We start from the raw sequence: 57,671 nt of genomic DNA, 5'->3' as shown, positions 1-57,671 counted from the left end.
GTTTCGCCGCCGGTTCAGGCTCCCGCGCGGGCGCCGCGGCGGACATCCGCCAGCGCGACGAGCATGTCGATGGCGGCGTCGAGATCCTCACGCGACCGGGCGACGTTGGGATCGGACACATGCTGGAGTACGAGCCCGTCGATGGTGGCGACGACGAGCCGGCCGAGGCGGCCGAAGGGAACCGCACACGTTTCGCCGGCATTGTGGGCGGCCTGCTGACACCATTCGGCGACGACGCTCGCGTAGCGCTCGTACTGCCGGCGGGCCAAGCTCTCCTGCCCCGGCGCCCGGAGGGCGTATGTGGTCAATTCGTACTGCATGACCTGCAGGTCCTTCTGTTCGACGACCAGCCGGGACCAGAAGCTGGTGATGCCGCGCCGGATCGCGTGCTCGAGCCCGTACTCGAGCTCGGCCGCATCCTCGAGCACCGCCGCGATCTCGTCGACCACGTCCTCGATCACCGCGCGCAGCAACTGCTCCTTGGACGGGAACACATACTGCATCGTGCCCAGCGGGACCCCGGCCTCGGCGGCGACCGCGCGCACCGAGGTCCGCGCCACACCGTCGCGCGACAGCACCCTGCGCGCGGCGGTCACCATCTGCTGGCGACGAACCGACGCCTCGACGTACACCATGACACCTCTCTCGGTCCGCTGACTGAAATTCTGCCACCACAGGGCTTGTCACGATCTCATCGCAGACTCTACAGTGATCCACATTCAAGTCAGTCGCATGACTGATTCCCTCGCTCAGTGACTCGTCACCGTGGACGCGTCCGCGGACTTCAACGGGGCCCTCGCCGTCGCCGCAACACAGCTGGGGCGCGCCGCCTCTGTCGGCACCCTCGCCGGCGCCGCCATCGGTGGCCTCACCCTCGGCGCCTCGGTCGGAATCGCCAGCGCCGCACAGATGTACAACACCCTCCAGAGCGCGGGGGATATCTGAGCACTCGGCACCGGCCACACAACCCGGTCGCCACCACCGATGGAAGCGGCGAAGGATAGGACCCTCGCCACCTCCATCCCACCGGATCCATCCGCGGCCAACGGGCCGCGCGCACGAAATCCACAGGCCTGACGCGACTTTCACGCCTGGAGCGCTGCGCTCACAACTGGGCCGACGACGCAGTGCAGACGCCGCCCTCATGAGCAACGGATGCCTCCGGCCAACCGCGTGCGTGCGACAAAGGTTGTGAATGATCTTGTTTCACACTGTCGGTGTGGTGCTTCGCGGACAGCGCCGATCAACAGGCGCTTTTCGATCGAAGGGGGGAAGCTACGTGAAGAACACTCGAATCCGTCGGGCGGGCATCGGAGTCATCGGATTCGCGGCCATGGCGGCGGTGATCGCCGGAGCACCGGCGGCATCGGCCGACCTGTCGAGCAATAGCATTTCGGTTGCCGGCACTCGCACTATGTCAGCCAGCCGTACACGCTCACCGCCGATGTCAGCGCTGTTCCGGGTTGCTGGATGGACGGTCCAGTGGACCCCGATGACCACAGGAACCCACCACATCACGGCAGTCGCCATGCTTGTTTCCGCCCAGGGACCGATACTGGGCCCGCTGGACATCCAGGTGACCACCGCCCCGGCGACGGGCACCGATAGCGCCGACTCGATTCCGGTCATCGGCGGCGTCCTGAAGACCTCGGCCTCCGACCGCCGCGGTCACGCGCCAAAAGCCAACGGCCCCACACCTTCTGGTGTGGGGCCGTTGAGCTGAAGCGCGCCCGGAGAGACTCGAACTCCCAACCTTCTGATCCGTAGTCAGATGCTCTATCCGTTGAGCTACGGGCGCATGGCTATTCAAATGTGCACCCGGCGTACCGGGCGGTGGCGGAGGCGAGAGGATTTGAACCTCCGGTCCCCGTGAAGGGACAACTCATTAGCAGTGAGTCCCATTCGGCCGCTCTGGCACGCCTCCTGGTGCCCCTCTTCGAGGGCGCCGGTTCCTTTCGAACCGCCGGGACAGAAGATTACACAGCGGGTGACCAATAGGCCAAATCGGCTGGTCAGCGTAGGTGCGAGTCGAACCATTCGTAGATTCTGGTTTGCGCGTCGAGGACCGAGACGTCGTCGAGGGCGGCGGGGTCGAAGCCGGGGTGGTCGGGGCGGTGGTGGAGACCGGGGTAGGTGACCACGAGGGTGGCGACGTCGGCGTGGGCGGCGGCCTCACGCAGGCGGTCGACCTGGTCGGGCGGGGTCAGCGGGTCGTCCTCGCCGAAGAGGCCGAGCCAGGGGGCCTGGAAGGCGGGGGCGGCGGCGAGCAGCGCGACGGCCTGCGGGGTGAGCGGGGTTTCGATGCCGGGGGCCGCGACGCTCACGGCCGCGCCGATGCGGCGATTGGTGGCGACGAGGGCGGCGGCGGTGCCGGCCGAGTCGAACCCGAGCACGCCGATGCAGTCGCGGAAGACGCCGTGGCCGGTGAGCCACTCGAAGCAGGCGTCGAAGGCGGCGAACAGGTCGTCACCGAAGATCGGGTGGGTGCTGCCGTTGGCGGGGCGGTGGAAGAGGTCGGGGGCCAGGACGGTCCACCCGTCGTCGGCGAGCGAACGCATGAGTTCCAGCAATGGCTCGGTGAATTCACGTGATTCGTGCAACACCACGATGCCGCCGCGCGCATGCCCGTCGGGTTCTAGCACAGTGAGCGGAACCGTGGTCGTGTCGTGCACAGGGGCGAGATCTCGATAGATGCCCGACATAGGGCCACTGTAGTTGCGCTAGGTAAAAACGAGATAAATCTTTCCCAGGGTCCGATATCCCGGAGATATTCCGGCCGAGTTCCATTCGGTCCCACGCAAGTCCCGATCGGCAAACCAGTCGGCACCCCGGAGCGGCCGCGGGCGAGCGGGACATAGGGTGGAGGGGTGAGCGCGCACATTCGCCCGGACCTCGATGCCATCCCGGCGTACGTCGCCGGCAAGACCCACCCCGGCGCGGTGAAGCTGGCCAGCAACGAGACCACCTTCCCGCCGTTGCCGTCGGTGACCAAGGCCATTGCCGAGGCGGTCGAGCTGTCGCACCGGTACCCGGACAACCACGCCATCGAATTGCGTGGCGCCCTCGCGGATTTCCTGGGTGTGGAGCTCGAGAACGTGGCGGCCGGCTGCGGCAGCGTGGCGCTGTGCCAGGAGCTGGTGCAGATCACCTGCCGCCGTCCCGAGGACGAGGTGCTGTTCGCGTGGCGCTCGTTCGAGGCGTACCCGATCGTCACCCAGGTGGCGGGCGCCAAGGCGGTGCAGGTGCCGCTGGACGGCGAATTCACCCATGATCTGGACGCTTTGGCGGCGGCCATCACCCCGAACACCCGGGTGGTCTTCGTCTGCAACCCGAACAACCCCACCGGCACCGCCCGCGGCAAGGCGGAGATCGTCGAGTTCCTCGACCGGGTGCCCGCCGACGTGCTGGTGGTGCTGGACGAGGCGTACTTCGAGTACCTGCGGATGCCCGCCGAGGACTTCCCCGACGGCGTCGAGCTGGGCCGCACCCGGCCGAATGTGCTGGTGCTGCGCACGTTTTCGAAGGCGTACGGCCTGGCCGGCCTGCGGGTCGGATACGCGGTCGGCGCGCCCGAGGTGATCACCGCGCTCATGAAGGTGCACATCCCGTTCAGCGTGAGCCGGGTGGCGCAGGCGGCGGCCATCGCGTCGCTGGAAGCGCGGCACGAATTGCTGGAGCGCACCGATGCCGTTGTGGCCGAACGCGATCGCATGCGGGAGGCATTGCTCGCGGCGGGCTACCGGGTGCCGGTGAGCCACTCCAACTTCGTCTGGCTGCCACTGGGCGACCGCAGTGCCGAGTACGGCGCGGCGAGCACCGAGGCGGGGGTCATCATCCGGCCCTACGGCACCGACGGCGTCCGCGTCACCGCGGGCGACCCGCACGAAAACGACGCCTTCCTGCGCTTCGCCACGGATCCGGAGATCGTCGCTCGTTTCGTCGGCTGAACGGCCCGCTAGCCGATGCCCAGTCCCGCGGCCATGGTCGGCCAGGAGCGGGGCAGTTCGTCGGCCCAGTAGGGCCAGGAGTGCGTTCCGGTGGGCCGGCGGTCGACCGTGGCCGGGATCGCCAATTGGGCCAGCCGGTCTGCCAATTGGCGGGTGCACATGTCGGCGCCCGCCTCGATGGGCCCGCCGAACAGCACGGCGTTGCGCAGGTCCGGATTGCCCGGGGTGTCGTGCTCCCCGGGCAGCCCGCTGCCGGACGACAGGTAGATCGCCTTGCCGCGCAAGGCTTCCGCTCGGGCCAGCACGTCGTGGTCGGCCCACTGGGGATCGCCGGACGGGCCGAACATATTGTCCGGATCCCCGCCGAAGGTCCCGACCACGGCGCGGGCCTGCGCCTGCCCGAAGTCGGAACTCATTGCGTAGCAACCGCTGTGCGCCGCCACCGCGCGATACAGGCCCGGATTGCGGGTGGCCAGCATCATGGCCGCCTCCGCGCCCATGGAGACGCCCTCGAGGCCGTTCATGCCGTCCCCGCCGAAGCGGGCATCGATGAGCGGCGGCAGCTCGCGGGTCAGGAAGGTCTCCCAGCGATTGGTGCCGAGCTTGGGATCGCTGCGCTGCCAGTCGGTGTAATAGCTTGCGGGGCCGCCGAGGGTGAAGACCACATTCACGTTCTTGTCGGCGAAGAAGGACAACGCGCCGCCGCGGGCGGTCCAGTTGTTGACATCGGGTGCGGCGCTGCGTCCGTCGAGCATGTAGACGGTCGGACGGGGGCTGTCACGGTGCGCGGGGAGCAGCACCTGCACCTCGACGGTGCGGCCCATGGCCGGGGAGGCGACGAAGACGGCGAGCAGGTTCCCGGCCACGGTCTCGACCCGTTCGATGCGAGCCTGCGGGGGGTGGACCGGATCGAGGCCCGGCGCGGACTCCTCATTGGAGCCGGTCTCCACGGGTGGATCGGTCACGGCGAGTGGGGCTTCGAGGGTCGCCGCGCCGGCCAGCAGGGCAGCGCTCGCGAAGGCACCGAACAAGCGACTCGCGATGCGACGGCTGGCCACCCCGCCACATTTACCAGAAACCATCGGTCAACGTTCAGCAGACGACGTCGATCCACATCTGCCGGTAACCGTCACTCCGCGGCGAGACCGCGTTCCCCACGAGGGAAGCCAGATTCGGCAGTCCGCCACCAGCTTTCGCTTGGTCTTGTCGAGGGCGGCGATGTGATCGGCGCCGAAGGCATGCCGCATGGCGAGGGTGCAGGCGGTGATACCCGGGCCGACACCCTCATCCGTCGACGACGACGATGACCACGCAGGCGGTCTCGGGCTCGAAAGGCCTTATCCACCTGCGGGTTCTCAGCGGAAGCGGAGGGATTTGAACCCCCGGTCGCTTTCACGACGCTCGCTTTCAAGGCGAGTGCATTCGGCCGCTCTGCCACGCTTCCAGGCGATCGATCCTAACTGATGGCGTGTGCGGTCTGCCTCCCACTTCCGATTCGGGTGGACCGGTCAGTCGAGATCGGCTGTCGCGCGGGCGCCGGCGCGGTGGTCGGCGGCCAGGTTCACCAGGTCCAGGGCGGCGGCCACGGCGGCCAGCTGCTGCGGGGTGAGCAGATCCACGAAGCAGCGGCGCACCGCGGCGACATGGCCGGGAGCGGCGGCCCGCAGGCGCCGCAGGCCCTCCTCGGTGAGCTGGGCCAGCACGCCGCGGCCGTCGTCCTCGCAGGCGAGGCGGCGAACCATCTGCTGCGCCTCCATACGGCGGATCTGGTGGGTGAGCCGGCTGCGGGAGGAGAGCACGCCGTCGGCGAGATCACTCATGCGCAGCGCACGGCCGGGCGCCTCGGACAGCTTCACCAGGATGCGGTAGTCGGCGAAGGACAGGTCGCAGTCGCGTTGCAGCTGCCGGTTGAGGTCGGCCATGAGCCGCTGGCTGCCGTCCATGTAGGCCCGCCAGGCGCGCTGCTGCTCCGGGGTGAGCCACCGCGGTTCGGCCGCGGCCCGGCCTCCGGACTCGGCCACCGGCTCGTTGTTGTGACGGCGTTTGATCGCTCCTCCTCAGCTCGCGGCCCGGACGAACGCGTTCTCACAGCAGGATTCCTTCCGCCGGGAAGGCCTAAACGCGATGGGTGGAGATCATGGTCCGGCTCAGGTCGTGCAGGCTGGTGCAGCCCGAAAGTCCCATGGCCGCATCGAAATCCGCGAGCAGGCAGCGCAGCGCGTGGCGCACGCCGTCGGCGCCGGCCAGGCCCAGGCCGTACGCCCAGGGGCGGCCGTAGAGGACGGCCTTGGCGCCCAGCGAGAGCGCGATCATGACATCGGAGCCGGTGCGGATACCGGAGTCGAACAGCACGTCCGCGCGATCGCCGACGGTGGCCACGATGGTCGGCAGCGCGTCGAGCGCACCGACCGCCCCGTCCACCTGGCGGCCGCCGTGATTGCTCACCACCACCGCGTCCGCGCCCGCGTCGACCACCTGGCGGGCGTCGTCGGGGTGCAGCACGCCCTTCACCGCGATGGGCAGTTCGGTCCAGTCCCGCAGCCGGGCGATGTCGGCCGGGCGCAGACCATGGTTGCCGAACAGTCCGATCCAGGTGAGCACGGCGGCCCGCATCGCCTCCTCGCTCTCCTCCGGCGGGGCGCTGAGCTTGGCGCGGAAGACCGGATCGGACAGATAGTTGGCAATGCCCTTGCCCTGCAGGAACGGCAGGTGACCGAGCTGCAGGTCGCGCGGCCGCCAGCCCAGGCTGGGGGTGTCCGCGGTGACGACGATGGCCTTGGCGCCGGACTTCTCGGCGCGCTCGACGAAGGAGCGGGCCAGCTCCATGTCATTGGGCCAGTACAGCTGATACCACCAGTCGCCGGCCCGCGCCCCGACCTCCTCGATGGTGGAGGAGGCGGCGGTGGACAGGCACATGCCGATGCCCAGTTCCCGGGTGACCTCGGCGACCAGGGTCTCGCCGCGCTCGTGCAGCAACCCGAGTACGCCGATCGGCGCGGTGAGAATCGGTGCGGCCAAATGGGTTCCGAGCACGTCCACCGACAGGTCGCGCGCCCCGGGCCCGGTGGCGCCGCGCAAGACGCGCGGCAGCAGCCGGTATCGCTCGAAGGCGGAGAGATTGGCGTGCGCGGTGCGTTCGGTGGACGCACTGCCCGCCACATAAGCGAAGGCCGCCGGATCCAGCACCTCCCGAGCCTTCTCCTCCAGGCCCGCCGCCGTCATGGGTAGCGCCGGGACGATGCCCGCTAGGCCGGAGAGATAGATCTCGTTCTGGAAATCGACGAAACTGCTCATGCCCCCGAACGCTAGTACCTTCCACCCCTGCGCGGAGGGGGTCGAAGTTACTTTCCCCGGGCGTAACCTTGCCGGCCCGGACGTGCCGCGTTATCAGCGCTTCCGCAGCGGCCCGGTTCAGCGCTTGCGGATACGAACCAGGGCACGCGGCGCATCGGTCGCGATGAATCCGGACATCGCCATAGCCGCCAGGATGACCATGCCGCCGAGGACGGCCAGGGTGGTGATCATGGAATCTCCTTTCGAATCCCTCCACTCCACGGTGACGGCCGATGCTGAGAAGATGCTGGGCCCACGCCGAGGACGGCCTGACAGTAATCGGTGAGCTCCGGCCGTACCCTCGTTTTCATGTATGCGGTGACGCTCGACGGTTTCGGTGGGCCCGAGGTCATGAAATGGGCGCAGGTGGACGACCTGCCCGCGCCCGGACCGGGCGAGGTTGCGATCGATGTGGTGGCCGCGGGGGTGAATCGCGCCGACCTGCTGCAGCGGCAGGGTTTCTATCCGCCGCCGCCGGGAGCCAGCGAGATCCTGGGCCTCGAAGTGTCCGGGATGGTCGCGGAAGTCGGTCCGGGCGTGCGGGATTGGCGGGCCGGCGATCCGGTGTGCGCGCTGCTGTCCGGCGGCGGCTACGCCGAGCGGGTGGTGGCGCCCGCGACCCAGCTGCTGCCCGTGCCGGAGGGACTGGATGTGGCCGCGGCGGCGGCGCTGCCGGAGGTGGCGGCCACGGTGTGGTCCAACCTGGTGATGACCGCGGGCCTGCACAGCGGGCAGTTGCTGCTGATTCACGGGGGCGGCAGCGGAATCGGCACCCATGCCATCCAGGTGGCGCGGGCGCTGGGCGCGCGGGTCGCGGTCACGGCGGGTTCGCGGTACAAGCTGGACCGGTGCGCGGAATTGGGCGCGACGGTGCTGATCAATTACCGCGAGCACGATTTCGTGACCACGCTGCACAGTGAATATCCGGGCGCGGACATCATTCTCGACAATATGGGCGCGGCGTATCTGGAGCGGAATGTCCAGGCGCTCGCCGAGGACGGGCACCTGGTGGTGATCGGCCTGCAGGGCGGGGTCACCGCGGAATTGAATCTGGGCACGCTGCTGGGCAAGCGGGGATCGATTCACGCCACCAATCTGCGGCGCCGCCCCGAGACCGGGCGCGGATCGAAGTCGGAGATCATCACCGAGCTGCGCCGCCACCTGTGGCCGCTCATCTCCGACGGGACCGTCGTGCCGGTGGTGTCGGCGGAGGTGCCGGTCACCGACGCCGCCCAGGCCCACCGCCTGCTGGACTCCGCCGAGACGGTCGGCAAGGTGATCCTGCAGATTCGCGAGCTCTAGGTGTCCAGCGCCGCCAGCGCGCGGCCGAGCTGGTCGATCTCGAATTTCGTTGTGTAGGGCGCGAGTCCGATGGTCACGGCGCCGCCTTCGTCATTGACGCCCAGCGCGTCGAGCAGGCGGCTGCCGCCGTGGGAGCCGCTCAGCGTGCCGATACGGGCGTCGGCCAGCTTGGCCGAGACCTTCTCCGCCTGCGTGCCCGAGATGGTGAAGCTCACCGTCGGGATGCGGGTGGAGGCCCGGCCGATGACGGTCAGGTTGGGGATGGTGTCGAGCACGGACATCAGGTGCTCGAAGAGATGGTCGTGATAGTCCTGCAGGGACGTGATCGACATTTCCAGGCGCTCGCGCCGGGTGCCCTCGGCGCGCTCGTCGAGCGAGGCCAGGTAGTCGATGGAGGTGGTGAGGCCGGCCAGCAGGGCGTACTGGTGGCCGCCCACCTCGAGCCGTTCCGCGCCCTTGGCGTAGGGGTTCAGCGACATGGACGGGATGCGGTCCAGGAACGCCGGATCGCGGAAGACCAGCGCGCCGATCTGCGGACCGCCCCAGGCGGGCGCGCTCAGCGCGATCACATCGGCATTGAGTTCGTCGATGTCGAGCAGCGCGTAGGGCGCGGCGCCGAAGCAGTCGGCGACCAGCAGCCCGCCGACCTCGTGCACGCGGTCCGCGGCCACCCGCACCGCGGGCGCGGAGCCGACGATGGGTGAGGCGGCGGTCAGCGCCACCAGCCGGGCGGTGGGTCCGATGAGCTCCTCGAACTGCCAGGCCGGCATCTCGCAGGTCTCGATCTCTACTTCCGCCCAGCGCACGTGCGCGCCATAGCGATTCGCTATCCGCAGCCACGGCGCCACATTCGCCTCGTCATCCAGACGCGACAGCACGATCCCGGTGCCCAGACCCAGCCGGGAGCTCAGCGATTCGGCCAGCCAGGCCAGCAGCACCGCGCGATCGGGTCCGAGCACCACGCCCGCCGGATCGCCGCCGACGAGGTCGGCGACGGCCTCGCGCGCGGCCTCCAGGATCGCGGCGCTGCGCTTGGCGGCGCCGTGCCGATTGCTGTGCGAGAAGGCGGAGGTCCGGAAACCTGTTGAGACGGCCCGGGATACCGAATCCGGGACCAGCATGCCCGCTTGCGGGTCGAGGTGGATCCAGCCGTCGCCCAGGGACGGTATGAGGCCCCGCACCCTTGCGACGTCGTAAGTCATGGTGGCCACTCTAAAGGGAGAGGGCACAACAGGGTAACGGTAGGGAGGGAAGCACCCTACGAGGACCAGGACGACCAGCGCCTACCGTACAAACTGGACGGGACTGTGTTTGATCTGCCCCTCGACCTGTCCCTTCGTGTCGCATCTTCGGCGTGTTACGAACTTGGGGTGGCACTGGGCAGGTTCGGTTCGCATTGGGCAGGATGGGGGCATGACGCAATCGGATGGGGTTCCGGAATCCATCGTCGTGATCGGTCCCGAGGGAAAGCCGCTGTTCATCCCGGCGGCGGCGCAGATCGGCGGGGACCCGGTGGAGATCACCGGACAGGTTGTCGGTGAGGATCTTTCAGGCGAGTCGGGCGACGCGCACGACAAAGAGGAGTCGCTCGCCGACATGGTGGAGCAGCCCGCGAAGGTCATGCGCATCGGCACCATGATCAAGCAGCTGCTCGAGGAGGTCCGGCACGCACCGCTGGACGACGCCTCCCGCACCCGGCTGCGCGAGATCCACCGCACCTCCATCCGCGAGCTGGAAACCGGCCTGGCCCCCGAACTCCGCGAGGAGCTGGAGCGGCTGGCGCTGCCCTTCACCGACGACACCGTCCCCTCCGACGCGGAACTGCGCATTGCCCAGGCCCAGCTGGTGGGCTGGCTGGAGGGCCTGTTCCACGGCATCCAGACCGCGCTGTTCGCTCAGCAGATGGCCGCGCGCGCCCAGCTCGAGCAGATGCGTCAGGCGCTGCCCCCGGGCATGAGCCACGGCGACGCCCGCGGGCAGCAGCATCCGGGCGGCGGCCAGTACCTCTGACGACGTGGCCGTGGGCACCCCTGCCGCCGAGATGTCCGCGTCGGCGGCAGGTTCTGCGCGCAATGCGATAGCAATTAGATAAGGTCGGGTGCTGTGCCTGCTGCTGCTCCCCCCGACTCGGCGATGACCGACGTGCGCCCGGACCATGAACCGGTGCCGCTCGTGTCGGACTCCCAGTCCTTCGGTCGCGCATTCAAGGATTTCCGCGACGGATTCTCCCAGCGTGAACTGTGGCTGGCGCTGGGCTGGCAGGACATCAAGCAGCGGTATCGGCGCTCGGTGCTGGGTCCGTTCTGGATCACCATCGCCACCGGTTTGCAGGCGGCCGCGATGGGTGTCCTCTACGCCACCCTCTTCGGGCAGTCGCTGAGTTCCTATCTGCCCTACGTGACCGTCGGCTTGATCGTCTGGAATGTGATCAATGCCAGCATTCTCGAGGGCTCGGATGTGTTCATCGCCAATGAGGGCCTGATCAAGCAGCTGCCATCGGCACTGAGCGTGCACGTGTACCGCCTGGTGTGGCGGCAGTTCCTGTTCTTCGCGCACAATCTGATCATCTACGTGGTGATGGTGGCAGCATTCAGTATCTGGCGGCACCTGCACTGGTCGGCCCTGCTCGCGATTCCGGGTCTGCTGCTGCTGTTCCTCAATGCCATCTGGGTGACGATCGTGTTCGGCATCTTCAGCACCCGCTACCGCGATCTGGCGCCGATCCTGGGCAGCACCACGCTCATGCTGTTCGTCCTCACCCCGGTCATGTGGAAGACCTCGGCGCTGTCGGGCGCCGCGAGCGATCGCGCCAAGCTGGCCGAGCTCGTCCCCACCTTCCACTATCTGGAGATCGTGCGCGCCCCCCTGCTGGGCGACCCGATCCACCTGCGCAGCTGGGTGGTGGTGCTGTCGATCACCATCGTCGGCTGGATAGTCGCGATACTGGCTATGAAGAAGTTCCGTTCCCGAGTCCCCTACTGGGTGTGAAGGCTCAATGACCGACCATGTGAGTATCGAGACCCAGAACGCGTGGGTGGAATTCCCGATCTTCGACGCCAAATCCCGATCGCTGAAGAAGGCGGTGCTCGGTTCGGCCGGCGGCGCCATCGGGCGCAATCAATCCGATGTGGTGGTCGTCGAGGCGCTGCGGGATATCTCGCTGTCGCTGAAGGAAGGCGATCGTGTGGGCCTGGTCGGCCACAATGGCGCGGGTAAATCCACACTGCTGCGGCTGCTTTCGGGCATCTACGAACCGACCCGCGGCAGCGCCCGCATCCGCGGGCGGGTGGCTCCGGTCTTCGATCTCGGCGTGGGCATGGACCCGGAGATCTCCGGCTACGACAACATCGTCATTCGCGGCCTGTTCCTCGGGCAGACCCGCAAGCAGATGCTCGCCAAGATCGACGAGATCGCCGAGTTCACCGAATTGGGTGACTATCTGGCGATGCCGCTGCGCACCTACTCGACGGGTATGCGAGTGCGCCTGGCCATGGGCGTGGTCACCTCCATCGATCCGGAGATCCTGCTGCTCGACGAGGGCATCGGCGCGGTCGACGCGGAATTCATGAAGAAGGCCCGGATCCGGCTGCAGGAATTGGTCTCGCGCTCGGGCATTCTCGTCTTCGCCAGCCACTCCAATGAATTCCTGGCCCAGCTGTGCGATTCCGCGATGTGGATCGATCACGGGCAGATTCGCATGCAGGGCGGCATCGAGGATGTCGTGCGAGCCTACGAGGGCCCGGAGGCGGGTGATCACGTGGCGCAGGTGCTGCGGGATCTGGAACGTGAACGTGAACCGGAACGGAATCCCGCATGAGTGCACAGTCCACCACCGTGTACGGCGATGAGGCGCGCATCGTCGCCATCGTGGTCACCCATAAACGCCGGGAGCAGCTGGCCGAGTCGCTGAAGGTGCTGGGCAGCCAGACCCGGCAGATCGACCACCTGATCGTGGTGGACAACGGCAATGAGGCCGAGGTCGGCGAGCTGGTGAAGCAGCAGCCCATGGAAACCACCTACGTCGGTTCGGAACACAATCTGGGCGGCGCGGGCGGGTTCGCGCTCGGCATGCTGCACGCGCTGACCATGGGCGCGGACTGGGTGTGGCTGGCCGATGACGACGGCCGCCCCGAGGGACCGGACGTGCTCGCCACGCTGTTCGATTGCGCCAAGCGGCACGAGCTGGTCGAGGTGTCGCCGGTGGTGGCCGATATCGACGACCCGGATCGGCTGGCGTTTCCGCTGCGCCGGGGCGTGGTGTGGCGGCGGCTGCGGTCTGAGCTGGGTGACGAGGACTTCCTACCCGGGATCGCCTCGCTGTTCAACGGGGCGCTGATCTCGGCCGAGGCCGTGGACAAGATCGGCGTCCCGGATCTGCGGCTGTTCGTGCGCGGCGACGAGGTGGAGGTGCACCGGCGGCTGGTGCGCTCGGGGCTGCCGTTCGGCACCTGCCTGCAGACCGCGTACCTGCACCCGAACGGGTCGGCCGAGTTCAAGCCGATCCTGGGCGGGCGCATGCACACCCAGTACCCGGACGATCCGATCAAGCGGCACTTCACCTACCGCAACCGCGGCTACCTGATGGCGCAGCCGGGCATGCGAAAACTGTTGCCGCAGGAGGTCGCCCGTTTCGGATGGTTCTTCCTGGTCCAGCAGAAGGATCCGGCCGGGCTGATGGAGTGGCTGCGCCTGCAGCGGATGGGCCGCCGCGAGCAGTTCGACAAGCCGAAATCCTGACCGGAAAATACGTTGCGCCGACGGGGACAGCCTGACAAGGTTGTCCCCGTTCTTGTTGGGCGCGGTCACCTCGGTGACGGCATGAGGAGAGATGGGAGGTGGGGTTACGTGACGACGGCAGTGCGGATTGCCGTGCCCGGGCGAGTGTTCGCCCCACGCGCATCCACCTCGAATTCCTCTCGCTGAGTCCGCGATTCGGGCTCGGCCCGTCAAAGGACTCCACACATGGCTTCGGTCGATTTCGACCTGCTCGTTCCCTACGGCTGGAACGCCGCCCTCGCCGCCGACTACCGGCCGCTGCTGGGTGACGATCTGATTCCGGCCCGCGTGATCCGGATGGATCGCAGTGAATGCGACATCGCCGCACCGCTTCCCACTGCCGACTACCAGAGCCGCCTGACGGCCGCGGTGGTGCGGGCCCGGCTCCCCCGCTCGGATTCCGAGGTCAGCGGGCTGTGCACTGGCGACTGGGTGGCCATCGACGCCGGGCGCACCGTGCGCGCCCTGCTGCCGCGCCGCACCGCTATCGTCCGGGCCGCCGTGTCCGGGCAGCCCGATGCCCGCGCGAAATCGGCCAATCAGGTGCTGGCCGCGAATGTGGACACCGTGCTGGTGTGCACCGCCGGCGACGGGGATGTCGATCTCGGGCGCATCGAGCGGCTGCTCGCGCTGGCCTGGGAATCCGGCGCCCAGCCGACCGTGGTGCTCACCAAAGCCGATCTGGCGCACGTTATTCCGATCGAGGACGTCCGAGCCGCCGCGCCGGGCGTCACCGTGGTGGCGGTCAGCGCCACGGGTGGTGTCGGCATGGATGTGCTGGCCTCGCTGCTCTCCGGCACGGTGGCATTGATCGGGCCCTCGGGCGCGGGCAAATCCACTCTCGCCAACGCGCTGCTCGGCGCGGAAGTCTTCGCCACCAACGCGGTTCGCGAGGGCGACAAGCGCGGCCGCCACACCACGGTGCATCGCGAACTGCGGCCGCTGCCCGGCGGCGGCACCCTCATCGATACCCCGGGGTTGCGGTCGGTCGGGCTCTGGGACGCCGCCGAGGGGCTCGGGCGGACCTTCAGCGATATCGAATCCCTGTCCGGGCAATGCCGTTTCACCGACTGCTCGCACGCGAGCGAACCGGGGTGCGCGGTGCTGGCGGCGATCGAATCCGGCGCGCTGCCCCGGCGTCGCCTGGACAGCTACCGCAAGCTGAGCCGCGAGAACGAATGGCTGGCCGCCCGCAGCGACGCGCGCATGCGCGCCGAGCGGGCGAAGGTGTGGAAGCAGATCAACAAGGACCAGCGCCGCCGGTACCAGGAGCGCGGCGGCAAGCAGCGCTGACCGGATCAGTAGGTTGGTGGGATGAGTGCCGATCCGTTGCCGGAGCGCGGTCCAGTGGCCGTGCGGCGGTGGGTCGCGGGTCGGTTGCGGGCGCTGCCGGGGAGCATCGGCTATTTGCTGGTCGGCGGCGCTACCGGCGTGGCGGCCGCATTCGCCACGGTCGGTTTGTTCGTGGTGGCGGCCACCAGCCTCGGCGGGGTGGGCATTCCGGCGATTCCCGAATACCTGCGGCTGATCCGGCCGCTGACCGAGTTCGAACGGCGGCGGGCGGGCAAGCGGCTGGGCGCGCCGATCGTGGTGGCGTATCGGCCGATGACCGGCGGGCTGCGGCAACGGCTGGCCGGCGCCTTCCGGGATCCGGCGAACGGCCGGGATATCGCGTGGCTGTGCGTGCACGGGGTGCCCGGCATGGTGGTGGCGTTGTTCTCGATCGGACTGCCGTGGGGTGTGCTGAATCAGCTGGCGATTCCGGTGTATTGGCAGCTCGTGCCGCCGGGCACCATCGACAGCTTCGGCTTCGTGGTCGATTCCTGGCCGCTGGCCGGGCTCAGCGCCCTCATCGCGATTCCCTTGGCGGCCCTGGTGCTCCGGCTGCCCACGGTGGCCCGCTGGCAGGCGCTGCTGGCACGGACGCTGCTCGGTCCGGCGCCGGGCACCGAGCTCGCGGTGCGGGTGGCGGAGTTGACCGCCACCCGGGCCGCCGCGCTCGACGCGCACGGGGCGGAACTGCGGCGCATCGAACGGGATCTGCACGATGGCGCGCAGGCGCGGATCGCGGCGGTCATCATGCAGCTCGGGCTGGCCGACCAACTGCGCGAACGGGATCCGGCCGCATCGTCCGACCTGGTACGCAAGGCGCAGGACACCGCGGAGGCCGCGCTGGCCGAACTCCGGGACGTGGTGCGGACGGTGTATCCGCCGGTGCTCGCGGATCGTGGTCTGGCGAGCGCGATCTCGGCGCTGGCCGCGCGCTCCCCGATTCCCGTCGAACTCGCTCTCGGCGGCACTGTCGCGCTGCGCCCGGGCACGACCCAGGTACCGGATTCGAGCAGATCGGGGCCACGCTGGCCCGCGGCCGTCGAGGCGGCCGCGTATTTCGTCATCTCCGAGACGATCACCAACGCGACCAAACATTCCGGGGCCGAACATCTTCGGGTTTCCCTCGGAGGCGATGCCGGGCTGCTGACCGTCGAGGTCCTGGACGACGGGGCCGGCGGGGCGCGGGAGACCGAGGGCGGCGGGCTGGCCGGAATCCGGCGGCGAGCCGAGGCGCTGGACGGGCGGATGCTGCTCAGCAGTCCGGCGGGTGGGCCTACCGTGGTGCGAGTGGAGCTGCCGTGCGGGTCGTGATCGCCGAGGATGATGCCCTGCTGCGGGAAGGGCTGGCGCTGCTGCTGCGGACGGCGGGGATCGAGGTGGTCGCCGCGGTCGACAATGCGGACGATTTTCTCGCGGTGGTGACCGCCGATCGGCCCGACGCCGTGGTCGTGGATGTGCGGCTGCCGCCCACCTTCACCGATGACGGACTGCGAGCCGCGGTGCGGGCCCGCGAGATTCACCCCGGCCTGCCGGTGCTGGTGCTCTCGGCCTGGGTCGAGGACAGCTATGCCGCCGAACTGCTCGGCGATGGGGCCGGCGGGATCGGATACCTGCTCAAGGAGCGGGTCGGGAAGGTGGATCGGTTCCTGGATTCGCTGCGGCGGGTCGCCGAGGGCGGGACCGCCATGGATCCGGAGGTGATCTCGCAGCTGCTGGTGCGGCGCAAGACCGACGATCCATTGGCCGCGCTCACCCCGCGCGAGCGCGAGGTGCTGGCACTCATGGCCGAGGGGCTCGACAATGCGACCATTGCCGAGCGCCTCGTGGTCACCGAAGGTGCTGTGCTCAAACACATTCGGAGCATCTTCGCCAAGCTCGGGCTGTTCGCCGACGAGGTGGGCCACCGGCGGGTGCTGGCCGTGCTCACCTATCTGAATGCCGGATGATCAGTCGTCGCGACAGGTGAGGTCGGCGGCGGGCAGGGTGCCGTCGGCCAGGTAGGTGTTGACGGAGTCGTACACACAGGAATTCGGGTAGCGGCCGAGGATCGAGTGGATGGCGACGTCCTGCAACGTGACCATGCGAGAGCCGGTGAGCGCCCGGTGCATGGCGAGCGCACCGCCGTAGTTGGTGCGGGTGTCGCCGGTGGCCTGGATGATCAGGTTCGGCACCGAATTGCCCAGCGCGGTGGGGGATTCGGCGGGCGGCGCCCAGAACGCGCACGGCGTGATGTTGTTCGCCATCGCGCCGAAGACCGGCTGGGTGGCGCGGGAGGCCTCGATATTGCGCCGGTACCAGTCGAGGTCGCGAGGCGCGCCGACATCGCCGCAGAGGATGGCCATCTGAGGTGACATGTCGCGCGGCTGCGCGCGCAGCATCATGGCCAGCTTGCCCGCCAGATCCTCGTCCGGCCGCACCGGTTTCCCGGCGGCTGCGTCGGCCAGCTCCCGGATCTGTTGCGCGGCAAGACCGTAGTCGTGCGGTGAATTGAAGGCGATGTACAGCACCAATGGCAGGGAATGCGCGTCCAGGTCGTAGTCGCCGATCCGGATCGGCCGGGCGGCAGCGTGTTCGATCAGCCGCTCGACCAGGCCACGCACGGCCGCACCGGTGGTGCCGAGGTGATATTCGTCGTCGCGCTGTGCGGTCCAGGCCGCCCAGGCATCGAGCGCGGCCTCATTGGGCGAGCCCATGTCCTGCACCATGCCGACCGCACCGTAGCGGTCCGGGTCCACGCTGCCGTCCAGCACCATGCGGTCGGAACGTTCCGGGAACATCTGCATGTACACCGCACCCAGGTAGGTGCCGTAGGAGGTGCCCACATAGCTGATCTTGGTTTCGCCCAGCACCGTACGAATCACGTCCATGTCCCGAGCGGTATTGCGAGTCGTGAAGTGCGGCAGGCGATCTCCTTCCGCGGTGGCGCAGCGGGCCGCCAGATCGGCTTGGTCGGCGACGGATTCGGCGAACCCCTCGGCATCGATACCGGCGAACTGCAGGCCGAAGCCGTGCGGCCAGTGGCAGTTCACCGCCGAGGAGCGGCCGACACCGCGCGGGTCCATCCCGATCAGGTCGTAGCGGGCGCGGACCTCGGGGGTCAGCGCCTTGCTCGTCTCCACGAAGTAATCCAGGCCCGCTCCGCCGGGACCGCCCGGGTTGGACAATATGACACCACGCCGCTGGGCCGGATCCGTGGCGGGAATGCGCGAGATGGCGACGGTGATCGTGCGGCCCTGGGGCTCGGCGTAATTCAGCGGCACGGTGACATCGGCACACCGCGCACCCATGTCGACCAGGCCCGGCGCATCGCAGGGCTTCCAGGTGAGCGTCTGGTGGGAGTAGCCGTCCGAGGACTCGGCCGCGACGGCGCGATCGGTGACGGCGGTCGTCGTGCAGGCGACCGCGCCGACGAGTCCGGTGACCGCGATGGCCACCCCAACATTTCGGGCCCAGGCCACTGGATGTCGAAGCACGAATGGTCTCCTCATCGTGAACAGATGGCGGCATCGAACAGCGTCGACACCGCGTCGTCGCCGGCCTCATCGGCCGCGAGCTGATTGACGGTCACCACGACGGCGGTGCCGTCGGCGGCCACGCCGTTGCGGGTGCCGAAGCCGGGAATGCTGCCGCCGTGGCCCCACACCTGTGTGCCGCAGGAGACCGGGTGGTGGATCAGGCCGAGTCCGTAGCCGGAACCGGGTTCGCCACGGTCCCAGGGGACGGTCTGTTTCATCTCGTCCAATTGCGCGGCGGGCAGCAGTTTCCCGGCGAGCAGGGCGGTGAAGAATCGGTTCAGGTCGGCGGGGGTGGCGACCATCGCGCCCGCGGTATCGGCCCAGGACGGGTCCAGATCGGTGAAATCGATACGCTTGCCGTCGGTTTCCTGATACCCCCGCGAATGCGGGCCCCGGATGCCGGTCTCCCGCGCGTCCGGGAAGTAGGTGTCGCGCAGACCCAGCGGTTCCAGGATGCGGTTGAAGATCTCGATGGCCGCCGGGCGGCCGGTGACCTTTTCGATCAGCAGGCCCAGCACGATGTAGTTGGTGTTGGTGTAGACCGAGCGCGCGCCGGGCTCGAAGCGCGGCGGCATGGACATGGCGATGCGCACCAGGTCCGCGGGTTCGTAATGGCCCCAGCGGATTCCCTCGGTGTCGGCCGCCAACTGCGGGGAGCCGGGCACGGGGACCGGCTCGGGTCGGCCGCCCGCCAGGTAGTCGGGCAGGCCGCTGGTGTGCTGCAGCAGCTGGCGGACCGTGACGCGGTTGCCGTCGTTGCCATTGCCCCGCACCACACCCGGCAGGTAGCGCTCGATCGGAGCGTCCAGATCGACCTTGCCCTCGCCGGCCAGTTGCAGCACCACGGTGGCGACAAAGGTCTTGGTATTGCTGCCGATCCGGACCCGGGCATTGTCGGGGATGGGTGCGCCGGTCCCCAGGTCGCCCGTGCCCGCGGTGAGGACGTGATGGCCGGCGGGGCCGTCGATGACGACCTGCGCGCCCGGGAAGCCGCTACGGATCACGGTGTCGAGGGCCTGCGTGACGGTGCGGTACAGCTCCTTGCGGGCCGGCTCACCGCTTCCGGATTCGGTGCCGCACGCCTGGGCCGCCAGTACCGCCAGCACTCCGAAACCGGCCAGCACGACGCGGCCACGCGGCCGCCGCAATGCGCTCATGGAAGACATTCCTCCTGTTCAGGCCGGGTTCTCCGGCCGGTTCGAGCCTAGGAACGCGGGGGCCGGCGGCCCATGCCCCGCGCACCCCGATCGAGGTCGTGCCCGGTACCGCGACGGAGGTGGTGCCAGCGCTACCTATATGCACCTTGTTGCATATAGATCATTTCTCACCTACTGTTCGAGTTGCGAGAATTTCCGCCCCACTCGGCCTCCGAGACGCGGATGATCGAACCCGGGGCGACACACAGCAGACGGGAGCGGACTATGACCGACGCATCGAAGCAGCTGGCGGGCCGGACCATGATCATGTCGGGCGGGAGTCGCGGCATCGGGCTGGAGATCGCCAAGCGGGCGGCGGCCGACGGCGCGAACATCACCATCATCGCGAAAACCGATGCGCCACATCCGAAATTGCCCGGCACCATCCATACCGCGGCGGCCGAGCTGGAGCAGGCGGGCGGCACCGTGCTGAAGTACCTCGGCGATGTGCGCGACGACGAGGCGGTGGCGGACGCGGTCCAGCAGACCGTCGCGCGCTTCGGCGGCATCGACATGGTGGTGAACAATGCCTCGGCCATCGATCTGTCCCCCACCGAGTCCCTGCCGATGAAGAAGTACGACCTCATGCAGGACATCAACTGCCGCGGCAGTTTCCTGCTGTCCAAGCTCAGCATCCCGGCGCTGCGGGAATCCGCCGAGGCCGGTCGCAATCCGCACATCCTCACCCTGTCGCCGCCGCTGAACCTCGATCCGAAGTGGGCGGGCACGGCGCTGGGCTACACCATCGCCAAGTACGGAATGTCGCTCACCACACTGGGTTTGAGCGAGGAACTGCGCAAGTACGGGATCGGCGTGAACTCGCTGTGGCCGCGCACCACCATCGCCACCGCGGCGGTGCAGAACCTGCTCGGCGGCGAGGAGATGGTGGCCACCTCCCGCACGCCGGACATCTACGCCGACGCCGCCTACCTGGTGCTCACCTCGCCCGCCAAGGACACCACCGGCAACTTCTTCATCGACGACGAAGTCCTTGCGGCACACGGCATCACCGATCTCGACAAGTACCGGGTGGTGCCCGGCGACGGCCCGCTCACCACGGACCTGTTCCTCTGACCTCGATCGCCACCCTCGGCCGAGCTCGCTCAGCCGAGGGTGGCGGTCCGGAGCAACCCGACCGCCGCTGAGACGAAACATGGCCCGGGACACGGGGTCCCGGGCCATGTCAGGCGAATATCCTGGCCGCTAGTCGATTCCGTAGAGGCGTTCCCAGTTCTCGCGGCTGGTGAGTTCCGGCATGGCGGCTCGCCAGCGGCGCTGCAGGTCGGGGAGCTCCCTGCGCAGCTGCCGGAGCACGCGGACGGTGCGGAGCAGCAGGCGGCGGGCGGTTTCCTTGTCGCGCACGCGGACCCGGACGCCGGACTGGGAGGCGTCGGTGACGACCACGTGGTTGAACAGGCCGACGTGCCACCAGTGCGCGTCCTCGCGGGTGACCGCGACCGGGCCGGGGATGACGCGGCCGGTCCACTGGCTGAGGGCGCGCTTGTAGAGCACCAGCAGCGGGTGGCTCGGCTCACCACCGGCGCGGCGAACGTGCAGGTGCGCGTTCGGTACCGGGGAGGTGGCGGCCGGATGCTTGACCGTCTCCGGGTAGTCCGAGCGCGAGCCGCGGGCCTTGGCCAGCGCCTCGATACCGCCGTCGCGCAGGATCTCCGGACCTCGCAGGTAGTCCTCGATGCCCTGCAGGGTGGTGTGCGCCAGGCCGTACTGCATGCCGACCAGGTACTCACCGATCTCCCGGAGCAGCTGGCGGGTAATGGATTTCCCGTCCAGGTCGTGGTGCAGCGAGGACACGATGAGCGAGTTGCGCGAGGAGAAGTAGCGCGCCCAGTCGTCGAAGTCCTTCCAGTAGAAGTCGGCGTGCCATACCGCGGCGTTGGGCAGGGTGACGGTGACGAAACCGTTCTCCCGCGCGCGCAGGCCGTATTCCACGTCGTCCCACTGGAAGAAGATCGGCACCGGCAGCCCGATCTTCTTGACCACCTCCGCCGGGATGAGGCAGGTCCACCAAGCCTGGTAGCCGGCGTCCACGCGGCGTTCCTGGTGCTTCTTGAGCATGCTGGTGTTGCGCAGCGCCTTGGCCACCTTCTGGCCGTGGCGCAGCTTGCCCAGATTCGTCTCCTCCGCACCGACATTCAGGTAGTCGGGGTTGAACAGGAACAGCATCTGCGCGCCCACCAGGGTGGGTTCCACGGTCAGATTGGCGAAGGCGTTGAGCCGCAGCACCGTTTCCGGCTCGCACAGGATGTCGTCGTCCATGAGGATGACGTCGGCGTGCTCGTTGGCGCCCGACACCTCGTAGAGGCCGCGCGTGAAGCCGCCCGCGCCACCGAGATTCGGCTGCCGGATGTAGCGCAGCTTGTCGCCGAACTTCGGCCGGGTCTCGGTGAACAGCGTCTGGTCCTGCACCAGGTCGGTGCCCTGGTCGACCACGTAGACGGCGTCGATGAGCGACAGCACCGTGGGATCGGAGGCCAGGGCCGCAACGGTTGCGGCGCAGTCCGGGGCGCGGTTGAAGGTGCAGATGGCGATGGCCACCGGGCGCACCTGCTCGGGCGCGGCCGCGGTCCACTCCAGATCGGTGATCACGGCCTCGCCGCCGAGGGCCTCGATCTCCAGCCACAGCGCGCCGCCGTCGATGTACATGTCCAGCGGTGCGCGCAGCACCACCCGTCCGGTCTCCTTGACCACCGCCGTATCGACCACCCGGCGGTGCCCGGCGATATCGGAGGCGGCCAGCCGGATCCGTACCTTGCCGGTCGCCTCGAGGGTCATGCCGACCTCGACCTCGGTGACCTTGGTCCAGCGCTGCCAGTAGGCGGCGGCGAAGCGCCCGAAGTAGGTGTTGGTGTTGACCGACGCACCCTTTTCCAGGCGTAGCGTCTGCCGCTCGCGGGTGACCTTGCCCTTGGCCGCCGCGTACAGGTCGTCACTGATCTTCGGCGCGGGTCCGCAGAAGATACCGCGGGCCAGCACCAGCCGCTCCGGCGCGGGCTGTTCCGCGCGCAGGGTGGTGGGAGCTTCCTCAGCGTTCTCCCGGTCCTCGGTTTCGGTCACGGCCTGCCCAGCCGACGCATCCATGAATCCCTCGACATCCTTTGAATACTTAAGACACCGGCTCATCCGACGTGGTCGCACCGCCACTGTCACTGTCTTGCTCGGCGGGGCGAGAATATCAGTGCCTATTGGCCTCCGCTGCGCTCCGGCTGTTCGCGGCCCTGCAAGCTCGATTCTTCCCTCCTCCGCTCCTCCGCTTCGCTCCCCCGCTCCAAGCGCGGGGAGGCGGAGCGCAGTCCAGAATCGAGCCGGGCCGCGAACCTTTTGGCGATCAAGCGTTATTCGCTCCCAAAGCCGGCTTGGTGAAGACGAATTTCCCGTAGGCCCAGAATCGGAAGCCCATGGCCACCGCCTGGCCGATGAGTGTCCCGGAAACGTTGTCCGCCAACGGACTGTCCAGTCCGAGAACGTAGCGTGAAAATCCGAGGCACCCCAGCTGCAGGCCGATGGCCAACACATTCAGCAGCGCGTAGACGAGGATGTGCCGCGCCCCGGTATCGCCCCGGTGGTCGGAGTAGGTCCACCACTTGTTGCCGAAATAGGTGACCACCGTGGCCACCCCGATGGAAATGATCTTGGCGACCAGCGGGGCGTGGAAGAGCGGGCCCTCGCCGCCGACGAAGACCAGCAGGTTGTAGGTGCCCGCATCGACCACGAAGCCGATCGCGCCGACCACCAGAAATGCCCCGCCCCGCTGTAGCAGGGCCCGGACCTTGCCGGTCAGAGAGGCATTCGGGGTGGGTTCATCCACCGCCGTGGACTCGTTCGCAGGCACCGGCCGACGGTACCGCAACCCGCCGCACCCCTATACCTGTGAAGGTCGGGTACCCTCCCGGTGTTCATATTCGCCTCCGATCAGAGGATTGACCGGGTGGACTCCACCGAGCTTCGTATTGCCGCCATTGTGCCGTGCCACAACGAAGAGGCCGCCGTCGCGAAGGTCGTCACCGACCTCAAGGCTGCCGTCCCGGGCATAGTCGTCTACGTCTACGACAACCTGAGCACGGACGCCACCGCCGACAAGGCGCGCGCGGCCGGGGCGATCGTGCGGACCGAGAACCGCAAGGGCAAGGGCAATGTGGTGCGGCGGGCCTTCGCCGACATCGAGGCCGATGTGTACCTGATGGTCGACGGCGACGACACCTACGACGCCGCAGCGGCCCCCGAGATGATCCGCACCCTGCTGGCGGGCCCGTACGACCACGTGCTGGGCGTGCGCCGCGAGGTCGAGGCCGGCTCGGCGTACCGGGCCGGGCACGAGACCGGCAACAAGATCCTCAATGGCGTGGTGGGCAAGGTCTTCGGCGAGAACGTCGAGGACATGCTCAGCGGCTACCGGGTCTTCTCGCGCCGATTCGTGAAGTCGTTCCCGGCGGTATCGCGGGAGTTCGAGATCGAGACCGAGCTGACCGTGCACTCGCAGCACCTGGGGGTCCCGCAGACGGCGGTTCCGGTCGGATTCCGTGATCGGCCCGCGGGCAGCGAGTCCAAGCTGCGCACCTACAGCGACGGCTTCAAGATCCTGCGCCTGATCATCGGCCTGGCCCGGCACGAGCGGCCGGTCGCCTTCTACGGCCTGTTCGGCACGCTGGCCTGGATCGTCTCGGTCATTCTCATCACGCCGATCGTGATCGAGTTCTATGAGATTCACCAGGTCCCGCGGTTCCCGACGCTGTTCCTCGGCTTCACGCTGCTGCTGCTCGGCAGCCTGGCCTGGACCGCCGGCCTGATCCTGGACGGCATCCGCCGCTCCCGGCACGAGGCCGCCCGCCTGATGTACCTGCGTTATTCGGCGGTCGGCGAGACCGGCCCCGATACCCGGCCGGGCAGTTCGCCGCGATGACGGTGCGGCTTGCCGGGCAGAATCCCAACGGCAAAGCAGAATCGGACACCGTGGTTACCGAAGTGAACGACAGCACGACCATCACGGCACCGGCCCCGGCCGCTCCCGCGCCGAAGACGGCCGGGCTGCGGCGTGCGGTGATCGGCATCGAGCGGCGGTTCGGTTCGGCCGCCGTGGTTTTCGTGCTGATCGCCGGCATCTTCGGTGCGGTGTGGTCGGTGCTGACGCCCCCGTTCTGGGGCCACGACGAGATCACCCAGTTCGGCCGGGCCTATCAGGTCGCGCACGGCGGCTTCCTGCCCGAGAAGATCCACGACGATCGCGGGCCGGCGTGGGGCGGCGACGTCCCGCTCAGCATCGACGCGCTGATGAGCTACGCCTTCCACGACTATCAGGACAACCCGGATGAGCCGGAGCCCATGGTCGAGGATCCGCACGTCTACGACCGGTTGGGCGGGGCCGCGGTCTCCGATCGGACCAAGCAGGTGTGGTTCACCAATACCGCGGCCTACTCCCCGGTTCCGTATCTGCCGTCCGCCGCGGGCATCCGCATCGCCGAGACCTTCGACCTCAGTGTCGGCGGCATGGTGCTGGCCACCCGCTGGGCCGGGCTGATCGCCTACCTGGTGATCGTCGGTTTCGCGCTGCGCGTGCTGCGCGGCCACCGGGTGCAGTGGCTGGCCTTCACCGTCGCGGTGCTGCCCATCGCGCTGTTCCAGGCCGGGACCGTCACCGCGGACACCGTCACCAATGCGCTGGCCCTGCTGGTGTCGGCGCTGGTGGTGAAGGGCCTGTTCCTCGGCGAGCGACTGACCCGGCCGGAGACGGTGGCCGCGCTGGCCACCACCGTGCTGCTGCCGGTGTGCAAGCCGACCTACGTCCTGATAGCCATGCTCACCGTGCTGATCCCGGTGCGCCGCTTCGGCTTCGGCGGCACCGAGCGGATCGCCGTGTGGCAGCGGGTGCTGCCGTGGGCGGCCGCGGGCGTCGGCGCGATCTCGTTCGCGGTGTGGATGAAGATCGCCGCCCCGACCGGTGACGGCATGAGCCTGATGCGGCCCGAGAAGCAGTGGGGCAGTGTGCGTCCAGGCGACCAGCTGCACGGCATCCTCACCGACCCGTTGCACTTCCTGCGGATATTCGGCGACAGCATCGCCCGCCGCGACCAGCACTGGTTCACCCAGTTCTTCGGCGAGCTCGGCTTCTCCTACGTCGAGGTGCCCGCGCTCACCATCCTGGCGAGCCTGCTGGCCTTCACCATGAGCATCGGTGCGGCCGAACGCTTCCCGGCGCGCGGCGCGGACCGCACCCGCACCTGGCTGGTGCTGCTGACCATCGCGGCCAGCGTCGCCATGATCTACGTGACGCTGTACATGTCCTTCACGCCGGTCGGTTACTTCATCATCGACGGAGTGCAGGGCCGCTACTTCGTGCCACTCGCGGTGCTGGGCCTGGCGGTGGTGCTGCGCTGGATGCCGCTGCGGCTCACCGACGCCGCGGGCCGGGTCCCGGTGCGCGGCGTGGCGATCACGGTGGTGGCGGCCACCTCGGTGGCGCTCATCGCCGCGGTGATCAAGTATTCGACTATCGTCTGGGGATGACCCGCTGGGGAGTCCGACGGCGTCGATGGTCACGGGCGCGGCGAATTGCCGTGGTGTTGCTGATCATTGTCGCCATCCTGCTGACTCCCGTTGCCGCGGCCGCAGTGTTCCTGCGCCTGCAGGACGCCGGCACCCTGCGCGGCGATGCCCGCACCCGCGGTCACGACGCCGTCTGGCTGGGGCACGCCTGGGTCGACGGCCGTAAATCCGACGCCGATATCGCCCAGCTGGGAATCCTGCTGGCCGGGACCGGAATCAAGGATCTCTACGTGCACACCGGACCGCTCGACAATGACGGCACACTGTCTCGCCAGCTCTATCCACAGGCCCGCTGGTTCCTCGAGGCCGTGCATCGGACGCTGCCCGGAATTCGCGTACAGGCGTGGCTCGGAGATGTGCTCACTCCCGAATTCGACGGTCTGAATACCGATGATCCGGGGACTCGCGATCATGTCGTCACGACATCGTCGCAGGTACTCGATCTCGGATTCGACGGTATTCACTTCGATTTCGAGCCGGTGCGCTCGGGATCGGGCGGCTATATCACCATCCTGGACCGGGTCCGCGCCGTCACTTCGGCCCGGCACACGCTGCTGTCGGCCTCCGCTCCGGTTATCGATCCGCTACCCGGATTGCATTCGCTCGGCGTGGCCTTGTTCGATCACGGGAAATGGTGGTCACAAGCCTATTTCGCGGAGGTGGCCCGGCGTGTGGATCAAATCGCCGTGATGTCCTATGACACCGCCATGCCGACCCGCGCACTGTACGGCGGATATGTCGCGCAGCAGACAAGTCTGGCCCTGCAGGTGACACCGCCCGGCACGGATCTGCTCATGGGACTGCCCGCTTTCCGGGCCGAGAACGCGGCCCATCACGGTGCGGCCGAAACGGTCGCCGCCGCGCTGCGCGGCGTGCGCCTGGGGCTGGGCCGCACCGCGCGCGACCGCCGCACATTCGGGGTCGCGCTCTACGTGGATTTCGCTGCCACTCGACAGGATTGGGCCGACTACCGGCAGGACTGGGCCCGGTCCGCCGCCCGTAGCGGCTAGATGACCTTTTCACCCGCGGCGACATAGGCGGATTCGGTCGCGGCTTTCTGTGGGCGCCACCAGGATTCGTTGTCGCGGTACCAGTCGATGGTGGCCGCCAGGCCCTGGCGGAAGTCGTGGTATCGCGGTTCCCAGCCGAGTTCGGTCCGCAGCAGGGAGGCGTCGATGGCGTAGCGCAGATCGTGGCCGGGACGGTCGGTGACGTGATCGAAATCGTCCGGGGCACGGCCGAATGCCTCCAGGATCAGCTCCACCACGGATTTGTTGTCGCGTTCGCCGTCCGCGCCGATCAGATAGGTCTGGCCGATGCGCCCGCGCTCCAGGATTTCCCAGACCGCGCTGTTGTGGTCGTCCACGTGGATCCAGTCGCGCACCTGGTGACCCGCGCCGTAGAGGCGGGGGCGGACACCGTCGATGAGATTGGTGATCTGCCGCGGGATGAACTTCTCCACATGCTGGTAGGGCCCATAGTTGTTGGAGCAGTTGGAGAGTGTGGCCCGCACCCCGAACGACCGCACCCAGGCGCGGACCAGCATGTCGCTGGAGGCCTTGCTGGCCGAGTACGGACTCGACGGGTTGTAGGGGGTGTTCTCGCCGAATGCCGAGGAGTCGTCGAGTTCCAGATCGCCGTACACCTCGTCGGTGGAGATGTGGTGGTAGCGCACCTGATGGTGGCGCACCGCCTGGAGCAGCGAATAGGTGCCGACGATATTGGTCTGGACAAACGGCCACGGGTCGGCCAGCGAATTGTCGTTGTGCGATTCGGCGGCGAAATGCACCACCGCGTCCACACCGCCCACCAGCCGATCCACCAGCGCGGTGTCGGCGATGTCGCCGTGCACGAACTCGATTCGGTCCGCGACCGGGTCGAGTGAGGCGCGGTTGCCCGCATAGGTGAGTTTGTCCAGCACGGTGACTTGCACACCGGGACGCGCAGTCACGGTCTGGTGAACGAAGTTCGCGCCGATGAACCCGGCGCCGCCGGTTACGAGCAGTCGCACAGGGAAACACTACGTCGGCCGGGGAGAAGGCCCGCGGTGGGTACGGGAAGTTGCCTTCTTTACACCAGCGGGGCGGTCGTTGTGCGCGGAATCGGACATCCGGTTGAAACAAACGCACGTAATTGAAAGGCGGCCGCTCGGTCCAAATGTCGCAATTCCACAGCGCTGCCGCGACATTCGTGCGACCAGCATCACGACTTTCCCCGCGACGTGTGTGACCTTCCTCACACGGACTGCTCCGGGTAACGATCAGGCGGATCGTATATCTGCGTCAAAACCTTTCCCTTGCAGCGCGTTTCCACTACCTTGCAGACCGCGCGATCGTCTTGGTGAACAAAATTTGAACGGACGGACACGATGGGTTCACCGCTCGTTAGCTGTTCTCCATTTCGATTCGACGTGTCCCCCCGAGCTCTTCGATGAGGTTTCTACAAATGCTGATGAGGAAATTCGCCGCCACCGCGGCGCTGGCCGTAGCCGCCGTGGCCGTCACCGCCGGCACCGTGAACGCGGCGCCCGCCGAGCAGGCCGACAACGGCGTGATCAACTACTCGGCCACCAACACCCCCGACAACGGTGCGATCATCCACACCGACGCCGGCTCCATGGTCATCGAGAACAACACCTTCGAGATCAAGGCCGCCAACGGCACCGTCGTGGCCGGCATGCCGCTGAGCTTCCGGGTCGACGACTTCGAGTTCCCGATCGCCGCGCAGATCAGCGACGACCACACCGCCAGCATCACCCCGCAGTACGACGTGAACCACGCCGTCTACAAGCCGGTCGCCCTGCCCTACGAGGACCAGGCTCCGTGGAAGTCGGACTACGACCGCGAGCAGGCCGCCTGGAACCGCCTGAAGGACACCATCTCCACCGGCGCCACCATCGGCACCCTGGTCGGCGGTCTGGGCGGCGCGGCCGTCGGCTGCATCGCCGGCATCGGTGTGGGTCTGGTCGCCACCGGCGCCCTGGCCACCCTGTTCGGCCTCGGCCCGCTCGGCGGCTGCGTCCTGGGTGCGGCCACCGTCGGCTTCCTGGGCACCCTGGCGGGTCAGCTGTTCGTGACCGCGCCGGTCGCCATCGCCGCCGCGATCCAGTACTTCTCCACCATCAACGAGCCGCACATCCAGCCGGCTCCGGCGAAGTAAGACACGCCTGCTGCATCACGAAACCCCCGCCCGGATCATCCGGGCGGGGGTTTCGCCGTATCCGGGAACGGCGGCAGCGGAACAGATGTGGGGCCCGAGATCGGCGCCCCGAGCCCCACATCATCAATCAGGCTGTACCCCAACCGAATCGAGCGGGCGGCACGACACCGGGTCACGCCGTGCGGGCGACCTGCCCGGCCTCGATGCGGTCGCGGACGAAGCGGGCCACGTGGGCCAGGGCGGCCCGGCTCTCCGGCATGGCGGGGAAGATGGCCATGAAGGCGTGCACCTGGCCGCGCCAGATCTCGAGTGTGGCGGGCACGCCGGACTGGGCCAGGCGCTGGGCCATGATCTCGCTGTCGCGGCGCAGCACCTCGTCCTCGGCGACGATGAGCAGCGCGGGCGGCAGACCGGCCAGCACATTGTTGACCGGCGACAGCCGCGGATCCAGGCGGCCGTTCACCTCGGCGCCCAGCTTGATCACGGACTCCAGCGCGGACAGCGGGATCAGCGCGTCGCGGCGGTAGTTGGGGTGGGCGCGCTTCTCGGTGCAGTCCAGGTCCAGTGCGGGGCACAGCCCGACCAGTCCGGCGGGGACGGGCAGTCCGGCGTCGCGGGCGCGCAGGGCGGTGGCGAAGGTCATGTAGCCGCCCGCGGAGTCACCGGCGAACACCACCTTCGAGGCCGGGACGCCGTGCGCCAGCAACCATTTGTAGGCGGTCAGGCAGTCGGTGACGGATCCGGCGATATCGGTCTCGGGCAGCTGCCGGTACTCCACGCTCACCACCGGCAGCCCGGTGCGCCGGGCGATGGCCGCGACCACGGGGCGGTGGGTGTCGAGCCCGCACAGGAAGAAGCCACCGCCGTGCATGTACAGGACCGCGCCGTCGCGCAATGCCTTGCGGGCCCCGGCGGGCCGCACGATCTCCATGCGGAAGCCGTTGAGCCGTACCTGTTCCCGCTCCACTCCCCGCGGAGCCGGGCGCAGCTTGGCCAGGCTGTTGATCACGGTGCTGGCCACCGGCATGGAGGCGACGGTGACGGGCACCAGCTCGCCGGCCGGGCGGATCATGGTGCGAGCCACCACTGTCAGCGCACGGGCGGCGGCACTGGTCCGGTTGGGGTTCTGGACGGGGACGTCCTCGTGGGCCGTTTCGCCGACAGGCCGTTCGTGAGCCATCGCGCACCTACCTCGTTGTTGGCGCGCCGAGCCGTTCGTCCGGAGCGACCGATACGTTGGCTCGGCACCCGGCGCGCGAGAGTCGGCGCTGACATCTCACATAGCGTTATTTCAGAACACCATGAGAACGTGACCTACGCAACAGATATCGCCGTATCCGCGCGTACGTAAACTGCCGTGATCGATTCGAAGTCCAGTCGGAACCTGACCGCCGCGCTCCGCCATCGAGCTGGCAGACTGTCGAGACATGCGCGGAATCATCCTGGCCGGGGGCACCGGATCGCGGTTGCACCCGATCACGCGCGGGGTGAGCAAACAGCTGGTCCCGGTGTACGACAAACCGATGGTGTACTACCCCCTGTCCACCCTCATGCTGGCGGGGATCCGGGACATCCTGGTGATCACCACTCCCGAGGACGCCGACGCCTTCGCCCGGCTGCTCGGCGACGGCAGCCGGTTCGGCGTGTCCATCTCCTATGTGGTGCAGCCGAAACCGGACGGGCTGGCCCGCGCCTTCGTGCTGGGCGCCGACCACATCGGCACCGAGAAAGCCGCGCTGGTGCTGGGCGACAACATCTTCCACGGCCCGGGCCTGGGCACCCAGCTGCAGACCTTCCACGACCTGGACGGCGGCGCGGTCTTCGCCTACCGGGTCTCCGACCCTACCGCCTACGGCGTGGTCGAATTCGCCGAGGGCCGGGCCATTTCCATCGAGGAGAAGCCCAAGGCGCCGCGCTCCAACTACGCGATTCCGGGGCTGTACTTCTACGACAACGACGTGCTCGCCATCGCGCGCGATCTGAAGCCGTCGGAGCGTGGCGAATACGAGATCACCGATATCAATCGCACCTATCTGGAGCAGGGCCGGCTGCACGTGCAGGTGCTGGCCCGCGGCACCGCCTGGCTCGACACCGGTACCTTCGACTCCCTGCTGGACGCCGCCAATTACGTGCGCACCATCGAGGAGCGGCAGGGCCTCAAGATCGGCGTGCCGGAGGAGGTGGCCTGGCGGCTCGGCTTCATCGGCGACGATGAACTCACCCGGCTGGCCGAACCCCTGGTGCGCTCGGGCTATGGAAAGTACCTGCTGGGCCTGCTGGACCACGGGCGAAGCTGGGAGTAGGCATGCGGATTCGGGAACTGTCGGTGCCGGGCGCGTGGGAGTTCACGCCCCGGCTGCACGGAGACGAGCGCGGCGTCTTCTACGAGTCGTTCAAGGCCTCGGAATTCGAGAAGGCGGTCGGACGGCCCTTCGACCTGCTGCAGGTCAATATCTCTACCTCCGCGGCCGGGGTGCTGCGCGGCATCCACTACACCGAGAATCCGCCCGGGCAGGCCAAATACGTGACCTGTGTGCGCGGGGCGTTCCTGGACGTGGTGGTGGACCTGCGCCGCGACTCCCCCACCTTCGGCCGCTGGGACGCGGTCGTCATCGACGATGTGGAGCGCAAGTCGGTGTTCCTGGCCGAGGGCCTGGGGCACGCGCTGCTGTCGCTGGAGGACGACTCCACCGTCAACTACCTGTGCTCGCTGGAGTACTCCCCCGAATTCGACCGGGACCTGGACGCTTTCGACCCGGACCTGGCCATCGAGTGGCCGGCCGTCGGCCGCAACGGCGAACCGCTCACCTTCGTCCGCTCGGACAAGGACGCCGCGGCCCCGCGACTCGCGGATCTGAAACTGCTGTCCCGCCTCCCCGGAACTTCAGCGGACAGCTGAGAGCCGTCGCCCGTCTGTCCCGCCTCCCCGGAACTTCAGCGGACAGCTGAGAGCCGTCGCCCGTCCCAGACCCGTGCCGGCGGTCGGGTGCCGACCCCACTCTGGACGTCCCCGACGAGTTACCCGGATCCTTACGAAATCAGTTGTTACGCCAACCGGGGCGCACCGCGTAATGCGGTGCGCCCCGGTCGTTTTCGAAGGCTACGCCCGTGTGAGCTGCGAGCGGAGTCATCGGGTGTCAACGAACCAGTTCGACCTCCAGGTCACGGGCCTCCTGGCGGCGGGCCCGCAGCCTGGGGAGGAAGACCGTGAGGGCGACCAGGGCGCCGACGATGGAGACACCGGCGGCGAATTCCAGGCCGGGACGGTAGGTGTCGAGCATGGCCGCGGGGGTCGGGTTGCCCGGCACGCTCGAGGTGACGATGGCGGTGGTCACCGCGAGCACGATGGCCGCGCCGACCTGCATGGCGGTCTGCAGCACACCGGCCGCCAGGCCCTGCTCGTCATCGTCGATGCCGCTGGTGGCCTGGATGTTGATGGCCGGGAACCCGACCCAGCCGATGCCGACCAGCAGCACCGCGGGCAGCAGCACGGTCAGGTAGGACGGTGCGGTGTCGATGCGCAGGTACAGCAGGTAGCCGACGGCCATGATCACCATGGTGATCGCGATGATCGGGCCGGTGCCGAAGCGGTCGACCAGCTTGTCGGAGACGAAGGCCGAGGCGACCACGAGCAGGCCGACCGGCAGCAGCGCCATCGAGAGCTTCAGCGGCGACCAGCCCAGGGTGTCCTGCAGGTACAGCGTGGTGATGAACTGCCAGCTGAAGTACGAACCGGCGACCGCGATGATGGCCAGGCTGGCCCGGACCAGGGTGGGCTTGCGCAGGATGCCGAGGCGCACCAGCGGGTAACGCACCTTGCTCTCGGCGTAGACGAACGCCACACCCAGCACGGCCACCGCGACGAACGATCCGATGGTGCGGGCCGAGCCCCAGCCCGCCTGCGGCGCGGAGACCACGGTGTAGACGAGCAGCAGCATGGTGGCGGTGGACAGCAGCGCGCCGATCAGGTCGTGTCCGCCCTCCTCGGCGGGCTTGTCCTTGGGGACGAGGAAATACGCGGAGGCCAGCGCGGCGAGGGCCACCGGAACCGGGAGCAGGAAGGTCCAGCGCCAGCCGAGACCGGTCATCAGGCCGCCGAACAGCAGGCCCATGGAGTAGCCGCCGGCGCCGAAGACGGTGTAGATGGACAGCGCCTTGTTACGGGCCGGTCCCTCTTGGAAATTCGTGGTGATGATGGACAGACCGGTCGGCGCGGTGAACGCGGCGGCCAGGCCCTTCACGAAGCGGGTCAGGATGAGCAGCGCCGGCGAGCTCACCAGCGCGCCCGCGAGCGAGGCCAGCGCGAAGACGGCCAGGGCGATCAGGAAGACCTTGCGGCGGCCCAGCAGGTCGGCGGTGCGGCCGCCCAGCAGCAGCAGGCCGCCGTAGCCCAGCACGTAACCGCTGACCAGCCACTGCAGGGTGGAGGTCTGAATGTCGAGTTCGGTGCCGATCGACGGCAGCGCGACGCCGATCATCGACACGTCGAGGCCGTCCAGGAACAGCACGATGCACAGGGTGATGAGCATGCCCCAGAGCCGGGCGGTCCACTGCGTGGTGTCGGCCGCGGTGCTCACTGCGGGGCGGATCTCGGTGGAAGTCACGAGGAGCGACAGTACATGCGCATGCATCAAATGCACAAGCATTTAATGCATTTGCATGCTTTCGGTGGACAGACTAGGATGACCGCATGCCGAAGCCGACAGCGCACGTCGACCGGCCCGTCATCACGCCGGTGCAGGCGTCAGGGCTGGTGGGCGAGTGGCGCGATCTGCTGGCCCGGCACGCGACGACCTCGTGCGCTCTGGAAAAGGAACTGCAAGGCCGCCACCACATCGGGCTCAGCGAATTCGAAACCCTGGACCGCCTCGTCGAATCCGGCAGCGACAGCTGCAAGATGAGCGATCTGGCCAATGACATCTATCTCAGTCAGAGCGCGCTCTCCCGCACGGTGGCGAGACTCGAGCGCGACGGACTGGTCGACCGCACGCTGTGTACCGAGGATCGCCGCGCGATCTTCGTCTGCGTCACGGAAAAAGGGCGCGAACTGCATCGGCAGGCCGCGCCCACGCACCGTGAGGTGCTGGCCCAGAATCTGGGCTAGACCGCCGCGCGCAGCGTCTCGATGACCGGAAGCGCGTCCACCGCAATGGAACTCACCGCCGCGAAGGCCTCGCGGTAGCGCTCGACCTCGTGCTCCTTGTCCAGGTACGAGGAGCCGGTGAGGGCTTCCACGTACACCACCGGCGGCTCGGTGGGTTCGCCTGCGGCGGTGGGGAATTCGAGCAGCACGAAGCGGCCCGCGTCCATGCCGTGGTGATAGCCGCACTCGGCGGGCAGCAGCCGCAGCCGGACATTGGGCAGTTCGGCGAGTTTGCGCAGCCGGTCCAGCTGGCCGCGCGTCACGTCGTCGCCGCCGATGCGATGCCAGAGCACCGCCTCGGCGATCACCACATCCAGTTGCAGCGGCGATTCCGCGCGGGTGAGCAGCGACTGGCGCGCGGTGCGCACCCGGACCCGGCGGTCCAGCTGTTCGGCGGAGATACCCGGGTAGGCTCCGGCCAGCACCGCCCGGTAGTACTGCTCGGTCTGCAAAAGCCCTGGCACCAGTTCGTTCTCATAGCTGGTGAGCCGGCTCGCCGCCTCCTCGAGCCCGATGTAGACCTCGTAGCCCTCGTCGATCACGTCACTGAACTCGGTCCACCAGCCGCGGGCCTTGGTCTCCCGGGCCAGCGTGGTGAGCGGTTCGATGGCGTCCTCCGGAGCGCCGTAGATGCGGCACATGGCCTCGACATCCAGACTGCGCAAAGACGTCTGTCCAGTTTCGATTCGCCAGATCTTGGCCTCGGACCATTCCAAGCGCTGCGCGGCCACCCGGGTCGTCATGCGCGCACGATTGCGCAGGTCGCGCAGGTGCCGGCCGAGCTGGCGGCGCGGCACGGTAGATCCGGTAATCCCCTGCGGTAGAGCCATTCGTCCCCCTAAACCAGTGTTGCGATCGCATTGTTGCACAGGAAAACTCAGCGATCCATGGACGCGGGACGCGGCCTGGGGGGCAGATTTCGCACCGCCCCGTGGCCAGGATAGCGGCCGCCGGCCGGCCTACTTCCGGGACGAGCGCCGGCGGAACCGCCAGAACTGGACTGCCTGAACATCTTTGGACAGCTGATTGACCGGTTCGGCCACATCCGAGAGGGCCTGGAACAGATCGTCGGCCATATCGGAGATGTGCGCGACCCGGGCCGCCAGCCGGGAGGCATTGAGCACGAACTCCAGCAGCAGGCGCACCACCGCGGCGATCACCAGGCCCAGCGGGACCGCGAACACCACCGCGAACACGATGCCCAGCCAGGCCGAGATTCGCCACAGCCCTATGGTTCCCACGATCGGGATGGCGACGGCGCTCGCCAGGCCGAGCAGATACGCCAGGGGCAGCAGCGTGCGGGTGGCGGCGCGCTGGAACTGCAGGTCCAGCAGCGCACGGGCGGCGTCCACGCTCCAGGAGCCGAAAGCGCCTGGGCTGGCGAAGGGTTCGACCGGCTCCTCGGCCTCCTCGTCCGCGGCCAGCCGCCGGGACATGCGCCGGGTGGCGGACTCCTTGAAGGCGGCCCAGCGCCCCTCGGTGATGATCTCGTCGAACTCGTCGTACTCCTCGAGTTCGGCCGTGTTCCCGCCCGATTGATCGGTCATGCCGACGATCTCCTCTCCCGCAGACCTTTTCGGCCGACTCAGTGTCTCCGGTCATGCCGGGGTGTCGCAGGACGAGACAGTGTGGTGTAGAACACGTCACGCCCTCGGACAGGCGCTGGGCTCCGGATCCGACGGCAGACCCCTTGACGGTGTTGGCGCAGGCAGAGCCGCTACCTCGAGGTCGTGTCGCAGCTGGGCCAGCGTCCCCATCGGGTCGGAACAAACCGGACGAATGCCCCTCCGGGACACAACCGGACCCGAGTTGAAAAAGAAGGTGTAACACCGCGAACCCCCCGCTCCGATACGAGGCACAGAGCAGGAATCAGAACTACCGGGGAATGGAGAAACCAGTGCGTACGACGTTTTCGTCAGCCGTTGCGGAATCCGCGCAGGACTACATCCGGCGCGGCTGGACGGTCGCCGAAACCGCCAATGGCGTGTGCCTGGTCACCGACGAGAACATCGCGGGCATCGAGGTCACCGGCGACACCGCCGCCTTCGTGCGCCGCTACCTACGGGCCAATGACCTGACCGGTCCCGTCATCGAGATCCCGGGCGCCGAGCGCCGCGAGATCCACCTCGTCACCGGCCTGCGCAAGGCCGAGCGCGCCATCGAGGCCCTGCGTGAGTCCGGCGTGGTCGTCTACGCCGACGGCGCCGGCATCCCGCTGCCGCCGACCAAGCTGTCCGCCGGTGCGGCCTGCTGGGGCGTCGCCCCGCACGAGGCCCGCTGGATCCCGCCGGTGGTCGCCATCGCCGCCGGTGTCCGCGCCGCCGCCAAGGGAGCGCCGCAGGCGGCCCGTATCGCCTCCTGAGGCCACCGGCTCTCACAACGACACGAAACCCGCGAGTGCACCCCGGCGCTCGCGGGTTTCGCCGCGTCCACGTCCGAACGTTGCAAATTAAGCGATAACGGACATAATCCGAGGCTCCGGCATTCGCGGCCGCCGGGAGCCCGCGTCCGGAATTACCGGCGGCCAGAGGTGTTCCGCCCGGTACGTTTCCGGGCGATCATGAGGTATGACCCACGTCACGGACAGCCCCCGGACATTGCTACGCACCTGCCCGCTCTGCGAAGCGGTGTGCGGCCTCGAGCTCACCCTGGACAGCACCGATCACATCGTCTCGGTGCGCGGTGACCACGCCGATCCCTTCAGCCGGGGCTTCATCTGCCCCAAGGGCGCCACCCTCGGACATCTCGACGCCGATCCGGATCGGCTGACCGCGCCCATGATTCGCGACCGCGCCACCGACACCTGGCGGGAGGCGAGCTGGGACGAGGCCTTCGGGGTGATCCGGGAGCGCCTGCCGCAGGTGACTGCCGCGCACGGCAATCAGGCGGTGGGGCTGTACCTGGGCAATCCCAATGCCCACACCGTGGCCGGGGCGCTGTATGTGCCGCTGCTGATCCGGGCGCTGGGCACCCGGAACCTGTTCTCCGCCAGCACCGCCGACCAGATGCCCAAGCAGGTGTCGAGCGGTCTCATGTTCGGTGATCCGCTCACCGTGGCGGTGCCGGACCTGGACCGCACCGGCTATCTGCTGATGCTGGGCGCGAATCCGCTGGAGTCCAATGGATCGCTGTGCACCGCACCGGATTTCCCGGGCCGGCTGAGGGCGCTGCGGCAGCGCGGCGGGCGGCTGGTAGTGGTGGATCCACGGCGCACGCGCACCGCCAAGCTGGCCGACGAGCACGTGTTCGTGCGGCCGGGCAGCGACGCCTACCTGCTGTTCGGGATCGTCCACACGTTGTTCGCGGAGGGCCTGACCGACGTCCGGGTCGAGGTGAACGGGCTGGACGAGGTGCGGGCCGCGGCAGCCGAATTCACGCCGGAGCTGGTGTCCGGCCGCACCGGGGTGCCCGCCGAGACTATCGTGCGCATCGCGCGCGAGCTGGCCGACGCGCCGACAGCCGCCGTCTACGCCCGGATCGGCACCTGCACCGCCGAATTCGGCACGCTCACGCAGTGGCTGGTGGATGTCGTCAATGTGCTCACCGGCAATTTCGACTCGCCCGGCGGTGCCATGTTCGCGACGGGGGCGGCGCTGGGCATCGTGCGGTCGCGGCCGTTCCGCCTCGCGCGCTGGGCCAGCCGGGTGCGCGAATTGCCCGAGGCCATGGGTGAACTGCCGGTGGCCACACTGGCGGACGAGATCCGCACGCCCGGCGACGGGCAGATCCGGGCCATGGTGACGGTGGCGGGCAATCCGGTGCTGTCCGCGCCCAGCGGCGCGCGCCTCGACACCGCCTTCGCCGGACTGGAATTCATGGTGAGTGTGGACCGCTACCTCAACGAGACCACCCGCCACGCGGACGTCATCCTGCCGCCCCCGCGCATCCTGCAGTCGCCGCACTACGATTTCGCGCTGCTCAATTTCGCGGTCCACAACTATGCCCGCTACTCGCGCCCGTTGGTGCCGCTCGGCGGGAACGAGCTGTCCGAGGCCGAGGTGCTGGCGCGGCTGGCCTTGGCCGTCTCGGGCCAGGAAGCCCAGCCCGGGCTGGACCCGCTCGGTGCGGTCGACGAGATCGTCATCGCCGGGACCCTGCACAAGGCCGGTCTGGCCGACCGCCGCGCCGAACTGCTCGGCACCGACACCACCGAACAGCGGCTGGACCTGATGCTGCGCCTGGGCCCCTTCGGCGAATGGTCGACCACGCCGGACGACGAGAACGAATGGCGCGGCAAGCTGAATCTGCAAGTGCTGCTGGACAATCCGCACGGCATCGACCTGGGTCCGCTGGAGCCCCGGCTACCGGGTGTGCTGCGGACAGCCTCTCGCCGGGTCGAGCTGGCGCCCGCCGAACTGCTGGCCGACCTGGACCGGCTGCGGGCCCGGCTGGGGGTCGAGCGGCCGGAGATGGTGCTGGTGGGGCGGCGGCAGCTGCGGTCCAACAACAGCTGGCTGCACAATGTGCCGCCACTGGTGGGCGGGTCGAATCGGTGCACGCTGCACATTCATCCGGAGGACGCGGCGCGGCTGGGGTTGAACGGGCAGGCCGTGGTGAAATCGGCGGCGGGCACGCTGACCGTGGACGTCGAGCCGACCGAGGACATCATGCCCGGCGTGGTCAGCCTGCCGCACGGCTGGGGACACGGGGACAGCACGCAGACCGTCGCGCGTGAGCACGCCGGGGTGAATGCCAATGTGCTGACCGATGATTCGCTGGTGGACGCCCCGTCCGGGAACGCCGTGTTCAATGGCGTGCCGGTGACGCTCACCCGGGTGTGAGGCGGCGCCGGACCACACCGTGCGTTGCGACCGGAGCCGATGCCCTGAAAGACCCGTCGGTATTTATGTTTCGAGCACCGAAGATCGGCGCCACCTAGGGGGATGACGGCCGTACGTCACCCCGGCAGCTCTGCGAAATGGGCAAATCAGGAATGCGAAATCCCCTCGCCCCCTGGGGATCTCGCATTCCTGCGGTTCGGAACGACGAGCAGCATCCCCGCAGCTGAGGGCCGAAGGTCCCTTGTGGGTCCTTTCATCCGGGAGGATCCTCCCCCGGGAAGGTTTATCCGGCAACAGTCGAGGAAGCCCCACCAGGGCAGATCCGCCGGTTCACGCATTTGCCACACGAAAATAGTTAAACCGTATAGGATTTCGGATGGCCGAAGTTCGTGGCCGAGCCTCTTCCATCCGGTATTCAGCTACCAAAGGGGGCGCACGATGCCCGGTATCAGAAACGGCAGCGACGGCGAACGGGAACTGCAGGAGCGATACGGTACCGAGGAACGGGCACAACGCTTCTACTCCGATCAGGTGCGAGATCGACTCAATACCCACATGATCGATTTCATCCGGCGCATGGACATGGCCTTCATCGCCACCTCCGACAAGCACGGTGAATGCGATGCCAGCTTCCGCGCCGGCAAAGCGGGCTTCCTGCACGTGATCGACGATCGCACCGTCGCCTATCCCGAATACCGCGGCAACGGCGTCATGGCCAGCCTCGGCAATATTCTCGAGAACCCCCACGTCGGCATTCTCATGATCGATTTCGTGCACGACCTGATCGGCCTGCACCTCAATGGCATCGCGCGCATCGTGGACGACGCGCTCATGCGCCGCTGTGTCCCCGACCTGCCGGCCGATACCCGGGGCCGCATTCCGGAGCGCTGGGTGGTGGTGGATGTGGAGGAGGCCTACATCCACTGCCGCAAGCACATTCCGCACCTGGTGCCGGCCCAGCGCGAGCAGCGCCAGTGGGGCACCGACAATGTGCGCGCCAAGGGCGGCGACTACTTCCGGGCGAAGGAAGAGACCAACGCCCTGGTCGAGTCCTGACTCCAGCGCCGCCTAGTCGATCTTGAAGATCACCGCGCGCTGGACAATGAAGTTGATCACGGTGGCGGTGCCCTGCGCGACGCAGAAGGCGAGCCAGATCCGCCACCACGCATCGGGCAGCGCGTAATAGCAGAGCTGGTTGATGCCGACCTGCAGCGCGAAGGTCACCGCGTACAACAGCACCACCGCGATGAAGCGCTTGCGGCTCGGCTCGGCCTGGAAGGTCCAGCGCCGGTTGATCAGGTAGGCCGTGGTCGTGCCCGCGATGAAGCTGATGGACTTGGCCACCGGCAGCGGCAGTCCGACCAGCTTGAACAGCAGCGTGTACAGGCCGAAGTCGACGATGGCGGACAGGCCACCGGTGACCGCGAATCGGATGATCTGCGTCTTGAGATCAACCTCCGTACCACCCGGTTCATCGACGAGGGGCAGCTCGGGCGGCAGGGGCAGATGGGGTTCCGCGGTCACAACGCAGAAGAGTAATGCCCGGGACAAAGGACACAAGCCTCGAGACGGTTATGCCTGTAGCCTCTATGCCGATGTCCACGAAAGCTCAGACCACCACCGCGGCCGCCACCGAGCCCAGCTCGGCAGGCGAGGGCCCCGTCGTAGGCAACGACACAGCGGGCACGGCGTCATCGGGTTCGTTCGACCTGCCGACGCAGACCCGGCGCCTGACCGGGTGGGGTCGCACCGCAGCCACCACCTCGGAAGTGCTCTCCACCGATGACCCGGAGCTGATCGCCAAGGCGGTCGCCATGGTCGCGGAGGACAACGACTCCAAGCCCGCGCACCTACGGCGCGGCGTCATCGCCCGCGGCCTCGGCCGTTCGTACGGTGATCACGCCCAGAACGCGGGTGGCCTGGTCGTCGACATGACCGCACTCAACCGCGTCCACCGCATCGACCGGGACTCCCGGCTGGTGGACGTGGACGCGGGCGTCAGCCTCGACCAGCTGATGAAGGCGGCGCTGCCGTTCGGCCTGTGGGTTCCGGTGCTGCCGGGCACCCGGCAGGTGACCGTGGGCGGGGCCATCGGCTCGGACATCCACGGCAAGAACCACCACAGCGCGGGCAGCTTCGGCAATCACGTGCGGTCCATCGATCTGCTCACCGCCGACGGCAAGGTGCAGACCATCGGGCCGAAGAAGAACGCCAAGCTGTTCTGGGCCACTGTCGGCGGCAATGGCCTGACCGGCATCATCCTGCGTGCCACCATCGAGATGACGCCCACCGAGACGGCGTACTTCATCTCCGACGGCATCAAGACCACCGGCCTGGACGAGACCATCGCGGTCCACAAGGACGGGTCCGAGGAGAACTACACCTACTCCTCCACCTGGTTCGATGTGATCTCCGGGCCGCCGAAACTGGGCCGCGCCAATGTGTCTCGCGGACGGCTGGCGAAGCTCGATGAGCTGCCGAAGAAGCTGCGCAAGAATCCGCTGAAGTTCGATGCGCCGAATCTGCTGACGGTGCCGGATATCTTCCCGAGTTTCGCGGCCAACAAGTTCACGCTGGGCATGGTCGGCGAGGCGTATTACGCGCTCGGCGGGAACTACACCGGCAAACTGATGAACTTGACGCAGTTCTACCACATGCTGGACGTGGTCTCGGAGTGGAATCGGGCCTACGGATCCAAGGGATTCATCCAGTACCAGTTCGTGCTGCCGCCCGAGGCGCTCGATGAATTCACCAAGATCATCGTGGATATCCAGCGGTCGGGTCACCATTCGGCGCTCAATGTGCTGAAGTTCTTCGGCCCGGGCAACCCGGCTCCGCTGAGCTTCCCCATGGAGGGCTGGAACATCTGCGTCGACTTCCCGGTCCGCCCCGGTCTCAATGACTTCGTGCGCGAACTGGACCGGCGCGTCCTGGAATTCGGCGGTCGCCTCTACACTGCCAAGGATTCACGGACCGACGCGGACACCTTCCACAAGATGTACCCGCGGATCGACGAGTGGATCAAGATCCGCCGAAGCGTGGATCCCACAGGCGTTTTCATGTCCGATATGGCGAGAAGGCTGGAGCTTCAGTGATCAATGCGGTAGGGAACCCGCAATCCATTCTGCTGCTGGGCGGCACCTCGGAGATCGGCTTGGCGATCTGCGCCGAGTACCTGAAGAAGGGTCCCGCGCGCATCATCCTGGCCGCTCTGCCCGGTGACCCGCTGCGCGAGGACGCCGTGTCGCAGATGAAGGCCGCCGGCGCCTCCGAGGTGCAGGTCATCGACTTCGACGCGCTCGACACCGACAGCCACCCGGCCGTGATCGACGCGGCGTGGGCGGACGGTGACGTCGACGTGGCCATCGTCGCGTTCGGCATCGACGGTGACGGCGAGATCTTCTGGCAGGACCAGCGCAAGGCCGTCATGATGGCCGAGATCAACTACACCGCGGCGGTTTCCGTCGGCGTGCTGCTCGGCGAGAAGATGAAGGCGCAGGGCTTCGGCCGCATCCTGGCCATGTCCTCGGTCGCCGGTGAGCGCGTGCGCCGCTTCAACTTCGTCTACGGCTCCACCAAGGCCGGCCTGGACGGCTTCTACCTGGGTCTCGGCGAGGCGGTCGCGAAGTTCGGTCCGCGCGTGACGGTTATCCGCCCCGGTATGGTGCGCACCCGGCTCTCCGCGCACGCCAAGGAGAACGGGCTCACCGTGAACAAGGAGGACGTCGCCCTCCTCGCGGTCGCCGCCTCCGAGAAGGGCAAGGAAATCGTCTGGGCCCCCGGCGTTTTCCGCTACGTCATGATGATCCTGCGCCACGTGCCGCGCCCGATCTTCCGCCGCCTCCCCATCTAGGCGACACATTCTCGCACCGATACGCATGCCGCGTCCGGCACCCGGGCGCGGCATGCGCCGTTCCGGCCCGAAGACCCCGGACATCGGTGGTTGGGCCCGGCGGTCGGGTTCGCGTGCACCGCACTGGCTAGGCTGGCGCGCGGTCCATGGACACGAATGCGGAGGCAGGGTGCGGATGAGCGAGCGGGCGAGCGGACGGATGGGGGTGCTGGCACGGCAGGCCGGTGGGGCTGCCGGGGAGGCGGTGCTCGCCGCGGTCGTGGCGGGCGTGGTGGCGGCGGTCGGGCTCGAGGCGTTCGCGACCGTGCACTGGCCGGCCTTCAACTCCTCCAATGTGACTCGCGCACTCACCACCGTGGGGCAGGTGGCCACCCTGGCCGTGCTGGTGGTCGCGGTGGTGCTGCTGCGGTTGCACAGGTGGCTCCGGCTGGCGAAAGTGCTGTCCTGGGCCGGGCTTTCGGCCTTCGTGACCGTCACATTGGGCATGCCGCTGGCCGCGACGAAGCTGTACCTGTTCGGGATGTCCGTGGACCAGGAGTTCCGGACGCAGTATCTGACGCGGCTGACCGACAGCCCGGCGCTGCACGACATGAACTACATCGACCTGCCGCCCTACTACCCGGCGGGCTGGTTCTGGTTCGGCGGGCGATTCGCGGCGCTGACCGGCATGGCCGGGTGGGAGGCGTTCAAGCCGTACGCGATCATCGGGCTGGCGGTCGCCGCGGTGGTCGCACTCGTCCTGTGGTCCAACCTGATTCGCGCCGACTGGGCCGTGGCGGTGGCCGCCGCCACGACCGCGGTGACGCTGGCCTACGGCTCTCCCGAGGCCTACAGCGCAGTGCTGGTGCTGCTGCTCGGACCGCTGCTGCTGCTGGCATGGGGCGCGCTCTATCGGCCGGGCGAGACCGGGAACGCGACCGATGACGGGAACGCGACCGATACCGGGGCGGCGACGCGGACCGCGGGCGGCTGGGGCGCGGTGCTCGGCGCGGGACTGCTACTCGGGCTGTTCGCCACCTTCTACACGCTGTACTTCCTGGTGGCCGTGTTCGCGGTGTGCCTGATGGCGCTGGTCGCCTTCGGCCTCACCGCGCGGGCGCACCGTACCTGGCGGTCGCTGTGGCCGATCCTGTTGCGGCTCATCGGGATCGGCGCGATCTCCGGCGTGCTGGCGCTGACCGTGTGGCTGCCGTACTTCCTGAAGGCGTTGCGCGGCACCACCGCCAGCTCTGGGACGGCCCTGCACTACCTGCCCGAATCCGGGTCACGGCTGCCGCTGCCCATGTTCGACTTCGACCTGCTCGGGGTCTTCTGCCTGGCCGGGACCGTCTGGCTGCTACTGCGCGCGGCCAGTTCGCGGCGCGCACAAGCGCTCGGCGTGGGCGTGCTCGCCATCTACCTGTGGTCGCTGCTCTCGATGGCCGCCACGGCGGCCGGGACCACGCTGCTGTCGTTCCGGCTCGAATCCCCGCTCCTGGCACTGCTGTCCGCCGCCGGCGTCTTCGCCTTCGCCGAGGGCGCGCGGGCGATCTACCAGGCGCTGAACGAGCCCGGGCGGTTCCGGATCGCCGCGGCGGCGGTCGCGGTGGCCGGTGCGATCGGGTTCAGCCAGGGCATTCCGACGGTGCTGGCGGCGGAGATCACCACCGCCTACACCGATACCGACGGCAATGGGTTCCGCGCCGACAAGCGGCCGCCGTCGGCGGTGTCGAACTACCGCGAGGTCGATGCGACACTGCTGGAGCAGACCAGCCGGCCGCGGGACGCCAGCGTGGTGCTCACCGCGGACACCAGCTTCCTGGCCATCTACCCGTACTACGGATTCCAGGCTCTCACTTCGCATTACGCGAACCCGCTGGCCGACTTCGCGGCGCGCACCGCCGAGATCCAGCGCTGGAGCACGCTGAAGACGCCGCAGGAGCTGACCGACGCGCTGAACCACTGCCGCTGGCGCGCGCCGGATGCCTTCCTGTTCCGGCGTTCGGGCGACGACTACACGCTGCGGCTCTCGCAGGACGTGTACCCGAACGACCCGAATGTGAAGCGTTTCACAGTGTCCTTCCCCAAGGCGCTGTTCGACGACGCGCACTATCGGATCACCAATATCGGACCGTTCACCCTGGTTGTGCGGGTCTGAACACCTGTGCGAGACCAGGATCACTTATCCCCAGAAATCCTCCGGTTTCTGTGGATAGACACCGGCTTCTGTGGATAACTGCGTGACTTGCCAGTGCAATCTCTGTCGAACCCGGTAGCGTGGGCCGCTGATTGCAAGGCACCCAAGAGTTTGCGTTGCAAGGCACCGAGGAGTTTGCGCGTGACACAGGGGTGGGCATCCAGCCCGGGGGACGACGGCGGTTCGGCGGTAGCGGTTCTCGACCACGCCGGCCCGGAAACGGCTCGCCCCAAGCTTTCTCGGCCACAGCGCGTCGCCCGCCGCATCCGGCTGGCCCGCGCCGATCTGATCGTCGCCGCGGCGTATCTGTCGCTGGCGGTGCTGGTGCTGTCGGGTCAGTGGCTGCACACCGATCGCGGCTACCTGATCAAGAGCGGCCAGGATCAGACCATGTGGGAGTGGTTCTTCGCGGTCACCGCCCACAATGTCGCGCATCTGGAGAACCCGCTGGGCTCGCTGCTGCAGAACTATCCCGACGGCGTGAACATGATGGCCAATACCGCCATGTTCGGCGTCGGTGTGCCGCTCACCCCGGTCACCCTGATGTTCGGTCCGACCGTCACCTTCGTGCTGGTGCTCACCGTGGGCCTGTTCGGGACCGCGTTCGCCTGGTACTGGCTGTTCTCACGGGAACTGGTGGCGTCGAAATTCGCGGCGGCCGTGGGCGGTCTGTTCTGTGGCTTCGCCCCGGCCATGATCTCGCACGCCAACGCACACCCGAATTTCGCTGTGCTGGCGCTGCTTCCGCTGATCGTGCTGCAGCTGATCCGGATGGCCCGGCGCGCGGAGCTCACCCGCGAGGTGCGCAAGGCGCGGCGCAACCGTGACGCCTTCGTGCTGGGCCTGCTGGTGGCCCTGCAGATCGCGCTCGGCGAGGAGCCGCTGCTCATCTTCGCGCTGTCCTTCGGCGTCTTCGCGCTCGTCTACCATCTGCACACCCCGCGCACCGGGTGGCGTGCGCTGCGCGCCATCACCCCGACCGTGCTGCTGGCCGCGCTGATCACGGTGGCGCTCACCGAGATTCCGCTGTGGTGGCAGTTCTTCGGCCCGCAGTCCTACCGGTCCATCGAGCACGGGCCGATGAACAACGACCTCGAGGCGCTGTTCCAGTTCCCGTCCGAGTCGCTGGGCGGGATGTTCTCGCACGGGCAGAACGTGGCCATCAATCCCACCGAGGAGAATTCGTACTTCGGCTGGCCGCTGTGGATCGTGGTCACGGTGGCCGTGGCACTCATGTGGCGGGAGCGGGCGGTACGCGCGGCCGCCGCGGTGATCGTGACGTTCACCGTGCTGTCGCTGGGCGCGACCCTGATGATCGGCCACCACAACACCGGCATCACCCTGCCGTGGCAGCGGCTCGAGGATGTGCCGCTGCTGAATTCGGTGCTGGAGTCGCGCTTCACCATGGCCGCGATTCCGGCCATCGCCCTGATCCTGGCGCTGGCCACCCAGCGTGCCCTGGACTACTGGAAGGTCTCGGCGACCGACTGGCGGCCGCTGGCCCTGTTCGGCGCGCTGGCCTTCGCCCTGCTGCCGCTCACCCCGACCATCCTGCCCGCGGTGCAGCGCCCGCCCACCCCGGACTTCTTCGCGGACGGCACAGTGCGCCAATACGTTTCGCACGGTTCGGTGGTGGTGGCGCCGCCGCCGACCCCGCCGGACGCCCGTGCGCTGCACTGGCAGGCCGAGTCCGGCTTCGAATTCCCGCTCGCGGGAGGCTATTTCGTCGGTCCGACCGGCACCTCCAAGAAGGGCCGCTACGGCCCCGACGACCGGCCCACCGCGAGCCTGCTGATGAAGGCGCAGCGGTCCAACACGATTCCGGTCGTGGACAACGCCATGCGGGCGCAGGCGCTGGCCGATCTGCGCTACTGGCGGGCCGACGTGGTGGTGCTGCCGCCCACCGACAACAGCGATACGCTGCGCCTGACCGTCGACCAGCTGATCGGCTTCCCCGCCCGATACGTCGACGGCGTCTGGCTCTGGGACGTGCGCGACCTGGTGGGCGCGAGCGCTCCGGCGTAGTCAGCCGACGCGGGTGTAGGTGACGTATCCGCTGGTCGAGAGCGCGCGCGTGATCCTGCCATTGCTCAGCAGCAATTCGTGGGTGCTCTGCGGGTGGCAGCCGGAGCCGCCGGAGACGAGGGTGCCGGCGCCGACCGTGATGTCGCCGGTGCCGGGAACGCCCAGCAGGCGATAGTCGAAGACGCAGATCGGCCGATTGTCGCGCAGCACCGTGGAGGTCACCACATCGTCGTTCAGGTTGCCCTGCCGGATGACCAGGCGGTAGTCGTCGGCATTGGCGTCGCTGGTGCCCGCCCATTGACCGATGAAGTCGCCCGGCACCCGGCCCGCGAGAGTCGAGGGCGGCACGGCGGCGATCGGGCTCTGCCCGCCGGTGGGCACCGCGGTCGCCACGGTCGGCACCGACGCGGACACCGGTGCGCCACTTGTCCTGCCGTGGCTCTCCAGATCCACCGTCACCAGGATGGCGCCACCCGCGATCACGGTCGCGGCCAGCACCGCCAGCAGCCCGGTGAGCACGCCGCGGCCCACCCCGGACCCGTACCGCGCCGGTTCCGGGACCCGATGCCGGTGCGGCGCACCGTCGTCGAACGATCCGCTGCTCGCACCGTAGGCCACGCCGTATGCGGGTGCGCCGGGCTCGGTGTAGGAGCGCCCGGGACCGAGCACGGCCGGATCGGTGCGGGGTGAGCGCAGCAGCGCCGGATCGGTGTGCGGGGAACGCAGCACCGTCGGATCCGTGCGGGGCGAACGCAGCGCGGCCGGATCGGTGACGAAGCCGATCGGCGGCGTGGTCAGCACCGTCGGCGGTGCGCTCAGCACGGTTGGCGTGGTCACCGCTCGCCACGCCGCCCAGGCGGCGTCGGCGAAATCCGTACAGCTGGGGAACCTTTCGTCCGGATGCTTGGCCAGTGCGCGGTCGAAGACGGCGTCGAAGCGCGCGGACAGATCGGGGCGCACCTGCGTGACGTGCAGGGGCGGCGTGCTGGTGTGCGCGTAGATCAGCCCCGCCAGATCGGTGGCCAGGAACGGCCGGGATCCGGTGAGCAGCACGAAAAGCGTGCAGGCCAGCGAGTATTGATCGGTGCGCGGATCCAGGAAGCGGCCCGACACCTGCTCCGGCGAGGCGAAGGCGAAGGTCGCGGAGATGTCCCCGGTCTTGGTGACGTGGGTGGTCTCGTCACGCAGCCGGGCAATGCCGAAGTCGGTCAGCAGGGCCCGTTCCGGGCGGCCGTCCTCGGCCGGGGAGAGCATGATGTTCGACGGCTTCACATCCCGGTGCAGCACGCCCTTGCCGTGCGCGTAGTCCAGGGCGGAGGCGATGCCCCCGCCGACGCGCAGCGCCCGCTCGGGGGCCAGGCCCGAAAGACTGTCCGCGTCAGGGCCTTCCACGAACTGCATGGCGATCCACAGGCGTCCGTCGTCGAGGCCGCGGTCGAACACCGACACGATGTTCGGATGGTCGAAGCGGGCGGTGATGCCGGCCTCCCGCTCGAAACGCCGCCAGCCCTCGGCGTCGGCGGTCACTTCGTCCCGGTTGAAGACCTTGAGGGCGGCCAGGCGCGGTAGCCGGGGATGCCGCGCGGCATAGACGGTGCCCGAACCCCCGGCCCCGATCCAGCGTTCGATGACGTATCCGGCGATCTCCTCGCCCGGCTTCAGATCGGCCATGGTCGCGCACCTACCTACTTCAGGGGAGCCCTTTCGAGCCAGTCGGTCAGGAGGCTGTTCACCGTGTGCCCGGGCCAGCGCAGCACCATGACGAAGCGCGATCTCGGATCACCGTCGGGGAAGGAGACGGCGGCGAGCGCCCGATGGGCCTCGGTGTCCTGGGTGGCGGCCGGGTCCACGCCGGCCGCCGTGGTGACGGTCAGGGCGCCCGCCACGTCCTCGTGGGTACGGGTGGTGACACGGGCGTTGTTGCCGAAGAAGACCGCGGCGACGGAACTGCCCGGCCGGGTGTCGAAGTCGAAGACGTCGAAGTGCACCTGGCCGGTGCCGTCGTCGCCATTGCACAGCACGCGATGCGCGCCCTGGGCCGCCTCGCCCGGACCCGGATCCCGGGGCCGGCAGGATCCGCCCTGCCAGCCCACCGCGGTGCCGGTGGAGGCGAGTTGCCCGACCAGGCTGGGGAAGGCGCGGGCGATGGCGGCGTCGTCCCGTCCCCAGGACGAGACCAGCGCATCCGCGCTGCTGTACGTGATCAGCCCGCTCACATCGGTTTTGCGGCTGATCCGCCCGTCGGGCAGCAGGGTGAGGGTGGTGGGACCGTTGGCGCGGCAGGCATTGGCCGGCTCCCGGACCACGATCTCGGAGGTGCCGATGATCAGGCGGTCGCCCTCGTGGGGCACCCGGTCCAGCGGCGCGGAGAATTCGCAGTGGAACGGAGAACCGTCGGGCAGCACGCCGTCCACGCGATTGGACAGCACCGGATCGCCGATCTTGGCCTGCTGCACGGTCAGCCGGTAGTTGGTCTGTCCCTCGGTGGCCAGCCAGGTGCCCACGAACGTGTCCGGCACCAGGCCCGGTCCGGATCGGACCGGTGGCGAATCGCCGTGGTGCAGCGCGAAACCCACGCCCGCGGCCGTCACCGCGGCCACCGCCACCGGGACCAGGACGCGCCGGTGTAAGACGCGCTGCCACAGCGGTTTCCGGCCCCAGTCCCGGAGCTGCCGCGGCGGCTGTTGCGGCAGCAGACCGGCCGCGGCGGTCACCGCCAGGGCCGGATCGGAGTAGTACGCCTCGGTGGCGGCATAGGCGAAGTCCGCACAGCTGTCGAAGCGGTCCTCCGGATCCTTGGCCAGGGCCCGGTCGAAGACCTCGTCCAAGGCCGCCGGCAGCTCGGGATTCACCTCGCTCGGGCGCAGCGGCCGCTCCCGGGTGTGGGCGTGCACCCAGCCCAGCGGATTGTCGGCGCTGAAGGGCCGGCGGTCGGTGAGCAGCACGAAAAGTGTGCAGGCCAGCGAATATTGGTCCGAGTCCGGGCCCACCGGCCGGCCGCTCACCTGCTCCGGTGATGCGAAAGCGAAAGTGGCGGAGATATTTCCGGTATGGGTGTGTTTGGTGGTCTCGTCGCGCAGCCGGGCGATGCCGAAGTCGGTGAGCAGGGCGCGCTCGGGGCGGCCGCTGTCGGGATCGGCGATGAGGATGTTGGAGGGCTTCACATCCCGGTGCAGGACGCCCTTGCCGTGCGCGTAATCCAGTGCGGCCGCGATCTCGGTGCCGATGCGCAGGCCCCGGTCGGGCGAAACACGGTGCAGTTCAGCGGCATCCACGCCGTCGATGTACTGCATGGAGATCCAGAACTGGTTCTCGGCGACGCCGCGGTCGTAGACCTGCACGATATTGGGGTGGTCGAAGTGGGCGGCGATATCGGCCTCGCGCTCGAAACGCCGCCAGACCTCGTCGTCCTCGGCGACATCGTCGCGTTTCAAGATCTTGAGGGCCGTGAGCCGGGGTAACCGCGGATGCCGCGCCGCGTAGACGACGCCCGAACCCCCGGCCCCGATTCGCCGCGCGATCACATACCCGGCGATGATTTCGCCAGGTCGCAGCTCGGTCATGCTTCCTCTTCGTCTTCCGGCCCGGCCCCACGCCCAGTTCGGATAACAACCATCCTGACGGACATCCGCCGATTCGGCTACAGGTCAGCCGGTTCGAGGCGGCCGGAACACCGGGAGATGTGCAGCCGCTGTGCGCGCGATGGTTAGAGTCGGTGCTCGTGCGCGCAGACTCCCGAGCGTTCCACCGCCTCCGCATCCTCGCCCTGGTATCCGGGTTACTCGGATTCCTGCTGGCGGTGATCACGCCGATCCTGCCGGTGAACCAGGACCGGCCGACACTGCATTGGCCACAAGGGGATACGGCCGACGTCGCGGCGCCGCTGGTGTCGTACGTGCCATCGAACCTGGACGTGAGCCTGCCGTGCCAGGTGCTGCGGGAACTGCCGACCGGCACGCTGTTCTCGACCGTGCCCGCGGCCTCGGGGCAGGCCGAGTCGAAGGGCCTGGTCGTCAAGGTCACCGACGAGCCCGGCAAGGGACGCGCGGTATCGGTGCTGGTGCGGCTGATTCCGCTGCTCAGTGCGCCGGCGGCGGAGATCCAGGACTGCGCGGCGATCACCGTGCACTCGGACGCCGCTGAAACCCGGGCCGAATTCGCCGGGGTGCACCGCCAGGACGGCACGCCCTTCGCCGGCCGGGTCGGCGGGGACACCCGGCCGCAGGTGGTGGGCCTGTTCACCGATCTGAAGCGGGATCAGCTCGGGAACGCCTCCGCCACCGTGGATATCGACGCGCGCTTCACCTCCAGCCCGACCTGGCTCAAGCGCATCGCGACGCTCGGGGCAGTGCTGTTCACCCTGCTCGCCCTCTACGCGCTGCACCTGCTGGACACCTCCGACGGCCGTAAGCCGCGCCGATTCCTGCCCGCGCACTGGTGGCGGGTGCGGCTCGCCGACATCGCGGTGCTGGGCACGCTGGTGGTGTGGCACATCATCGGCGCCAACACCTCCGATGACGGCTACATCCTGAATATGGCTCGGGCCTCGAAGGTTTCGGGCTACATGGCCAACTACTACCGCTGGTTCGGGGTGGCCGAGGCGCCCTTCGGCTGGCCGTACGAGGTGCTGGCCTGGATGACCCGGATCAGCGATTCCAGCCCGTGGATGCGCCTGCCCGCGCTGCTGGCCGGCATCGTGTGCTGGCTGGTTATCAGCCGGGAAGTGTTGCCGCGCCTGGGTTCACAGGTGCGACGCGACACCGTCGCCATCTGGACCGCGGGACTGGTGTTCCTGGCCGCCTGGATGCCCTACGACAACGGCCTGCGCCCGGAGCCGCTCATCGCCGCGGGCGCGCTGTTGACCTGGTGCTCCATCGAAAGGGCCGTTGCCACCGGGCGTTTGCTGCCCGCCGCCGTCGGCGTGCTGATCGCGGCCTTCTCGCTGGCCGCCGGGCCGACCGGGCTCATCTGCATCGCGGCGCTCATCGCGGGCGCGCGGCCGGTGCTCATGGTCGTCATCAAGCGCGCCAAGGGCCCGGGATCGTGGCTGCTGCGTTACGGCGCGCTGCTGGCGCCCGGCGTGGCCGCCGGAACCCTGGTGCTGGTAGTGGTTTTCGGCGATCAGACCCTCGCCTCGGTCATGGAGGCGACCCGGGTGCGCAAGCTCATCGGCCCCAATGTGGCCTGGTTCGACGAGCGCACGCGCTGGGACGCGCTGCTCATGCTCTCCCCCGACGGCTCGCTGGCCCGCCGCTTCGGCATCCTGGCCATGCTGCTGTGCCTGGGCGTATGCGTGATGGTGATGCTGCGCAAGAACGGCCGCATCCCCGGGACCTCCCGCGGACCCTCGGCGCGAATCCTGGGCATCATCTTCATGTCGCTGTTCCTGATGATGTTCACGCCCACCAAGTGGACCCACCACTTCGGCGTGTATGCCGGACTGGCCGGGTCTGTGGCGGCGCTGGCCGCGGTCGCGGTCGGGCTCAACGGGATTCGCTCGCCGCGCAATCGCACGCTGTTCACCGCCGCGGTGTTCTTCCTGCTGGCCATGACCTTCACCGGACCCAACGGCTGGTGGTACGTGTCCAGCTACGGCGTGCCGTGGTTCGACAAGGCGCCGCTCATCGCCGGCAAGGGCTTCTCCACGCTGTTCCTGGGCCTGGCGGTGCTGTGCCTGCTCATCGCCGCCTACCAGCACTTCCGCGAGCCGTACACGCAGCCGAAACCGGCGCGCGGCTTCGACAGGTTCGCCAGCATGCCGCTCACCATCGCGGCGGCCGTGCTGGTGCTGTTCGAGGTGCTGTCGCTGGCCAAGGCGGCCGTCGGCCAGTACCCGGCCTACTCCATCGCGGAATCGAATCTGCGCGCGCTGCAGGGTGATTCGTGTGGGCTGGCCAACGAGGTGCTGGTGGAGACCGATACCGCCGATTCGCTGCTGCACCCGTGGACCGGATCCGACGCCGACGGTCTGTCCGCCGAGAGCACCGGATTCACGCCCAATGGCGTCGCCTCCGACCTCACCGCGGACGCGGAGGAGACCGTCACCGGCGGGGCCAACTCGGTCAACGAGAAGTCCGGCAACAAGACGTCCAAGACCACCGGCGCGGGCACCGGCGGCGGCAAGAGCGAAGAGGCCGGCATCAACGGCAGCTCCGTCGCCCTGCCCTTCGGCCTGGACCCGGCCAAGACTCCGGTCGAGGGCAGTTACACCGATGGCGAGCAGCAGGTTTCGAAGCTCACCACCCAGTGGTACAACGTGGAGAAGCTGACCACTCTCCGCAATGATCCCGCCTACAAGGTGCTGGTCGTGACGGCGGCGGGGCGCATCCGGTCCTTCAACAAGGACGGCGTCGAGACCTACGGGCAGGACCTGTTCGTCGAGTACGGCACCCGCGACGCCCAGGGCACGGTCACGAACACCGGGCGGATCCGGCCGATCGATATCGGCCCGAGCCCGTCCTGGCGCAACCTGCGCGTGCCGCTGGACCAGATTCCCGCGGGCGCCAATGCGATTCGCCTGGTGCTCAATGACGCCGACATCACCCCGCGCCAGTGGCTGGCCGTCACCCCGCCCCGGCTGCCCCGGCTGCAGACCCTGAATTCCCTTGTCGGCGACAGCGCTCCGGTGCTGGAGGACTGGCACGTCGGCCTCGCCTTCCCGTGCCAGCGCCCCTTCGATCACCACGACGGCGTCGCCGAGGTGCCCGAATGGCGCATTCTGCCGGACCGCGTCGGCCAGGACGCCTCCAATGCCTGGCAGGACGACATCGGCGGCGGCCCACTGGGCTGGACGGGATTGCTGCTCAAGTCCGAGACCCGGCCGTCGTACCTGAATCACGACTGGAGCCGGGACTGGGGCTCGCTCGAGAAGTTCACCCCCTATGTCCCGGATGCGAACTTCGCGCCGACCCTGGACGTCACCGTCCAGTCCCGCTCCGGCCTGGCCAAGGATTCGCCCATCAAGACGAAATGAAAGGTGACCACTGATTTCGTGAGGTGGGGGTAACTCGTCGGGTACGGCCAAAATCGGGTTGGCACCCAACCGCCGGCACGCGTGCAAAACTGGCAACGGCTCCCACGCCGTGCGCCAAGTCTCGGGGAGGCGGGGGGGCTACCATCAGCAACCGTGCCAGACGCCTCCGCTGTACTGACAAAGCCGAATCCCCCGGCGACCGCCCCCGCGACACCGCGCGACTATCGCTTCGCGAAGCTCATAGCGATCGTCGCGGGCGTGCTCGGGGCGCTGTTCGCGCTGGCGACACCGTTCCTGCCGGTACAGCAGACCCAGGCGGAGGTGAGCTGGCCACAGGGCGGCTCGCTCGATCCCGTGCAGGCGGCACTGATGTCGCAGGTGCCCATCGACGCGAACGCCACCATCCCATGTTCCGCGGTCCAGCAACTGGATCCGCGCGGCGGCATCCTGCTGGCAACGGCGCCGCCGCAGGGCAAGGGCGCGGACCTGGAGGCCCTGTTCGTCCGCGTCTCCGGTGAGAGCGTGGACGTGCTGGACCGGAATGCCGTGGTGGCCAGCGCCACCCGCACCGAGATGAGCCAGTGCTCGCAACTGGTCATCACGTCCGACAGCACCCAGACCTACGCCAGTTTCGAGGGCGTCACCCGCACCGTCGAGAAGCCCACCGCCGACGGCGGACGGGAACTGGTCACCGTGCCCGTGGAGGGCCGCCTGCTCGGCGATCTGCGCCCCCAGGTGGTGGGCGTGTTCACCGATATGAAAGGCGGCGTGCCGGCGGGCCTCTCGTTCCACATGACCGTGGACTCCCGGTTCACCTCCTCGCCGACGGTCATCAAGCTGGTGGCCATCATCGCCGCGGTCCTGCTCACCCTGCTGGCCATGGGCGCGCTCGCGGTGCTGGACACCAGTGACGGCCGCGGGCACCGGCGCATCCTGCCGGCGCACTGGCTGAAGCCGACCTGGGCGGACGGCGGCATCATCGGCACCCTGCTGCTGTGGCACTTCGTGGGCGCCAACACCTCCGACGACGGCTACATCCTGACCATGGTGCGGGCGGCCCCGCACGCGGGCTACCTGGCCAACTACTTCCGCTGGTTCGGCGTGCCCGAGGCGCCGTTCGGCTGGTACTACTACGTTATCCAGGCCTTCGCCGAGGTCTCCACCGCCAGCCCGTGGGTGCGAATTCCCGCGCTGCTCTGCGGAATCCTGTGCTGGCTGGTGATCAGCCGCGAGGTGGTGCCGCGACTGGGCAACGCGGTGGCGAAGTCCCAGGTCGCGCTGTGGACCGGCGGCCTGGTGTTCCTGGCCTTCTGGCTGCCCTACGACAACGGCCTGCGCTCGGAGCCGATCGTGGCCCTCGGCGCGCTGCTGACCTGGGTGTCCATCGAGCGGGCCATCGCCACCTCGCGCCTGCTGCCCGCCGCGGTCGCGGTGCTGGTGGCGGCGTTCACGCTGGCGGCGGCGCCGACCGGTCTGATGTGTGTGGCGGCGCTGCTCGCGGGCATCCGGCCGCTGGTGCGGATCGTGGTGCGGCGGCGCAAGCAGTTCGGCGATCTGGCCCTGCTCGCCCCCATCGCGGCGGCCGGATTCCTGGTGCTGGTGGCGGTTTTCGCCGATCAGACCTTCGCCGGAATCATGGAGGCGAACCGGGTGCGGCAGGTGACCGGGCCGAATCTGGCCTGGTACGAGGACTATCTGCGCTACTACTACCTGTTCGTCGAGACCGTGGACGGCTCGCTGGCGCGGCGCTTCGCGTTCCTGCTCATGATCCTGTGCCTGATCACCACCATGCTGGTGCTGCTGCGCCGGCGGCAGGTGCCGGGCATCGCGAGCGCGCCGACCTGGCGGCTCATGGGCGTGGTCTTCGGAACCATCTTCTTCATGATGTTCAACCCGACCAAGTGGACCCACCACTTCGGTTCGTACGCGGGCATCGCGGGTTCGCTGGCGGCGGTGACGGCGGTCGCCGTGTCCGCCACCGCACTTCGCTCCCGGAAGAACCGGTCGGTGTTCCTGGCCGGGCTGCTGTTCACCCTCGCCGTCGCCTTCTCCGGCATCAACGGCTACTGGTACGTCTCCAGCTACGGCGTGCCGTGGTTCGACAAGACCGTCTCCCTGCACGGCTTCCAGTCCAACACCCTGATGCTGGTGCTGTTCGGGCTGGCGCTGGCCGTGGTGGCCTGGCAGTCGCTGCGCGAGGGCTACGCCAAGCCGATGGCGAACGGGAAGACCAAGCGCGGCCGGCGGATCCGCAAGTTCGCCGCCATCCCGCTCACCGTGGTCGCCGCGCTCATGGTGCTGTTCGAGGTGGTGTCGCTGCTCAAGGGCGCGGTGCAGCAGTACCCGGCGTACTCGCTGGCGCGCTCGAACATCGACGCGGTCACCGGCAACACCTGCGGGCTCGCCAATGACGTGCTGGTCGAGGGAAATGTCAACAGCGGCAACCTGACCCCCATCGCCGATCCGGCCCACCCGCCGCAGAACGGCGACCCGCTGGCCGGTGAGAGCCCGGTCGGCTTCTCCCCCAACGGCGTCGCCGACAAGCTGGACGCCGACAGCGTCGAGGTGAAGCCGGGCACCGGCAATACCTCCACCCAGACCGTCGGCCCGGCCTTCGAGAAGGGTCAGAACGCGGGCACCGGCGGCGGCAAGGGCGCGCAGGGCGTAAACGGCTCCACCGTGGCCCTGCCCTTCGGCCTGGACCCGGCCACCACACCGGTCATGGGCAGCTACCAGGACGGCGTGCAGCAGCCCGCCGAGCTCACCTCCAGCTGGTATCAGCTGCCGCCGCGCTCGGACGACTCACCGCTGATCGTGATTTCGGCGGCCGGGCGCGTGATGTCGTTCGACGACACCGGCAATATGACCTACGGCCAGGACATCTTCCTGGAGTACGGCCACCACAACCCGGACGGCACCGTCACCTTCCTCGACAAGTACCGCCCGCTCGACGTCGGCCCGGCCCCGTCCTGGCGCAACCTGCGCATTCCGCGTTCGGCGCTGCCCGACAATGCCGACGCGGTCCGCATCTACACCCGCGACCCGATCCTGATCGGCGACCAGTGGCTGGCCTTCACCCCGCCGCGGGTGCCGAAGCTGGTGTCGCTCAACAGCTATCTGGGCTCCACCCAGCCCATCCTGCTGGACTGGGCCGTGGGCCTGCAGTTCCCGTGCCAGCACCCGTTCGATCACCGCAACGGTGTGGTGGACGCGGCGCCCAAGTACCGCATCCTGCCCGACCGGCCGCTGGCCATCAGCTCCACCAATACCTGGCAGGCCGAGGAATTCGGCGGTCCGCTGGGCTGGGCGGAGATGCTGTCGGCCTCCAAGACGGTGCCGACCTATCTGAAGGACAACTACGCCCGCGACTGGGGCTCCCTGGAGCAGTACGAGCCGTTCTATCCGGATCCGTCCGACCCGGCCAAGGCCAAGTTCCCCAAGCCCGCGCAGGTCGACACCCACGTGGTGACCCGCTCCGGGTTCTGGTCACCGGGGAAGATGCGCGTCTTCTGACCCGGGACACGTGATGATCGGTGGCCGCCCGCGGCGGGGCGGGGGGGCCATGGGCTTTGGGGGGCTGGTGTAATTGAGTTTGGATTTTT

46 protein-coding genes, 3 tRNA genes and 1 pseudogene are annotated in these 57,671 nt (G+C 68.4%); 28 read left to right on the top strand and 22 right to left on the bottom strand.

What is annotated here, in order from left to right; translation table 11 throughout:
* Positions 1–14: 14 nt before the first annotated feature.
* On the bottom strand, positions 15–635 hold the full coding sequence (locus ABZV44_RS21155) for a TetR/AcrR family transcriptional regulator (protein ID WP_354838675.1): 621 nt from the start codon (positions 633–635) through the stop codon (positions 15–17).
* 130 nt (positions 636–765) lie between these two features.
* Between ABZV44_RS21155 and ABZV44_RS21150 the strand changes: the two genes are divergently transcribed.
* Positions 766–945: a hypothetical protein gene (locus tag ABZV44_RS21150; protein WP_354838672.1), complete on the top strand. Its 180-nt coding sequence runs from the start codon at positions 766–768 to the stop codon at positions 943–945.
* 547 nt (positions 946–1,492) lie between these two features.
* Positions 1,493–1,723, top strand: coding sequence for a hypothetical protein (locus tag ABZV44_RS21145; RefSeq protein WP_354838669.1), 231 nt, complete (start codon positions 1,493–1,495; stop codon positions 1,721–1,723).
* A 2-nt stretch (positions 1,724–1,725) separates the two neighbouring features.
* On the opposite strand, the gene ABZV44_RS21140 is transcribed toward ABZV44_RS21145, so the two are convergent.
* The 3 genes from ABZV44_RS21140 to ABZV44_RS21130 form a co-directional block, all read right to left on the bottom strand.
* Positions 1,726–1,798 (bottom strand) — tRNA-Arg (locus ABZV44_RS21140).
* A 36-nt stretch (positions 1,799–1,834) separates the two neighbouring features.
* Positions 1,835–1,924: transfer RNA gene (locus tag ABZV44_RS21135), tRNA-Ser, on the bottom strand.
* 88 nt (positions 1,925–2,012) lie between these two features.
* Positions 2,013–2,702, bottom strand: a complete 690-nt coding sequence (locus ABZV44_RS21130; RefSeq protein WP_354838666.1) for a dienelactone hydrolase family protein — start codon at positions 2,700–2,702, stop codon at positions 2,013–2,015.
* A gap of 165 nt (positions 2,703–2,867) precedes the next feature.
* Between ABZV44_RS21130 and hisC the strand changes: the two genes are divergently transcribed.
* Positions 2,868–3,947 (top strand): histidinol-phosphate transaminase, encoded by a 1,080-nt coding sequence (gene hisC, locus ABZV44_RS21125; RefSeq protein WP_354838663.1) that lies wholly within the window; start codon positions 2,868–2,870, stop codon positions 3,945–3,947.
* Positions 3,948–3,955: 8 nt separating this feature from the next.
* Here hisC and ABZV44_RS21120 read toward each other — a convergent pair whose 3' ends face one another.
* The 5 genes and pseudogenes from ABZV44_RS21120 to ABZV44_RS21100 form a co-directional block, all read right to left on the bottom strand.
* The gene (locus tag ABZV44_RS21120; protein ID WP_354838660.1) at positions 3,956–5,029 is read right to left on the bottom strand and encodes an alpha/beta hydrolase family protein; all 1,074 of its coding nucleotides are present in this window, start codon (positions 5,027–5,029) and stop codon (positions 3,956–3,958) included.
* Positions 5,030–5,125: 96 nt separating this feature from the next.
* Positions 5,126–5,230, bottom strand: a pseudogene (locus ABZV44_RS21115) (HoxN/HupN/NixA family nickel/cobalt transporter); the annotation flags it as partial.
* A gap of 76 nt (positions 5,231–5,306) precedes the next feature.
* Positions 5,307–5,391 (bottom strand) — tRNA-Ser (locus tag ABZV44_RS21110).
* Between the two features lie 64 nt (positions 5,392–5,455).
* On the bottom strand, positions 5,456–5,890 hold the full coding sequence (locus ABZV44_RS21105) for a MarR family transcriptional regulator (protein WP_354839086.1): 435 nt from the start codon (positions 5,888–5,890) through the stop codon (positions 5,456–5,458).
* Between the two features lie 172 nt (positions 5,891–6,062).
* Positions 6,063–7,241, bottom strand: coding sequence for a lactate 2-monooxygenase (locus tag ABZV44_RS21100; protein WP_354838657.1), 1,179 nt, complete (start codon positions 7,239–7,241; stop codon positions 6,063–6,065).
* A 348-nt stretch (positions 7,242–7,589) separates the two neighbouring features.
* Here ABZV44_RS21100 and ABZV44_RS21095 point away from each other — a divergent pair, with 348 nt between their 5' ends.
* Positions 7,590–8,582 (top strand): NAD(P)H-quinone oxidoreductase, encoded by a 993-nt coding sequence (locus tag ABZV44_RS21095; protein WP_354838654.1) that lies wholly within the window; start codon positions 7,590–7,592, stop codon positions 8,580–8,582.
* Here the strand turns inward: ABZV44_RS21095 and ABZV44_RS21090 are convergent.
* Positions 8,579–9,784, bottom strand: a complete 1,206-nt coding sequence (locus ABZV44_RS21090) for a cysteine desulfurase-like protein (RefSeq protein ID WP_354838651.1) — start codon at positions 9,782–9,784, stop codon at positions 8,579–8,581. The genes ABZV44_RS21095 and ABZV44_RS21090 overlap by 4 nt on opposite strands.
* Positions 9,785–9,995: 211 nt before the next feature.
* Here ABZV44_RS21090 and ABZV44_RS21085 point away from each other — a divergent pair, with 211 nt between their 5' ends.
* From ABZV44_RS21085 to ABZV44_RS21055, 7 genes are all read left to right on the top strand, one after another.
* On the top strand, positions 9,996–10,592 hold the full coding sequence (locus tag ABZV44_RS21085) for a bacterial proteasome activator family protein (RefSeq protein ID WP_354838648.1): 597 nt from the start codon (positions 9,996–9,998) through the stop codon (positions 10,590–10,592).
* 123 nt (positions 10,593–10,715) lie between these two features.
* The gene (locus ABZV44_RS21080) at positions 10,716–11,570 is read left to right on the top strand and encodes an ABC transporter permease (protein ID WP_354838645.1); all 855 of its coding nucleotides are present in this window, start codon (positions 10,716–10,718) and stop codon (positions 11,568–11,570) included.
* Between the two features lie 7 nt (positions 11,571–11,577).
* Positions 11,578–12,399, top strand: coding sequence for an ABC transporter ATP-binding protein (locus tag ABZV44_RS21075; RefSeq protein WP_354838642.1), 822 nt, complete (start codon positions 11,578–11,580; stop codon positions 12,397–12,399).
* Positions 12,396–13,319, top strand: coding sequence for a glycosyltransferase family 2 protein (locus tag ABZV44_RS21070; RefSeq protein WP_354838639.1), 924 nt, complete (start codon positions 12,396–12,398; stop codon positions 13,317–13,319). The genes ABZV44_RS21075 and ABZV44_RS21070 overlap by 4 nt, the downstream gene beginning before the upstream one ends.
* A gap of 225 nt (positions 13,320–13,544) precedes the next feature.
* Positions 13,545–14,651 carry a ribosome small subunit-dependent GTPase A gene (gene rsgA, locus ABZV44_RS21065; protein WP_354838636.1) on the top strand — a complete coding sequence of 369 codons (1,107 nt, stop codon included), beginning with the start codon at positions 13,545–13,547 and terminating at the stop codon, positions 14,649–14,651.
* A gap of 21 nt (positions 14,652–14,672) precedes the next feature.
* The gene (locus ABZV44_RS21060) at positions 14,673–16,001 is read left to right on the top strand and encodes a sensor domain-containing protein (RefSeq protein ID WP_354838633.1); all 1,329 of its coding nucleotides are present in this window, start codon (positions 14,673–14,675) and stop codon (positions 15,999–16,001) included.
* On the top strand, positions 15,989–16,636 hold the full coding sequence (locus ABZV44_RS21055; protein ID WP_354838630.1) for a response regulator transcription factor: 648 nt from the start codon (positions 15,989–15,991) through the stop codon (positions 16,634–16,636). Before ABZV44_RS21060 ends, ABZV44_RS21055 begins: the two co-directional genes overlap by 13 nt.
* On the opposite strand, the gene ABZV44_RS21050 is transcribed toward ABZV44_RS21055, so the two are convergent.
* Both ABZV44_RS21050 and ABZV44_RS21045 read right to left on the bottom strand, forming a co-directional pair.
* The gene (locus ABZV44_RS21050; RefSeq protein ID WP_354838627.1) at positions 16,637–18,163 is read right to left on the bottom strand and encodes an alpha/beta hydrolase; all 1,527 of its coding nucleotides are present in this window, start codon (positions 18,161–18,163) and stop codon (positions 16,637–16,639) included.
* 11 nt (positions 18,164–18,174) lie between these two features.
* A complete protein-coding gene (locus ABZV44_RS21045) occupies positions 18,175–19,362 on the bottom strand; it encodes a serine hydrolase domain-containing protein (protein WP_354838624.1) in 1,188 nt (395 codons plus the stop codon).
* A gap of 264 nt (positions 19,363–19,626) precedes the next feature.
* Between ABZV44_RS21045 and ABZV44_RS21040 the strand changes: the two genes are divergently transcribed.
* A complete protein-coding gene (locus ABZV44_RS21040; RefSeq protein WP_354838621.1) occupies positions 19,627–20,475 on the top strand; it encodes an NAD(P)-dependent oxidoreductase in 849 nt (282 codons plus the stop codon).
* Between the two features lie 129 nt (positions 20,476–20,604).
* Here the strand turns inward: ABZV44_RS21040 and ABZV44_RS21035 are convergent, their stop codons facing one another.
* Together ABZV44_RS21035 and ABZV44_RS21030 are read right to left on the bottom strand one after the other, a co-directional pair.
* On the bottom strand, positions 20,605–22,500 hold the full coding sequence (locus ABZV44_RS21035) for a glycosyltransferase (protein WP_354838618.1): 1,896 nt from the start codon (positions 22,498–22,500) through the stop codon (positions 20,605–20,607).
* Positions 22,501–22,747: 247 nt separating this feature from the next.
* Positions 22,748–23,251 carry a GtrA family protein gene (locus ABZV44_RS21030; RefSeq protein ID WP_354838615.1) on the bottom strand — a complete coding sequence of 168 codons (504 nt, stop codon included), beginning with the start codon at positions 23,249–23,251 and terminating at the stop codon, positions 22,748–22,750.
* 96 nt (positions 23,252–23,347) lie between these two features.
* Here ABZV44_RS21030 and ABZV44_RS21025 point away from each other — a divergent pair, with 96 nt between their 5' ends.
* Genes ABZV44_RS21025 through ABZV44_RS21015 form a run of 3 tightly spaced genes read left to right on the top strand, consistent with a single transcriptional unit; the run spans position 23,348 to position 26,969 of the window.
* Positions 23,348–24,319: a glycosyltransferase gene (locus ABZV44_RS21025; protein ID WP_354838612.1), complete on the top strand. Its 972-nt coding sequence runs from the start codon at positions 23,348–23,350 to the stop codon at positions 24,317–24,319.
* 50 nt (positions 24,320–24,369) lie between these two features.
* Positions 24,370–25,920 carry a DUF2142 domain-containing protein gene (locus tag ABZV44_RS21020; RefSeq protein ID WP_354838609.1) on the top strand — a complete coding sequence of 517 codons (1,551 nt, stop codon included), beginning with the start codon at positions 24,370–24,372 and terminating at the stop codon, positions 25,918–25,920.
* Positions 25,917–26,969, top strand: coding sequence for a hypothetical protein (locus ABZV44_RS21015; protein ID WP_354838606.1), 1,053 nt, complete (start codon positions 25,917–25,919; stop codon positions 26,967–26,969). Before ABZV44_RS21020 ends, ABZV44_RS21015 begins: the two co-directional genes overlap by 4 nt.
* On the opposite strand, the gene rfbB is transcribed toward ABZV44_RS21015, so the two are convergent.
* Entirely contained in the window at positions 26,966–27,970 is a 1,005-nt protein-coding gene (gene rfbB / locus ABZV44_RS21010; RefSeq protein ID WP_354838603.1) for a dTDP-glucose 4,6-dehydratase, read from the bottom strand. The two genes, ABZV44_RS21015 and rfbB, sit on opposite strands and share 4 nt — an antisense overlap.
* 434 nt (positions 27,971–28,404) lie before the next feature.
* Here rfbB and ABZV44_RS21005 point away from each other — a divergent pair, with 434 nt between their 5' ends.
* Positions 28,405–29,118, top strand: a complete 714-nt coding sequence (locus ABZV44_RS21005; protein WP_354838600.1) for a hypothetical protein — start codon at positions 28,405–28,407, stop codon at positions 29,116–29,118.
* A gap of 172 nt (positions 29,119–29,290) precedes the next feature.
* On the opposite strand, the gene ABZV44_RS21000 is transcribed toward ABZV44_RS21005, so the two are convergent.
* Positions 29,291–30,298, bottom strand: a complete 1,008-nt coding sequence (locus tag ABZV44_RS21000; protein WP_354838597.1) for an alpha/beta hydrolase — start codon at positions 30,296–30,298, stop codon at positions 29,291–29,293.
* A 247-nt stretch (positions 30,299–30,545) separates the two neighbouring features.
* Here ABZV44_RS21000 and rfbA point away from each other — a divergent pair, with 247 nt between their 5' ends.
* Complete coding sequence (gene rfbA, locus ABZV44_RS20995; RefSeq protein ID WP_354838594.1) at positions 30,546–31,421, top strand: glucose-1-phosphate thymidylyltransferase RfbA; 876 nt, start codon at positions 30,546–30,548, stop codon at positions 31,419–31,421.
* A gap of 2 nt (positions 31,422–31,423) precedes the next feature.
* On the top strand, positions 31,424–32,017 hold the full coding sequence (gene rfbC, locus ABZV44_RS20990; RefSeq protein WP_354838591.1) for a dTDP-4-dehydrorhamnose 3,5-epimerase: 594 nt from the start codon (positions 31,424–31,426) through the stop codon (positions 32,015–32,017).
* A gap of 238 nt (positions 32,018–32,255) precedes the next feature.
* On the opposite strand, the gene ABZV44_RS20985 is transcribed toward rfbC, so the two are convergent.
* Complete coding sequence (locus tag ABZV44_RS20985; protein ID WP_354838589.1) at positions 32,256–33,722, bottom strand: MFS transporter; 1,467 nt, start codon at positions 33,720–33,722, stop codon at positions 32,256–32,258.
* A gap of 86 nt (positions 33,723–33,808) precedes the next feature.
* On the opposite strand from ABZV44_RS20985, the gene ABZV44_RS20980 reads away from it, so the two are divergent.
* Positions 33,809–34,222 carry a MarR family transcriptional regulator gene (locus ABZV44_RS20980; protein WP_354838587.1) on the top strand — a complete coding sequence of 138 codons (414 nt, stop codon included), beginning with the start codon at positions 33,809–33,811 and terminating at the stop codon, positions 34,220–34,222.
* Here the strand turns inward: ABZV44_RS20980 and ABZV44_RS20975 are convergent.
* Positions 34,219–35,091 carry a helix-turn-helix transcriptional regulator gene (locus ABZV44_RS20975; RefSeq protein WP_354838584.1) on the bottom strand — a complete coding sequence of 291 codons (873 nt, stop codon included), beginning with the start codon at positions 35,089–35,091 and terminating at the stop codon, positions 34,219–34,221. The two genes, ABZV44_RS20980 and ABZV44_RS20975, sit on opposite strands and share 4 nt — an antisense overlap.
* A gap of 129 nt (positions 35,092–35,220) precedes the next feature.
* Positions 35,221–35,808 carry a DUF4282 domain-containing protein gene (locus ABZV44_RS20970; protein ID WP_354838582.1) on the bottom strand — a complete coding sequence of 196 codons (588 nt, stop codon included), beginning with the start codon at positions 35,806–35,808 and terminating at the stop codon, positions 35,221–35,223.
* Between the two features lie 350 nt (positions 35,809–36,158).
* Between ABZV44_RS20970 and ABZV44_RS20965 the strand changes: the two genes are divergently transcribed.
* The 3 genes from ABZV44_RS20965 to ABZV44_RS20955 all read left to right on the top strand — a co-directional run bounded on the left by ABZV44_RS20965 (position 36,159) and on the right by ABZV44_RS20955 (position 40,098).
* Positions 36,159–36,623: a hypothetical protein gene (locus ABZV44_RS20965; RefSeq protein WP_354838579.1), complete on the top strand. Its 465-nt coding sequence runs from the start codon at positions 36,159–36,161 to the stop codon at positions 36,621–36,623.
* Positions 36,624–36,828: 205 nt separating this feature from the next.
* Positions 36,829–39,042 carry a molybdopterin-dependent oxidoreductase gene (locus ABZV44_RS20960; protein ID WP_354838576.1) on the top strand — a complete coding sequence of 738 codons (2,214 nt, stop codon included), beginning with the start codon at positions 36,829–36,831 and terminating at the stop codon, positions 39,040–39,042.
* Between the two features lie 438 nt (positions 39,043–39,480).
* Positions 39,481–40,098 carry a pyridoxamine 5'-phosphate oxidase family protein gene (locus tag ABZV44_RS20955; RefSeq protein WP_354838573.1) on the top strand — a complete coding sequence of 206 codons (618 nt, stop codon included), beginning with the start codon at positions 39,481–39,483 and terminating at the stop codon, positions 40,096–40,098.
* Between the two features lie 12 nt (positions 40,099–40,110).
* Here the strand turns inward: ABZV44_RS20955 and ABZV44_RS20950 are convergent, their stop codons facing one another.
* On the bottom strand, positions 40,111–40,566 hold the full coding sequence (locus tag ABZV44_RS20950) for a GtrA family protein (RefSeq protein ID WP_354838570.1): 456 nt from the start codon (positions 40,564–40,566) through the stop codon (positions 40,111–40,113).
* 65 nt (positions 40,567–40,631) lie between these two features.
* Here ABZV44_RS20950 and ABZV44_RS20945 point away from each other — a divergent pair, with 65 nt between their 5' ends.
* The 4 genes from ABZV44_RS20945 (at position 40,632) to ABZV44_RS20930 (ending at position 47,096) form a co-directional block, all read left to right on the top strand.
* A complete protein-coding gene (locus tag ABZV44_RS20945; protein WP_354838567.1) occupies positions 40,632–42,137 on the top strand; it encodes an FAD-binding oxidoreductase in 1,506 nt (501 codons plus the stop codon).
* Positions 42,134–42,895, top strand: a complete 762-nt coding sequence (locus tag ABZV44_RS20940) for a decaprenylphospho-beta-D-erythro-pentofuranosid-2-ulose 2-reductase (protein WP_354838564.1) — start codon at positions 42,134–42,136, stop codon at positions 42,893–42,895. The genes ABZV44_RS20945 and ABZV44_RS20940 overlap by 4 nt, the downstream gene beginning before the upstream one ends.
* A gap of 175 nt (positions 42,896–43,070) precedes the next feature.
* Positions 43,071–45,032: an arabinofuranosyltransferase gene (locus ABZV44_RS20935; protein ID WP_354838561.1), complete on the top strand. Its 1,962-nt coding sequence runs from the start codon at positions 43,071–43,073 to the stop codon at positions 45,030–45,032.
* A 180-nt stretch (positions 45,033–45,212) separates the two neighbouring features.
* Positions 45,213–47,096 (top strand): DUF6541 family protein, encoded by a 1,884-nt coding sequence (locus tag ABZV44_RS20930; protein WP_354838558.1) that lies wholly within the window; start codon positions 45,213–45,215, stop codon positions 47,094–47,096.
* Here the strand turns inward: ABZV44_RS20930 and ABZV44_RS20925 are convergent, their stop codons facing one another.
* Positions 47,097–48,767 (bottom strand): serine/threonine-protein kinase, encoded by a 1,671-nt coding sequence (locus ABZV44_RS20925; RefSeq protein WP_354838555.1) that lies wholly within the window; start codon positions 48,765–48,767, stop codon positions 47,097–47,099. It abuts the gene before it with no gap.
* Between the two features lie 14 nt (positions 48,768–48,781).
* Positions 48,782–50,659 (bottom strand): serine/threonine-protein kinase, encoded by a 1,878-nt coding sequence (locus ABZV44_RS20920; protein WP_354838552.1) that lies wholly within the window; start codon positions 50,657–50,659, stop codon positions 48,782–48,784.
* 158 nt (positions 50,660–50,817) lie between these two features.
* Here ABZV44_RS20920 and ABZV44_RS20915 point away from each other — a divergent pair, with 158 nt between their 5' ends.
* Complete coding sequence (locus ABZV44_RS20915) at positions 50,818–54,069, top strand: arabinosyltransferase domain-containing protein (protein WP_354838549.1); 3,252 nt, start codon at positions 50,818–50,820, stop codon at positions 54,067–54,069.
* A gap of 174 nt (positions 54,070–54,243) precedes the next feature.
* Positions 54,244–57,582: an arabinosyltransferase domain-containing protein gene (locus tag ABZV44_RS20910; RefSeq protein WP_354839083.1), complete on the top strand. Its 3,339-nt coding sequence runs from the start codon at positions 54,244–54,246 to the stop codon at positions 57,580–57,582.
* The last annotated feature ends 89 nt before the right edge of the window (positions 57,583–57,671 follow it).

Origin of the sequence: Nocardia sp. NPDC004860 (assembly GCF_040609015.1) — a bacterium.
Taxonomy (GTDB): Bacteria; Actinomycetota; Actinomycetes; order Mycobacteriales; family Mycobacteriaceae; genus Nocardia.
Note: the sequence above shows the minus strand (reverse complement) of the source record. Positions and strands in the feature narration are given on the sequence as shown.

Coding starts and splice junctions, on each gene's coding strand:
- ABZV44_RS21155 (WP_354838675.1), bottom strand. CDS start 635: ATGGTGTACGTCGAGGCGTCGGTTCGTCGCCAGCAGATGGTGACCGCC.
- ABZV44_RS21145 (WP_354838669.1), top strand. CDS start 1,493: ATGACCACAGGAACCCACCACATCACGGCAGTCGCCATGCTTGTTTCC.
- ABZV44_RS21130 (WP_354838666.1), bottom strand. CDS start 2,702: ATGTCGGGCATCTATCGAGATCTCGCCCCTGTGCACGACACGACCACG.
- ABZV44_RS21120 (WP_354838660.1), bottom strand. CDS start 5,029: ATGGTTTCTGGTAAATGTGGCGGGGTGGCCAGCCGTCGCATCGCGAGT.
- ABZV44_RS21105 (WP_354839086.1), bottom strand. CDS start 5,890: ATGGACGGCAGCCAGCGGCTCATGGCCGACCTCAACCGGCAGCTGCAA.
- ABZV44_RS21100 (WP_354838657.1), bottom strand. CDS start 7,241: ATGAGCAGTTTCGTCGATTTCCAGAACGAGATCTATCTCTCCGGCCTA.
- ABZV44_RS21095 (WP_354838654.1), top strand. CDS start 7,590: ATGTATGCGGTGACGCTCGACGGTTTCGGTGGGCCCGAGGTCATGAAA.
- ABZV44_RS21090 (WP_354838651.1), bottom strand. CDS start 9,784: ATGACTTACGACGTCGCAAGGGTGCGGGGCCTCATACCGTCCCTGGGC.
- ABZV44_RS21085 (WP_354838648.1), top strand. CDS start 9,996: ATGACGCAATCGGATGGGGTTCCGGAATCCATCGTCGTGATCGGTCCC.
- ABZV44_RS21080 (WP_354838645.1), top strand. CDS start 10,716: ATGACCGACGTGCGCCCGGACCATGAACCGGTGCCGCTCGTGTCGGAC.
- ABZV44_RS21075 (WP_354838642.1), top strand. CDS start 11,578: ATGACCGACCATGTGAGTATCGAGACCCAGAACGCGTGGGTGGAATTC.
- ABZV44_RS21070 (WP_354838639.1), top strand. CDS start 12,396: ATGAGTGCACAGTCCACCACCGTGTACGGCGATGAGGCGCGCATCGTC.
- rsgA (WP_354838636.1), top strand. CDS start 13,545: ATGGCTTCGGTCGATTTCGACCTGCTCGTTCCCTACGGCTGGAACGCC.
- ABZV44_RS21060 (WP_354838633.1), top strand. CDS start 14,673: ATGAGTGCCGATCCGTTGCCGGAGCGCGGTCCAGTGGCCGTGCGGCGG.
- ABZV44_RS21045 (WP_354838624.1), bottom strand. CDS start 19,362: ATGAGCGCATTGCGGCGGCCGCGTGGCCGCGTCGTGCTGGCCGGTTTC.
- ABZV44_RS21040 (WP_354838621.1), top strand. CDS start 19,627: ATGACCGACGCATCGAAGCAGCTGGCGGGCCGGACCATGATCATGTCG.
- ABZV44_RS21035 (WP_354838618.1), bottom strand. CDS start 22,500: ATGGATGCGTCGGCTGGGCAGGCCGTGACCGAAACCGAGGACCGGGAG.
- ABZV44_RS21015 (WP_354838606.1), top strand. CDS start 25,917: ATGACCCGCTGGGGAGTCCGACGGCGTCGATGGTCACGGGCGCGGCGA.
- ABZV44_RS21005 (WP_354838600.1), top strand. CDS start 28,405: ATGCTGATGAGGAAATTCGCCGCCACCGCGGCGCTGGCCGTAGCCGCC.
- ABZV44_RS21000 (WP_354838597.1), bottom strand. CDS start 30,298: ATGGCTCACGAACGGCCTGTCGGCGAAACGGCCCACGAGGACGTCCCC.
- rfbA (WP_354838594.1), top strand. CDS start 30,546: ATGCGCGGAATCATCCTGGCCGGGGGCACCGGATCGCGGTTGCACCCG.
- rfbC (WP_354838591.1), top strand. CDS start 31,424: ATGCGGATTCGGGAACTGTCGGTGCCGGGCGCGTGGGAGTTCACGCCC.
- ABZV44_RS20980 (WP_354838587.1), top strand. CDS start 33,809: ATGCCGAAGCCGACAGCGCACGTCGACCGGCCCGTCATCACGCCGGTG.
- ABZV44_RS20975 (WP_354838584.1), bottom strand. CDS start 35,091: ATGGCTCTACCGCAGGGGATTACCGGATCTACCGTGCCGCGCCGCCAG.
- ABZV44_RS20970 (WP_354838582.1), bottom strand. CDS start 35,808: ATGACCGATCAATCGGGCGGGAACACGGCCGAACTCGAGGAGTACGAC.
- ABZV44_RS20960 (WP_354838576.1), top strand. CDS start 36,829: ATGACCCACGTCACGGACAGCCCCCGGACATTGCTACGCACCTGCCCG.
- ABZV44_RS20955 (WP_354838573.1), top strand. CDS start 39,481: ATGCCCGGTATCAGAAACGGCAGCGACGGCGAACGGGAACTGCAGGAG.
- ABZV44_RS20945 (WP_354838567.1), top strand. CDS start 40,632: ATGCCGATGTCCACGAAAGCTCAGACCACCACCGCGGCCGCCACCGAG.
- ABZV44_RS20935 (WP_354838561.1), top strand. CDS start 43,071: ATGAGCGAGCGGGCGAGCGGACGGATGGGGGTGCTGGCACGGCAGGCC.
- ABZV44_RS20925 (WP_354838555.1), bottom strand. CDS start 48,767: ATGGCCGATCTGAAGCCGGGCGAGGAGATCGCCGGATACGTCATCGAA.
- ABZV44_RS20920 (WP_354838552.1), bottom strand. CDS start 50,659: ATGACCGAGCTGCGACCTGGCGAAATCATCGCCGGGTATGTGATCGCG.